Here is a 57,359-nt window from a genome sequence, read left to right on the forward strand (position 1 = left end):
CGACGGCCGCGGCCGCGCCCAGCGGCTGGACCCCGTCCCGGGCCATGTCCTTGATGCCGTAGACCAGGGGAAGCATCGCCAGCAGGGACAGGGCGACGCTCAGCGGGTCCGCGCCGCGGACCTGCGGGGAGCGGTACTCGGGCAGGAACACCGGGCCGACGGCCAGCAGCAGCACCATCACCGGGATGGCCAGCAGGAAGACCGAGCCCCACCAGAAGTGGCTGAGCAGCGCGCCGCCGATGACCGGCCCGGCGGCCGCGCCGCCCATGAAGCAGCTCATCCACACCGCGAAGGCCATGCCGCGCTGCCGCGGGTCCTGGAACATGTTGCTGATCAGCGCGAGCGTGGAGGGCATCAGGGTGGCCCCGGCGACGCCCATCGCGGCGCGCGCCGCGATCAGCATGCCCGGGCTGGTCGACCAGGCGGCCACCGCCGAGGCGATCCCGAAGGCCACCGCGCCGTACAGCAGCAGCTTGCGGCGGCCGACGCGGTCACCCAGCGTGCCCATGGTGACCAGGAAGCCGGCCGTCAGGAAGCCGTACACGTCGGTGATCCACAGCTGCTCGGTGGCGCCGGCCCCGAGGTCGTCGGTCAGGCTGGGCAGCGCCAGGTAGGTCACGCTGAGATCCAGCGCGAGCAGGAGTGTGGGCAGGGCGAGAACCGCCAGGCCCGTCCACTCGCGGCGCCCCGCTCGCGGCGGGGAGGCCGCGGTCGTCGGCGAGGTCATGGGTACGTCCTCCAGAGTCGGGTTGTACGGGACGGGACCGCCCCCGGAGGGCGTCCGTCACCCCGGGGTCGGAGCCGCGGCCTGCGATCCGACATCCGCTTCGCTATCGTCGTCCACGAAGTTCCGGAACAGGCCGCGGAGGACGTGCGTGAAGTACATGCTGCTGATCTACAGCGACCCGGTGGTGTGGGAGGCGCTCACGGAGGCGGAGCGGGCCTCGCTCGGCCCCGAGCACGCGGCGCTGATCGGCGAACTGGAGGCGTCCGGGGAGTGGGTCGGCGGCTCGGTGCTGGCTCCCCCGGAGCGGAGCCGGGCGGTGCGGGTCCGCAACGGCGCGGTGCAGGTCGTGGACGGTCCGTTCGCCGAGGTCAAGGAGCACCTGGCGGGCTACGACATCGTCGACTGCGACGGCATGGAGCGGGCGGCGGAGATCGCCGCCCGCATTCCCGACGCCCGGCTGGCCCGGGTGGAGATCAGGCCCATGGTGGGGCCGGAGGCGTGACCGGAGGGGCCCGGCGGCCCTTCCCTCAGGCGGACACCGGGAGCCGACGCCGCGGCTTCCGGTCCAGCCAGAGCTGCACGAGGACGAGGTTGACCATCCAGCCGAGCCAGCGCGCGACCTCGAACAGGTAGTCGAGCGGGACGGGTGCTCCCGTGTGGACCATGACGTCGACCATGGCGCGGCCCCACAGCACGCCGGCGGCGAGCGCGAAGCTCCGCAGCATCCACCGGCGGTGCTCGGCCCAGCGGTGCCGGCGGGCCGCCACCGTCCCGGCCACCGTGGTCGCGATCCACAGCAGCGCCTGGAGCGCGATCCCGATGTCGCCGCGCCACTCGGGCATCAGCGGCATGATCACCAGCGCGGTGACGGCACAGGGCAGGGCGCCGGCGTACACGTAGAGCCGGCCGCTGAGCCGGTGCACCCGCGGGCGGGTCCGCCGCAGCCCGGGCCACAGCTGGAGCACGACGGTGACCAGCGCGATCGACCCGAAGGCGATGTGCGCCACCAGGACCGCGTAGTGCCACGGGACCTGGGGGTCCAGGTTGATGCGCGCCTTCGCCGGATCGAAGCGCAGGTAGGGCGGGAGCTCGTCGACGAGGAAGAGCCCGACGAGCAGGGCGAGCAGCGCGGCCCACCGGCGGGCGGAGGCCCGCCCCGCGCCCCGCCCGCCGTCCGCGCCCCCTCCGCCGGACTCGTCCCGCCCGCCGGAGTCGCGGCGCCGGCCGGACTCGGGGAGCGCGGCGGTGGCGGTGCTGTCGGTCTGCTGAGCCATGGGTGTCCTTCCCCGCCCGGGTGACGAATGGCCGCCAGCTTCACAAACCGAGCGGCCGGACGGCACCTCCCGGCTTGCTGTCCCTCCTGCGCAATCCACGAGAAGACAGGGGCCGCTGCGACGGACGACGATGCGTCTGGAGCCGATCGGGGCGACGGGCGAGGAGGGACGGCTGTGCTGGACGGTGTCGGGGACCGGTCGGGTCCGCAGCGTCCGGGGTCCGATCAGGTCGATCTCATGGTTCGTCAACTCACCTGTACGCTGACGGAGTTCGTCGAACGAACCCCCGGGCCTCGACGTGCCGCCGCGTGGCCGCCCCGGTCACCGCGCCGGTCCGCGCCCACGTGCGGAGGCTTCGCCGAGAGCCGCCGGGGAGACAACTCCGCCCACTGTTTCCGGAGGTAGTACGTGAGTGATGTGACGGATCCCGGAGGTCTCGCCCCGGCCCGGGCCGACGGGACGGTCGTCCGCCCCGAGGACACCCGGTACAGCAGCCTGACCATCGGCCACAACCAACGGTTCGTCGGCCGCCCCGACTCGGTGCGCGTGGTGCACGGCACCAAGCAGGTCGTCGCCGTCGTCGAGGAGGCGGTGCGGGCCGGGAAGCGGATCGGGGTGCGCAGCGGCGGCCACTGCTTCGAGGGCTTCACCTTCGCTCCGGAGGTCGAGACGCTGATCGACCTGTCGCTGCTGGACGAGGTCCGCCACGACCCGGAGCGCCGGGCCTTCGCGATCGGTCCGGGCGCCACGCTCGGGCACGTCTACCGCACCCTCTTCAAGGAGTGGGGCGTCACCCTGCCGGCCGGGGCCTGTATGGACGTCGCGATCGGCGGGCACCTGACGGGCGGCGGCTACGGCCACCTCTCCCGCCGGGACGGCCTGGTGGCGGACCACCTGTACGCGGTGGAGGTGGTGGTCGTCGACGAGAAGGGCAGGGCCCGCACCGTCGTCGCCACCCGCGAGGAGGGCGACCCGAACCGGGACCTGTGGTGGGCGCACGCCGGCGGCGGGGGCGGCAGCTTCGGCGTCGTCACCCGGTTCTGGCTGCGCAGCCGGGGCGTGCGCTCCGACCGGCCGGCGGACCTGCTGCCGAAGGCCCCCGGCAACGCGCGCCGGCGGACGGTGATGTACTCCTGGGACGGCATGGACGAGGCGTCGTTCGGCACACTGATCCGCAACTACGGCACCTGGTACGAGCGGAACAGCGAGCCCGGCACGCCGGCCTGCGACATCTGGGGGGTCCTCCAGCTCTTCCACCGCTCGGGGGGCATGCTCGGCCTGATCTCCGTCATCGACGACGCGCTCCCGGGCGCGTCGGAGCGACTGAACACCCATGTCGACTTCCTCACCGCCGGGGTCGGCGCCACGCCCGTGATCGACACCGACCAGGTCATCCCCTGGATGTCCCCGCAGAACTGGCCCTACGAGCCGTCCGGGAACTACAAGCACAAGGCCGGGGACCTCCGCAAGGGGTACACGGACGAGCAGATAGCGGTCATCTGGAGGTACCTGAGCAGCACCGACTACCACAACCCGGCCGCGAACCTCGGCCTCTCCGGGTTCGGCGGCCAGGTCAACGCGCTGCCCGCCGACGCCACCGCCACGGCCCAGCGGGACGCGATCGTGAAGGCCGTCTACTCCACCGGGAACTGGGAGGGGGGCTCGGGCGCCGAGCACCTCGACTGGGTCCGCTCCTTCTACCGCGACGTCTACGCCGCCACCGGCGGCGTCCCGCTCCCGGACGAGCGGAACTCCGGGAGCTACATCAACTACCCCGACGTCGACCTGCTGGACCCGAAGCTGAACGACTCCGGGGTCTCCTGGACGACGCTGTACTACCGGGACAACTACGCCCGGCTGCAGGCGGTCAAGAAGCGGTACGACCCCGGGAACGTCTTCCGCCACGCGATGTCGGTGGAACTCCCGTCCTAGCGCGTTCCGGCCGGGCGGTTCGCGCCGCCCGGCCGGGGCCGGCCCCCCGGGGTGACCTCCGCGCCGATTCCCGTGACAGCCGATTCCCCTGAAAGGACGTGGAGTTGAGCACCATCGGTACGGTTCGTGGAGGCATCGGAACCCGGCTTCCGGCCCTCACCCGGCGCCCCGTCGCGGCACCGGGCCGGGACGGTCCGGGCGCCTCGGCCGACGAGATAGCGCACTGGCTGTCCGCCCGGGTGCGGGCCGACCGCTTCCGGGTCGAGCGCATCCCGTTCGACCGGCTCCGCGGGTGGTCCTTCGCCCCGGACACCGGCGACCTGGTGCACGACAGCGGGCGCTTCTTCTCGATCCAGGGCGTCGAGGTGGAGACGGCCGACGGCCCGGTGCCGACCTGGCGCCAGCCCATCATCGACCAGCCCGAGGTCGGCATCCTGGGGATCATCGCCAAGGACTTCGGCGGGGTGCGCCACTACCTGATGCAGGCGAAGATGGAGCCGGGCAACCCCAACATCGTCCAGCTCTCCCCCACCGTGCAGGCGACCCACAGCAACTACACCGGCGTGCACAAGGGCGCGCCGGTCGCCTACCTGGAGTACTTCCTCGATCCGTCCCGGGGGCGTCCCGTCGCGGACGTGCTGCAGTCCGAGCACGGCGACTGGTTCAACCGGAAGTTCAACCGGAACACGATCGTGCTGGTCGACGAGGAGGTGCCGGTCGCCGAGAACTTCCGCTGGCTGACCCTCGACCGGATCGCCGCGCTGCTGCACCGCGACAACCTCGTCAACATGGACGCCCGCACGGTGCTCTCCTGCCTCCCCCTCCCCGCCTCGGGAGCGAGCGGGCTGATCTCCGTGGAGCACATCGAGGGCTGGCTGGCCGCGGAGCGGGCCCGCCGCTCGCTGCGGGTGCGGCGCGTCCCGCTGCGCGACACCGGGGGCTGGGTGCGGACCGCGCACGCGATCCGCCGGGTGCCGGACCGCCACTTCCGCGTGGTCGCGGTGGCCGTCGAGGCGGGCAGCCGCGAGGTGGCCCAGTGGACGCAGCCGCTGGTCGAACCCGTACGGCTGGGGCTGAGCGCCTTCGTGCTGCGGTACTTCTCGGGCGTGCCGCACCTGCTGGCCCGGGCCGGCGTGGAGGTCGGCTTCCAGGAGATCGCGGAACTCGCGCCGACGGTGCAGTGCACCCCGGAGCACCATCGCGGCCGCCCCCGCGGGCCCCGCCACCACTTCCTGGACGTCGTCGAGACCGCCGCGCCCTCCCGCGTCCGCTACTCGGCCCTCCACTCCGAGGAGGGCGGCCGCTTCCTGAACGCGGTGAGCCGCTACGCCATCGTGGAGGCGGACGGAGCGCAGGCGCCGTCCCAACCACCGCCCGGGTACTGCTGGGTGACGCCTGGTCAGCTCTCCGCGCTGGTGACCCGCGGCGGGCGGGTGAACGTCCAGGCCCGCACCCTGCTCTCGGCGCTGACCACGCGCGCCGTCCGACTCTGATCCCACCGGCTCCGATCCCCCCGCGACGCCGTCCACGGGGTGCGGGACCGCCACCGCGCGACCGGCGGACCCGCCCCCGCCATGCCCCGAATTCCGCTGCCCCGTCCTTCACCAGGGAGAGCACGTCATGACGGACACCACCGCAACGACCGCCGTCCCCGACCGCGCCGAGATCCTCCGCCGGGCGCGCGAGGTGGCGCCGGTCCTGAGGAACAACGCGCCCTGGGGCGACGAGAACCGGCGCCTGTCGAAGGAGACCGTCTCGGTCCTGGCGGACGCCGGCCTGCTCCGCACCCGGATCCCCAGGCGCCTCGGCGGTTTCGAGGTCGACATGCGCACCCAGGCCGAGCTCCTGGTGGAGCTGGCCCGCGCCGACGGCGCCGCGTCCTGGACGGCCGGCGTCTGGTCGATCAGCGCCTGGGTCGCCGCTCTCTTCCCGGACGAGGTGCAGGACCGGGTCCTCGCCTCCCCGGACGCCCTGGTCAGCGGCATCATCAGCCCGACGGCCACCGCCGTCCCGGTCGACGGCGGCATCCTCGTCAACGGCTCCTGGAAGTTCAACAGCGGCGTCCAGCACAGCACCTGGGACACCAACGCGGCGGTCCTGCTCACCCCCGACGCGGCCCCCCGGCCCATCATGACGCTGATCCCGGTCTCCGACCTGGAGGTGGTCGACGACTGGCACACCGTGGGGCTGCGCGGCTCCGGCAGCGTCACCACGGTCGCGCGGGACGTCTTCGTCCCCGCGGAGCGCTACATCCCGATGGAGCCGGTCATGATCGGCGGCGGCGGGGCGGGCAGCAACGCCGGCTCGGAGATCTACCGGGCCCCGATCATGCCGACGGCCTGCGCGACGGTGAGCGCGACCGCCCTCGGCCTCGCGATCGCCGCGAAGGACGCCTTCTTCGAGCGCCTCCCCGACCGGCGGATCACCTACACCGACTACACCGACCAGCGCGAGGCGCCGCTGACCCACCTCCAGGTCGCGGAGGCCGCGGTGAAGATCGACGAGGCGGAGTTCCACTGCTACCGCCTCGCGGACCTCGTCGACGCGAAGAACGCCGCCGCCGAGCCCTGGACGCTGGAGGAGCGCGCCCTGGCCCGCCTGGAGACCGGCGCGGTCTGCGCGCGCGTCAAGGAGGCGGTGGACATCCTGGCCACCGCGAGCGGGGCGTCCTCGGTCTACCTGGACGTGCCGATCCAGCGGATCGAGCGGGACGTCCGGACCCTCCACCTGCACGCCGTCATGCACCCGAACACCAACCTGGAACTCTACGGCCGGCTGCTGTGCGGCCAGGCGCCGAACACCCAGTACCTCTGAACCGCCGGTGCGAGCGCGATGACCGGCCGGAACGAAACGGGAGGCGAACTGTGCTGACGGAGGCCGCGAACGAGGCCGCGCGCCCGGACCTGTCCGCGCCGGTCAGCGAGGCGGGCCGCAGGCTGCTCGGCCTCGTCTCCGAGCAGGTGCCGGCGATCCGCGCCGACGCCGACGTACGGGACCGGACCGGCACCTTCCCGGTCGAGGTCTTCGAACGCTTCGCACGCGCCGGCGTGCTCGGCGGCACCGTCCCGGCGGAGCTCGGCGGGCTCGGCGTGGACCGCCTCCACGACGTCGCCCTGGCGCTCCAGGAGGTGGCCCGGGCCGACGCCTCGACGGCGCTCGCCCTGCACGTCCAGTTCAGCCGGGGCCTGACGCTGGCGTACGAGTGGCGCAACGGCAAGCCGGAGGCGGCGGCGCTCGCCGAGCGGGTGCTGCGCGCCATGGCGACCGGCGAGGCGCGGGTGTGCGGCGCCGTCAAGGACCCCCCGGGCACCGTGACGCGGCTGGAGTCGGACGGCTCCGGCGGCTGGCTGCTCTCCGGCCGCAAGACGCTGGTGAGCATGGCCCCGGTGGCCACCCACTTCTTCGCCTACGCCCTGGTCGAGGCGGACGGCCGCACCTGCCTCGCGGCGCCCCTCGTCGCCCTCGGCACCCCCGGCCTGACCGTCCTGGACACCTGGGACGGCCTCGGGATGCGCGCCTCCGGCACCTGGGACATCGCCTTCGACCGGTGCCCCGTACCGGACGCCGACGTGCTGGTGCGGGGCCCGGTCGGGGAACGCGGCGACGCCGCGCTGGCCGGGCAGACCGTCAGCTCGATCACCATGCTCGGCATCTACCTGGGCGTCGCCCGGGCCGCGCGGGACGCCGCCGTGGAGTGGCAGCGGGAGCGCCCCGGCGCGCCCGCCGCCGTCCGCACGCTCGTCGCCGAGGTCGAGGCCCGCCTGTACGCGGCGCGCGCCACCACCGCCGCGGCCCTGGCCGAGGCCGACGCGCTGACCGCCGGCGTGCCCGATCCGGCCGTGCGCGGCCCCCGGATGATGACGGCGTTCCAGTGCGCGAAGCTGACGCTCAACCGGCTCGCGCCCGACATCGTCAACGACTGCCTCACCATCGTCGGCGGCGCCTCGTACGCCGGGAGTTCGAGCCTGGCCCGGCTCTACCGGGACGTCCGGGCCGGGTGGTTCATGCAGCCCTACACCTACCCCGACGCCGTCGACCACCTCAGTGCGCGGGCGCTGCGCATCGACCGGGACGACGACTACATGAGCACCCGCGCCGCCCGCCCCGCCGGGCGGCGCTGACCCACCGAGGAGGGCGCAGATGACAACGCGGGTATGGGACTACCTTCCGGAGTACCGGAACGAACGCGAGGACCTGCTCGACGCCGTCGAGACGGTGTTCGGCTCCGGGCAGCTGGTGCTCGGCGCGAGCGTGCGCGGCTTCGAGGCGGAGTTCGCCGCCTGGCACGGGCTGGACCACTGCGTCGGGGTCGACAACGGCACCAACGCCATCGTCCTCGGGCTCGAAGCGCTCGGCGTCGGGCCGGGCGACGAGGTCGTCACGGTGTCCAACACGGCCGCCCCGACCGTGGTCGCGATCGACGCCGTGGGGGCGGTGCCCGTCTTCGTCGACGTGCGCGAGGACGACTGCCTGATGGACACCGACCTGCTCGAGGCGGCCGTCACCGACCGCACCAGGGCGATCGTCCCCGTCCACCTCTACGGCCAGTGCGTCGACATGGACGCGGTGCTCCGGGTGGCGCGCGAACACGGCCTGGCGGTCCTGGAGGACTGCGCCCAGGCGCACGGGGCACGCCACCGCGGCCGGACGGCCGGCACCATGGGCGACGCCGGCGCCTTCTCGTTCTACCCGACCAAGGTGCTGGGCGCGTACGGCGACGGCGGGGCCGTGGTCACCCGCGACCCGGACACCGACCGCGCGCTGCGGCGGCTGCGCTACTACGGGATGGAGGAGACCTACTACGTCGTCGACACCCCCGGCCACAACAGCCGGCTGGACGAGGTGCAGGCCGAGATCCTCCGGCGCAAACTGACCCGCCTGGACGCGTACATCGAGGGCCGCCGGAGCGTGGCGCGCCGGTACGAGGAGGCGCTCTCCGACCTCGCCGCCCCCGACGGCCTGGTGCTGCCCCGGACCACGCCCGGCAACGAGCACGTCCACTACCTCTACGTGGTGCGCCACCCGCGGCGCGACCTCGTCCTGAAGGAGCTGCTCCGGCACGACATCGCCCTGAACATCAGCTACCCGTGGCCCGTCCACACCATGAAGGGGTTCCGCCACCTCGGCGTGGGCGAGGGCGAGCTGCCCGTGACCGAGCGGCTCGCCGGCGAGATCTTCTCGCTGCCGATGTACCCCTCGCTGCCCCCGGACCTCCAGGACCGGGTGATCGAGGCCCTGCGCGAGGTCCTGGCCGGGCTCTGACCTCCCGCTCCCCCGAGCCCGCAGCCGCAGCCGTGCCGACGACGATGACGATGGAGGCCCGACGATGACCGACCGGATCGACACCGCGCCGCCCGCCCCGCCCACCCCACCGCACCCGTGCCGGATCTGCGGCGCGGCGACCGAGGAGTTCCTCGACCTCGGCCGCCAACCGCTCTCCGACGCCTTCCCGGCGCGGACGCCCGTCGCCGACGAGTTCTTCTACCGGCTCCGGGTCGCCCGCTGCACCGCCTGCACCATGGTGCAGCTGGTCGACGAGGTGCCCAGGGAGCGGATGTTCCACGAGGACTACCCGTACTACTCGTCCGGGTCGGCCGTGATGCGCGAGCACTTCGCCCGCACCGCCGGCGAGTTCCTGGCCTCGGAACTGGCCCGCGACGGCGCCTTCGCCGTCGAGATCGGCTGCAACGACGGGGTGATGCTCCGGACCGTCGGCGAGGCCGGCGTCCGCCACCTCGGCTTCGAACCCTCCCGCAAGGTCGCCGAGGTCGCGCGCGCAGCCGGCGTGCGGGTGCGCGGCGACTTCTTCGAGGAGGCGACCGCCGCCGACGTCCGGCGCGCGGAGGGCCCCGCCGACGTGATCTACGCGGCCAACACCATCTGTCACATCCCCTACCTGGAGTCCGTCTTCCGCGGCGTCGACGCGCTGCTCGCGCCCGACGGCGTCTTCGTCTTCGAGGACCCGTACTTCGGCGACGTCGTCGAGAAGACCTCCTTCGACCAGATCTACGACGAGCACTTCTACCTCTTCACCGCGCGCTCCGTCCACGCGATGGCCGAACGCTTCGGCTTCGAGCTCGTCGACGTCCGCCGACTGCCGGTGCACGGCGGGGAGATCAGGTACACCCTCGCCCGGCCCGGCACCCGGCGCCCCTCGCCGGCCGTGGGCGAGCTGCTCGCCCACGAGGAGGAGCGGCGGCTCGCGGCCCCGGACACCCTGCGCGGCTTCGCCGACGCCGTGGCGGCGGTCCGGGACGACCTGCTCGCGCTGCTCACCCGGCTCCGCGACGAGGGCCGCACCGTGGTGGCCTACGGCGCGACCGCCAAGAGCGCGACGGTCGCCAACTACTGCGGCATCGGCCCCGACCTGGTCTCCTTCGTCTGCGACACCACCCCGGCCAAGCAGGGCCGCCTGACCCCCGGAACGCACATCCCGGTGCGCCCCGCCGAGGCGTTCGCCGACCCGTACCCGGACTGTGCGCTGCTCTTCGCCTGGAACCACGCGGACGAGATCATGGCCAAGGAGACCGCGTTCCGCGAGGCCGGCGGCCGGTGGATCCGCTACGTCCCCGAGGTACGCGTCGACTGACCGCGGCCCACCCGGCCGGGGAACGCCCTTCCCCGGCCGGACCGCGAGGAGAGGAGTGCCATGGACGTACGGGAGTTGGCGGTCGAGGGCGCGCTGGAGTTCACCCCGCGCGTCTTCCCCGACGACCGGGGGGAGTTCCTGTCCGGCTACCAGGAAGCGGACTTCCGCGCGGCCACCGGGAGGACGCTGTTCGCCGTCCGACAGGCCAGCCACAGCCGGTCGCGGAGCGGGGTGCTCCGCGGGGTGCACTACACGGCCACCCCGCCCGGCTGCGAGAAGTACGTGACGTGCCCGCGCGGGCGGGCCCTGGACGTCGTCGTCGACCTGCGGGTCGGGTCCCCGACCTTCGGGCGGTGGGACTCCGTCGAGCTCGGCCCGGACCGGTACCGCGCCGTGTACCTGCCCGTGGGCGTGGGGCACCTGTTCCTCGCGCTGGAGGACGACACCGTCGTGTCCTACCTGCTGTCACGGGAGTACGTCCCGCGCAACGAGCTGGCGCTGTCGCCGTTCGACCCCGCGCTGGCCCTGCCCGTCCCCGAGGCGTCCCGGACGCTCCTCTCGGCGCGCGACCGGGACGCGCCGTCGCTCGCCGAGGCCCGCTCCGCCGGGCTGCTGCCCGACTACCGGGAGTGCCGGCGGGCCGGGTCCGGAGGGCGGTGATCGGCTAGCCTGGACCGCAACGCTGGGGAGGTCCGGGTGGCGGTCGTCGTCGAGGAACTGCTGCGCCGGTCGGCGCCGCGCGCGCTCGGCCTGCTCACCCGCCGCCACCCCACGCAGTTCGACCACTGCGAGGACGCCATGCAGGAGGCGCAGCTCGCCGCGGTCGTGCAGTGGCCGAGGGACGGGGTGCCGGACGACCCGGTCGCCTGGCTCCTCACCGTCGCCACCCGCCGCCTCCAGGACGTGATCCGCAGCGAGAGCGCCCGGCACCGGCGCGAGGCCGTGGTGGTGGCCCGGTCGGCCGCCGGCGAGCCGGCCGTCCCCGCGGCCGACGAGGCCGGCCCGGGCGACACCGACGACACCCTGCGCCTGCTGTTCCTCTGCTGCCACCCCGAGCTCTCGCCGCAGGCCCAGGCCGCGCTGACGCTCCGTGCGGTCGGCGGGCTGACCACCGCGGAGATCGCCCGTGCCTTCCTGGTGCCGGAGGCCACCATGAGCCAGCGGATCCGGCGGGCGAAGCAGCGGGTGAAGGAGGTCGGGGGCGGGTTCCGGATGCCCGTCGGCGAGGAGGGCGCCGCGCGGGTGCAGGTGGTCCTCCAGGTGCTGTACCTGATCTTCAACGAGGGGCACACCGCGTCCAGCGGGTCGAACGTGGTGCGCCCGGACCTGACGGCGTGGGCGCTGCGCCTGGTCCGCGACCTGCACCGCGCCCTGCCGCAGGAGGGCGAGGTGGCGGGGCTGCTCGCGCTGATGCTGCTGACCGAGGCCCGGCGGGACGCCCGCTCCGCACCGGACGGCGCGCTCGTCCCACTCGCCGACCAGGACCGCACCCGGTGGGACCGGGACGCGATCGCGGAGGGGGTCGCCCTGGTGGCCCGGACCCTCGAACGCTTCGGGCCCGGCCCGTACCGGTTGCAGGCCGCGATCGCCGCCCTGCACGCGGAGGCGCCCGGCGTCGCGGAGACGGACTGGCCGCAGATCCTGATGCTGTACCGCATCCTGGAGCGCATCGCGCCGAGCCCGGTGGTCACGCTCAGCCGTTCGGTGGCGACGGCCATGGTCCACGGCCCGCTCGCCGGGCTGGAGGTGCTCGCCGAGGTCGCGGACGACCCCGCGCTGGCGCAGAACCACCGGGTCGACACCGTCCGGGCCCATCTGCTGGAACTCGCGGACCGCCCCGCCGAGGCCGGGGCCGCCTACGAGGCCGCGGCGCGGCGCACCGAGAGCGACCCCGAGCGGCGCTACCTGCTGGCGCAGGCGGAGCGGGTCCGTCAGCCGGGCGGGTCCCGGGGCGGCCCGGCCCGGCGGTGAGCCGGCGGCCCCGGGGCGGGGTGGGTGGCCCGGCGGGCCGGTGCGGGGGTCAGGCCGGGTAGCGGTGCTTGGCGGTGAGCCCCTCCAGGACCGGGACGAGGTCGTGCGGGCTCGGCAGGGCGGCGGACTGCTCGGACACCCGCGCGGCGCCCTCCCGGAAGGCCGGGTCCTCCAGGACCCGCCGCAGCTCGGAGCGGAGCAGCTCGCCGGTCAGCCCGTCGGCGTCGGCGACGTAGCGGCCGGCGCCCTGCTCCTCCAGCCCGGAGGCCATCGCCACCGGCCCCCACCACTTCTCGCTCCAGTACACGTTGGGCACGATCAGCTGCGGGACGGCGTGTTCGACGGCGGCCGCGAAGGCCCCCGCCCCGCCGCTGTGGATGACGGCCGCGCAGGTGGGCAGGAGGTCGTTGAGCGGGACGAAGTCGACCACCCGCACGTTGTCGGGAACGCGGAGCCCCGGCGGGAGTTGACCGGGGGCGAGGGTCGCGACCACCTCGACGTCGAGGTCCGCGATGGCGTCGAAGACCTCGCGCGGCGAGGCGGACACCCCGTGGCCGCGGCCCTCCCGGTGCGCCAGTCCGAGGGTGAAGCAGACCCGCCGCCGCTCAGGGCGCCGGTACACCCAGGACGGCGTGGCGCTCGGGCCGTTGAACGGGACGTGCCGCATCGGGACGTACGGGATCCCGGCCGGGCGCCAGACCCAGGTGGGCATCGGGAAGACCGTCCACTGCCCGAGGACCGCCTCCTCGTCGAACTCCACGCCGAACCGGCCGAACACCGGCTCCAGCCACTCCCGCAGCGGATCGACGCCGTCCCAGTCGGAGCCCTGCGCCCGCCACTGCGCGCGGCAGGCCGTGCGCAGCTGGCCGAGCCCGTCCGCGCCGAACAGCATGCGGGCGTGCGCCGCCCCGACCCGGCGGGCGGCGGGCGCGCCCGAGAAGACGAAAGTGTCGGAGACGACGAGGTCGGGGCGCCACAGCTCGGCGAACGCGACCAGGTCGTCGAAGGACGAGTCGGGGTTGAACAGCGTCCGCCAGCCGGCCGCGTTGGAGGCCAGCTCGGCGGTCGGGTCGCCGAGGGGGTAGTCGCTCTGGTGCGACTTCCGGCCCCCGGCCGGCGCCGCCGGGGCGCGCTCCGGCTCCGACCGCGCCATCAGGTCCCCGAGGTCGACCTCCTCGCCGATCGGCACGGGCGTGAGCCCGGTGCGGACGACGTCCTCGGTCAGGCGGGGCGAGCAGGCGACCCGGACCTCATGGCCGGCCGTGCGCAGCGCCCAGGCGAGCGGCGTCTGCACGTAGAGGTGCGAGCGGAACGGTGCGGTGACGAACAGTACGCGCAACGGGCCCTCCGAGCTCGGACGAATCCCGGTGATTCTGGCACCGCGGCGGACGGCCGCACTTCTCGCGGAGTGCTGTGTTCGGGGCGGCGGGGGCCGCGGGCGGCCGGGCCGGCCGGGAACAGCACGATCGAGGAAGCCCCCGTCGGCCGGGCCTCCTAGCATCGGCAGCCATGGATGACAGGTACGCCCCCAGCGCACTGTGGGAATACAACAACTCCGTCAAGGTGACCGAGCAGGGCGTGGCCGAGCTCGGATCCTTCAAGTCCGAGCCGGTGAACTTCAAGCTCGCCCTCTGGGATCCGCAGGTCAACGGCGTCCGCTACCTCAAGGCGCTCATCTTCGAACTCGCCACGCGGCTCACGCCGGAGAACCGGTCCCGCCTGCGCCGGATCCGCGGCCGCGAACTCGGCTCGCCCATCACCGTGACCCACGACGGCGACCGGGTCTGCATGGACTACCTGCTCGCCGTCCACGAACTGGACTTCATCTCCCGCCACCTCCCGCTGGACGGCGCCCGCGTCCTGGAGATCGGCGCCGGCTACGGCCGGACCTGCCACGCGATCTTCGCCAACCACCGCGTCGAGGAGTACTGCATCGTCGACCTGGCCCGCGTGCTCTCGCTGTCGCGGGCGTACCTCGGCAGGGTGCTCGCCCCCGAGGACTTCGCGCGCGTCAGGTTCGTCCCGGTCGACGACACGGACGACCTGGACCGGGCCCTCGGCGGGAGCCGCTTCGAACTCTGCCTCAACATCGACTCGTTCGCGGAGATGCCGCCCGGGACGGTGCTCAACTACCTCGACCTGGTCGACCGCCGGTGCGCGGCGCTCTACGTGAACAACCCGGTCGGCAAGTACCTGGAGAAGGAGCTGGACAACCACGCCCAGGGCGAGGAGGTCGTCCGGATGGCCCTGGCGACCGGGCTGCTGCGGGACGTCCTCGACATCCACGACAGCCGCGCCGTCGAGGCGCTGGCGCCGAAGTTCCTCTCGTCCTACCGCCCCGGGCCGCGCTGGGAGACCGTCGCCGACGGCGGGGCCGTCCCGTGGAGCTACTACTGGCAGGCGCTGTACCGGCGGTCCACGGCGCCCGGCGCGGGCCCCGACGCGGGCGCCGGCGCGGCGTGAGCGGCCCCGCCGCGGCGGCGCGCCGCCCCCGCGTCACCGTGCTGGGCGCCTCGGGCTTCGTCGGCTCCGTCGTCCTCGGGGCGCTCGCCCAACGCCCGCTCCGGCTGCGCGCGGTGGCCCGGGGGGCGGTCGCCGTGCCGCCCGCCGGGCGGGCCGAGGTCGAGGTGGTCGCCGCCGACGTGACGGACCCCGAGGCCCTCCGGGCCGCCGTCGCCGGATCCGACGCGGTCGTCCACCTGGTCTCGCACCGCGCGGGGTGGCGCGGCGCCGGCCAGCCCGAGGAGGCCCTGGGGCGGACCAACGCCGGCGTGATGAGCTCGCTCCTGCCGGCCCTCCGGCAGGAGCGCGCACGGCGCGGCGGCGCCCCCGTGGTCGTCCTGTTCGCCGGTTCGACCTCGCAGGCCGGGCCGGACGCGCCGATCCCGGTCGACGAGTCCGCGCCGGACGCCCCGGCCAGCCCGTACGACCGCCAGAAGACGGCGGCGGAAGGGGAGTTGCTGGCCGCCACGGCCGAGGGCGCGGTGCGCGGCGCCTGTCTGCGGCTGCCGACGGTCTACGGCCGCGGCGCACCGGCGGGGCGGGGCGACCGGGGGGTGCTGGCGACGATGGTGCGCCGCGCCCTGGCCGGGGAGCCGCTGACGATGTGGCACGACGGCTCCGTGCGGCGCGACCTGCTCCACGTCGACGACACCGGGCGGGCCTTCCTGGCCGCCCTGGACCGGCCCGACGCGGTCGCCGGCCGGCACTGGGTGCTCGGCACCGGGCACGGGGAGCCGCTCGGGCGGGTCTTCCGGGCGATCGCCGACGGCGTCGCGGTGCGGACCGGCCGTCCCGCCGTGCCGGTGGTCTCCGTCCCCCCGCCGGAGCACGCGCTGCCGACCGACCTGCGGAGCACCGTCGCGGACTCCTCGCGGTTCCGCGCCGCGACCGGATGGCGCCCGCTGATCCCGCTGGACGCCGGACTCGCCGACCTGATCGCCAACCTCGCGGACCTCGCGGACCTGTGACCACCCGGGCCGGCGTCCGCACGCCCCACCGCCCCGGCGCCGCCCACCGCGCCGCTCGCGGGGGCGTCTTTTGCCCGGAACCCCTTGACAGGTATAGACCACTCCGCTTGAGTCTGGGGCAGCCCCGCACCGGCCCGCACCCCGGTCGGCCCGTCCCCCACGACGTGCCCCCACCCCGCGGGGCCCGGCTCCCCTGCCCCGACGTCCCTACCTCCACGACCGTGCGGCCCCACACCGCACAAGGGGTGATCAAGTGTCCACGAAACGCCTGCTCGCACTGCTCTCCGCCGTCGCCACGGCGCTGACGGCGCTCCTGCTGCTGCCCGCGACCAACGCCAGCGCCGCCGTCTGCGCCACGCCCTGGAGCTCCTCGGCCGTCTACACCGGCGGCGCCGCCGTCTCCTACAACGGCCACAACTGGCTCGCCAAGTGGTGGACCCAGAACGAGCCGCCCAGCACCGGCGGCTCCGGCGTCTGGTCCGACCAGGGCGGCTGCGGCACCGGCCCGAGCCCGACCGCCACGCCGACGTCCACCGGCACCCCGAACCCGGGCGGATTCCCGGTCAGCCAGGCCCAGTTCAACCAGATGTTCCCGAACCGGAACGCCTTCTACACCTACCAGGGCCTGATCGACGCCCTCTCCGCCTACCCCGCCTTCGCGGCCACCGGCAGCGACACCGTCCGCCGGCAGGAGGCCGCGGCCTTCCTGGCCAATGTCAACCACGAGACCGGCGCCCTGGTCTACGTGGTCGAGCAGAACACCGCCAACTACCCCCACTACTGCGACACTTCGCAGCCGTACGGCTGCCCGGCCGGGCAGGCCGCGTACTACGGGCGCGGCCCGATCCAGCTGAGCTGGAACTTCAACTACAAGGCGGCCGGCGACGCCCTCGGCATCGACCTGCTGCGCAACCCCAACCTGGTGCAGACCGACCCGGCCGTCGCCTGGAAGACCGCGCTCTGGTACTGGAACACCCAGAACGGGCCGGGCACCATGACCCCGCACAACGCGATCGTCAACGGCTACGGCTTCGGCGAGACGATCCGCAGCATCAACGGCTCGCTGGAGTGCAACGGCGGCAACCCCGCGCAGGTGCAGAGCCGGATCGACGCCTACCAGCGCTTCACCCAGCTGCTCGGCACCGTGCCGGGCGACCACCTGGGCTGCTGAACCCGCACGGGCCCTCCGCGGTACGTCACCGCGGAGGGCCTCGGCGCCGCTGCCGTCGCGTGCCCCGGTCCCGGTGGAACCCGCCCGGGGCCTCAGCCGGTGGCGCCCCCGTCCTCCTCCCGGACCGGGTCGGGCATGGTCCAGCGGTCGGCGCGGCGGGGGTGGAGGTAGGCGTAGTAGTAGGCGTAGCCGACGGCCGTCATCCCGACCGCGATGGCGATCGGGCGCCAGTCGGCCCGTACCGACTCGTAGCCGACGTAGAGCATGATCGCGACGACGCCCAGCGGGACGTACGGCCAGCCGCGCATCCGGTAGGGGGCCGTGGCGGTGGTCCCCCTGATCCGGCCGGACAGCGCCGACAGCGCGACCAGGACATAGACCACGACCAGGGTCGAGCCGGTGGCCAGGATCAGCGTGTCGAGCGAGACGAGCCAGCCGACCAGCAGCGTGGCCACGCCCATGGTCAGGGTCGCCGCGAGGGGCGTGCGCAGCCGGGGGTGGACGGAGGCGAGCGGGGCGCCGACCCGGTCCGGCCAGGCCCGGTCGCGGGCCGAGGAGAAGAGCAGCCGTCCGCTCTGCAGCATGATCGCGATGACCGCGTTGACGACGGCGACGGCGATGCCCAGGCTGACCACCGTGTTGACGGTGGAACCGGCCCGCTCCAGCAGGAAGTAGCTCATCGGTGAGGCCGCCGACATCAGTCCGCTCATGCTCGGCGTGCCCAGCAGCACCCCGACCAGCGGCAGGCACTCGGCGGCGACGGTGATCCCCAGCGACCAGAGCACCACCCGGCCGATCGAGGACGCCCGCCTGGTCTCCTCCGCGAAGTACACGGCGGTGCCGTAGCCGTTGTAGGCGAAGATCGCGGTGGTCGTGAACGAGGCGACCAGCCCCCAGGACGCCCCGACCAGCACGTCGCCGCCGGCGCCGCCGAGCGCCTGCGGGGTCCACAGCACCGAGACCGGCTGGTCGACGTGGACGAAGCCGAGCACGGCCAGCACCGCGACCGCCGCCAGCTCCAGGAGCAGGAAGACCCCGGTGACCCAGGCGTTGGTGCGGATGTCGAGCACCGCGACCAGCGAGGCCAGCGCGATCACCGCCAGCCCGGTCCCCTTCCCGTCCAGGGCGCTCCAGAGCACGCCCAGGTAGCTGCCGGTGCCGAGGGCGATGACGGCGGTGACCAGCACCCCGCCGAGCAGGCTGAGCGCGAACAGCGCGAACCCGGTGGACCGGCCGAGGGTGCGCGCCGCGAAGGCGTACTCGCCCCCGGTGACCGGGAAGGCGCTGGACAGCTCCGCGTAGCAGAGCGCCATCAGCACGCCGACCGCCGCCGCGAGGGCGAAGGCCACGGCCGCCGCGCCGCCGAGGCCCCGGATCACCGCCGGCATCACGATGAACACGCTGGAGGCCGGGGTCACCGAGGAGAGGGTGATCAGCATGTTCTCGCGCAGGCTGAGCGCGCGGGAGAGGTCCTGGGCGTAGCCGGCCGACGGCGCGGAGCCCGGGGCGGTGGGGCCGGTGGCGGCAGTGGCGGGGTCGGTGGCGGCGGGGTCCGTGGCGCGGGGATCGGCCATCGTGCTCCTTCCGAGTCCATGAAACTTCGTCGGAGTTCTTTGGCATAGAAGTCAAAGTTCTGCGATAGTTCCACGTCAAGAGGTACGACGTGATCCGACATCAGTGACAAGGAATGCGATGGCCCGAGCAAAGAACCAGGCCGCCCGCCGCGAACAGCTGGTCCTCGCGGCCACCGAGGCCGTCGGACGGCACGGCCTGGCGCAGCTGCGCGTCGCCGACATCGCGGACGCCGCCGGCGTCGCCCGGGGCTCGGTCAGCTACTACTTCAGCGACATCGGCGAGCTGCTCCAGCAGGTCTACCAGCGCGCCGCCGACCGCTTCTTCACCAGCCGCAGCGCCGTCGCGGCCGCGCTGCCGGACGCCCGCGACAAGCTCGTGGCCTGCGCCCGGCTCGGCCTCCCGGACGGCCCGGACGACGAACTCGCCCTGGTGCTGTACGAGTTCAGCTCGGCCACGCACGACAACCCGGTCTACTCCGCACTCGCGCAGAGCCTGTTCGACCGTCAGGTCGCCCTCTACGCGAGCATCCTGGAGATCGGCCGGGCCCAGGGCCACTTCGAGCCCACCGCGCCGGCCCTCGACCTCGCCGCCAACCTGGTCGTCCTGGAGGACGGCTACGGCCTGCACATCGTCTCCCGCAACGCCTCGCTCACCCCCGAGCGCTCGCTGGAGCTGCTGCTCGGCTACGCCCGGACGGCGACCGGCTGCCCGGACCTGCGCCCCGACCGGGCGGTGGACGGCCCGGCCGCGCGCCCCCGCGATTGACCTCCCGCGCCCCAGCCCCTGCCCCTGCCCCTGCCCCTGCCCCTGCCCCGCGAGGAAGGATCCACATGACCACGCTCTCCACCCCGTCCGGACGCCCCCGGGCCCGCGCCCTCGGCCTGCTCCTGGACGGCACCCCCGGCCCCGCCAACGCCCTGACCGACGTCCCCGGCGTGCGGATCGGCTACACCACGCTCGTCGAGGGCGAGCACGTCCGCACCGGCGTCACCGCGGTGCTCCCGCGCGGACGCGAGGGCGTGGGCACGCCGTGCGCGGCCGGCTGGTACGCGCTGAACGGCAACGGCGAGATGACCGGGACGACCTGGATCGAGGAGACCGGCGCGCTCAACGGCCCGGTCATGGTGACCAACACCCACGCCGTCGGCACCGTGCACCGGGGCGTCGTCGACTGGACCGCCGCCCACCGGCCCGACCTGGCCCGGCAGTGGCTGCTGCCGGTGGTCGCCGAGACCTGGGACGGCTACCTCAACGACATCAACGGACCGCACGTCCGCGCCGAGCACGCGATCGCCGCGATCGAGTCGGCGGCGGCCGGGCCGGTCGAGGAGGGCTGCGTCGGCGGCGGCACCGGGATGAACTGCTACGGCTTCAAGGGCGGTTCCGGCACCGCCAGCCGGGTCGTCCGCTACGGCTCCGCCGACTACACCGTGGGCGCCTTCGTCCAGGCCAACTTCGGCGACCGGCGCGAACTCGTGGTCTGCGGCGTCCCGGTCGGGCGGGCGCTGTCGGCGGACAACCCGATGGAGGACGACGACTGGTTCGCCCCCGGCGGGGCCGGCTCGGTGATCGTCGTGATCGGCACGGACGCGCCGCTGCTGCCCGGCCAGTGCAAGGCACTGGCCCGCCGGGTGCCGCTGGGCCTGGCCCGGACCGGCACCAGCGGGGGCCACTTCTCCGGCGACGTCTTCCTCGCCTTCTCCACCGCCAACCCCGGCGCGCTGGGCAGCTCCTTCCCCCAGGGTGAGCCCGACGACACCGACTACGACACCCTGCGGTTCATCCCCTGGGGCCGGATCGACCCGTTCTACGAGGCCGTCGTCCAGGCCGTGGAGGAGGCGGTGCTGAACGCCCTGGTCACCGCCGAGGAGACGACCGGCCGCGACGGCCACCGCTCCCCCGCACTCCCCCACCAGCGGCTCCGCGAACTCCTCGCGGCGCGCGGCGCGTTGGCGGCGGCCGAGGACGGGACTCCGCCCGTCCCGGGCGCGGGGCCGCTGTCCGCGTAGCCGTGGCCGTGATCGCGGAAGTCGTCGCGGCGGCCCCGCACCGGCCTCCCGCACCCGGCCGTGCCGGTCCGCCGCCGGAAGGCCCCGGCACCGTAAGGTCCTCTCCGGAAGACGAGGCCGACCGGTCACCCGGACCGGGGCGTCGGAAGGCGTCGGGCCGCGGGAAGATCGGGACGAAGGGCTGGCACGTCACATGCAACAGCGCAGTCTGCGGGACCTCCAGGTGTCGGCCATCGGCCTCGGCTGCATGGGGATGTCCGCCTTCTACGGCACCGCCGACCAGGACGAGGCCGTCGCGACCATCCGGCACGCCCTGGACCTCGGCATCACCTTCCTCGACACGGCGCAGGTCTACGGGCCGCTCACCAACGAGTCCCTGGTCGGCGAGGCCGTCCGGGGACACCGTGACGAGTACGTGATCGCCACGAAGTTCAACTACCGCATGGACGGCGCCGTTCCGGGCGACATGTCGACCGTGGGCCGCCAGGACGGCTCGGCCGAGCACGTCCGCGGTTCCGTCCACGGTTCGCTCGCGCGGCTCGGCACCGACCGCATCGACCTGTACTACCAGCACCGGGTCGACCCGAGCGTGCCCATCGAGGAGACCGTCGGCGCGCTCGGCGAACTGGTCGCCGAGGGAAAGGTGCGGTACATCGGACTGAGCGAGGCGAGCGCCGAGACCATCCGCCGCGCCGACGCCGTCCACCCGGTCACCGCCGTCCAGAGCGAGTACTCGCTCTGGAGCCGGGACGTGGAGGCCGAGGTCCTCCCCACCTGCCGGGAGCTCGGGATCGGTTTCGTGCCGTACTCCCCGCTCGGCCGCGGCTTCCTGGCGGGCCGCTTCAGCTCCCCGGACGAGCTCGACAAGGACGACTTCCGCCGCACCAACCCGCGCTTCACCGAGGCCAACCTGGCGGCCAACCTCCGGCTCGCCGGGAAGGTGAAGGAGATCGCCGCGGAGAAGCAGGTCACCCCGGCCCAGCTGGCGATCGCCTGGGTCCTGGCCCGCGGCGAGCACCTGGTGCCGATCCCGGGCACCAAGCGCCGCAGCTACCTGGAGCAGAACGCGGGCGCGGTCGACGTCGAGCTGACCGCCGAGGACCTGGCCCGCATCGAGGCCGAGCTGCCCGAGGTCGCGGGCGAGCGCTACGACGAGGACGGGATGCGGGCGGTCAACCGCTGAACGACCGCCGCTCCCGTCGCCGGACCCGGAGCCCGGCGACGACCAGGGGCGCGCCCGCCGCTGCCCCCGGGCCCGGAGGCCCGGGGGCCCGGGGGCAGCGGCGGGCGTTCGTCAGAAGTACCCCTCCCGCTTGCGGTCCTCCATCGCCGCCTCGGAGAGCCGGTCGTCCGCACGGGTGGCGCCGCGCTCCGTCGAGCGGCAGGCCGCGAGTTCCGCGATGACCTGGGCCGGGGTCGTCGCGTCCGATTCGACGGCTCCGGTGCAGGACATGTCGCCGACCGTGCGGTAGCGGACCAGCCGGTTCTCCAGCCGCTCGCCCTCCCCCGGGCCGCCCCAGGCACCGGGGGTGAGCCACATGCCCGCGCGGGCGAACACCCTCCGCCGGTGGGCGTAGTAGAGCGCGGGGAGGCCGATGTCCTCGCGCTCGATGTACTGCCAGACGTCGAGCTCGGTCCAGTCGGACAGCGGGAAGACCCGGAGGTGTTCGCCGGGGCCGCACCGGGCGTTGTAGAGCCGCCAGAGCTCGGGGCGCTGGCGCCCCGGGTCCCAGCCGCCGGACCCGTCGCGGATCGAGAACACCCGCTCCTTGGCCCGGGCCCGGTCCTCGTCCCGGCGGGCCCCGCCGAACACCGCGTCGAACCCGTGCCGTTCGATCGCGGCCGTCAGCGGGACGCTCTGCAGCACGTTGCGGCTGCCGTCGGGCCGCTCCCGCAGCCGCCCGTCGTCGATGAACTCCTGGACGGAGACGACGTGCAGGCGCAGCCCGTGGGCGGCGACCACGCTGTCCCGGTGGGCGAGGACCTCCGGGAAGTTGTGCCCGGTGTCGACGTGGAGCAGCGGGAAGGGCAGCGGCGCGGGGCCGAACGCCTTGCGCGCCAGGTGCAGCAGGACGATGGAGTCCTTGCCGCCGGAGAAGAGCAGCACGGGCCGCCCGCACTCGCCCACCGCCTCCCGGATGATCTGCACGGCGTCCGACTCCAGCAGGTCGAGCTGGGAGAGGCCGGGCGGGCCCGTGCCCGGTCCGTCGGGCGGAGCGCCGCCGGCCGTCACGGCGCGCACAGTCCCCGGTCGGTCAGGAGCGCGCGCAGCGCCCTGACCGACTCGGCCTCGCTCTGCCGGTCCGTGTCCAGCCTCAGGTCCGGCCGCTCCGGTTCCTCGTACGGGTCGTCCACCCCGGTCAGGCCGGTGAGCAGCCCCTCGCGCTGCCGCGCGTAGAGGCCCTTGACGTCGCGCCGGGCGCAGACCTCGACCGGCGCCGCGACATGGACCTCCAGGTACGCCGTCCCCGACTTCTCGTGCCGCCTGCGCACCGCCTCGCGGGCCTGCTCGTACGGGGCGATGACCGGCACCAGCGTGAGGACGCCGTTGCGGGCGAGCAACTCGGCCACCAGGCCCACCCGTTGGACGTTGGTGTCCCGGTCGGCGCGGGAGAAGCCGAGGCCGGCCGAGAGCAGTCCGCGCATCTCGTCCCCGTCCAGCACCTCGATCCGGCGGGCCTCGGCCCGCAGTTGCGCGGCGAGGGCCCACGCGATCGTCGACTTGCCGGCGCTGGGCAGGCCGGTCAGCCAGACCGTGGCCCCGGGGAGGCCCTCGCGGGAGGCGACGGGGCGGGACGGATCGTTCACACCCGCTAGAACGAGGCCGGCACCGTGACGACACGATGCCGGGCGGCTCCGTACCCCCGCCGGGCTCCGCGTCGTTGGGTTCCCATGTGAGCGCATCCTCCTTCCAGCCGGTCCCCTCCGAGCGCTTCCAGCCTGTCCCCTCCGAGCGCTTCCAGCCGGTCCCGTCCGAGCGCGGCGGCGGCCTCCCGCGCCCGCCGAAGGTCTTCGGCCTCGGTCTGACGCGCACGGGCACGCGCTCCCTGACCGCGGCCCTGGGCGTCCTGGGGTTCGACGTCGTCCACTACCCGGTCGACGGGGCCACCTACCGGACGCTGCTGGCCGGCAGCGCGCGGTTCCCGCTGCTCGAATCGCACGACGGCCTCACCGACATCACCGTCGTGCCGTACTACCAGGACCTCGACCTCGCCTGGCCGGGCAGCAGGTTCGTGCTGACCGTCCGCGAGGAGGAGAGCTGGCTGCGGTCCTGCCGGACGCACTGGGAACGACCGCTGCCGGACCGGGGCGACGGCCGGGACGTCCGTCTCGAAGGCGACCTCCAGCGCTTCCTGCGGGCCGCGGTGTACGGCTGCCACGCGTTCCACGCGGAGCGGTTCCGCGGGGTGTACCGGCGGCATGTCGCCGAGGTGGCCCGGTACTTCGCGGACCGGGCCGACGACCTGCTCGTCCTCGACGTCGTCGGGGGCGAGGGGTACGAACGGCTCGCCCCCTTCCTCGGCGTGCCGGTCCCGGACGAGCCGTTTCCCCACCTCAACTAGCCAGGGATCCGGCCGGTACTCCGGTGAGAGTTCTCCCTCGGGCCCCGCTCACCAGGTCACGGGCAGTGACCGCATCCCGTAGATGAACGACTCGGTACGGAACTCGCGCTCGCCGGCCGGCCGCAGCCCCGGCAGCCGGCGGAACAGCGTCTCCAGGGCGATCTGGAGTTCGGCGCGGGCCAGCGGCTGGCCCAGGCACTGGTGCACGCCGAAGCCGAACGCCAGGTGCCGCCGGGCGTCCCGGTACACGTCCAGCTCGTCCGTCGCCCGGTGGCCGGCGCCGCCGAACGCCGCCTCGTCCCGGTTGGCGGTGGAGAGCATCGCCATCACGCCCTCCCCGGCCCGGACGGTGACGCCGCCCAGCTCCACGTCCTCCAGCGCCACCCGGGGCAGGCCGGTGTGCACGATGGTCAGCAGCCGCAACAGCTCCTCCACCGCGCCCGGCAGGGTGGCCGGGTCGGCCAGGCCGGGGATCTGCTCGGGGTGCTCCAGCAGCAGCGCGGTCGACAGCGCGATCATGTTCGCGGTCGTCTCGTGCCCGGCGACCAGCAGCAGCACGCCCATGGCGGCCACGTCGACCGGGGTCAGGTCGTCCCGCGCCGCGAGTCGGCTGAGGACGTCGTCCTCCGGCTGTGCGCGCTTGCGGGCCGTCAGGTCGCGCAGGTAGTCATGGACCTCCTCCTGGGCCTCCCGGAGCTGCTCCACGGTGCTCTCCCGGTTGAGCATCGTGCGGCTCAGGCGCTGGAAGCGGTCGTGGTCCTCGTACGGCACGCCGAGCAGCAGGCAGATCACCAGCGAGGGCACCGGCAGCGCGAAGTCGGTGACCAGGTCGGCCGTGGTCCGGCCCTCGGTCATCCGGTCCAGTGCCCCGTCCACGATCCGCTGGATCTCCGGGCGCAGCGTCTCCACCCGCTTGACCAGGAACTCCCCGGTGAGCATGCGGCGCTGGCGGGCGTGCTCGGGGTCGTCGAGCCGCAGGAAGTCCGGATTGTCGGTGATCAGCTCGCGAGCGCCGGCGATCAGCAGCGGGAAGGTCGGGTGGCGTATGTCGGCACTGAACCGGCGGTCGGACAGCACGGTGCGGACCTCGGCGATGCCGGTGACCAGCCAGCAGAGGTCGCCGTCGGGCAGCACGGCCCTGGTCACCGGCCCGGTGGCGGCGGCCTCGGGGTACGCGGGCGGCGGGCCGAACGGGCAGCCGCCGGAGTGCCGGGCCGGCAGTGGGAGGGCGGGGGTGGTGGGTGCGGTGGTCACGGCGGGGGTCTCCTCACGTCGCGGGTGTTCTCGTGGGGTTCGGGGCCCGGGAAGGTTCCCGGCGGCCTGCGGCGGGGGTCCGTCAGGCCCCGGTCCGCGCGGGCTCGTCCCCGGTGACGGTGATCGCCCGGCCCGGGCAGAGCTCGGAGGCGAGTCTGACGTCGTCGAACTGCTCGGGCAGCAGGACGGTCTGACGGAGCCTCACAAGACTGTCCCGTTCGTCCTGGTCGAAGACCGCGGGGGCGTTCGTCACGCACATGCCGGAGCTGCAGCAACGGTCCCGGTCGACGCTCACCTGCATGTCGGGCACCTTTCGCCAGGGCGGCGCCGGCTGCCCGGCGGCCGCCTCTCGTTGTCACGGTCAAACTAGCCGTCGCCGGTCCGCTTACGGACGGGTACGGTGGCCGGACCGAGAACGGCTGAATCGGCCCCTGTGCGTGAACCCCCGTGGCCGCACAATGCGTTCAACCCGTGGTACTTCATCGGAAGAGTCGGCGGACCCGGCCGCGCGGACGGCCTCACAAGCCTTCGGCGGTGGCCAACTCCCGCACGGAGGCCACCGTATAGGCCTCGGCAGCGCTCCTGTCCGTCCGGTAGCGCACCGCCCGGGCGAACCGCCGGGCCGGCCCGGCGGGGTGGCGGGGGCCGCGCCGGAGGCCGTCGAAGGCGACCTCGACGACCGGTTCCGGCCGGACCGGCACCACCCGGGCGTCCCGCCCCGCCATGGACAGGATCCGGGTTCCGCGTCTCATGCCCGGCCTCGGCACGGTCGCTGTCGCCGCACCGGCCGTCTGGCTCCGCTCATGATCGCGCGGACGGAGTCCGGCCGGGGCGGAGGCCTCGATGCCGCCGCGTCGCGGTCAACGCCTCGGTGCGGACGGTCTGTTCGAAGCGGCCGTCCGGGCTGATGCCGGCCAGCGCCGTCCGCAGGTCCCGTTCGAAGGCGTCCTTCCGGCCGCCGAGCCGGGCGGGGGTGAAGGAGGAGTGCGAGAACTGGAGGCCGATGACCTCGTCGAGGGTGCGGTCGATGCGGTACGTCCAGTGCGCGGCCGTGACGCGGGGGAAGGGGGAGCGCCGGAGGATCTCGCGGTTCGACTCCTCCTGCTCCGGGCGGGAGCCGTCGTCTCCGCCGCCGGGGAGCGTGCGGTACGCCTCCCGCACCTCGTCCACGGCGCGCGACCACGCCGTCCCGGTCGGTTCCGTGGCCACGATGACCACGCCGCCCTCAGGGTTGACGAGGCCGTCGAGGTCGGCGAGGACCTGCTCGCGGGACATCCAGTGGAACGATCTGCCCATGACGCAGAGGTCCAGCGGGGGAAGGCCCAGCGCGCGCAGGTCCGAGGAGTCTCCCCGCCTCCACCGGATGGTGCCGACGTTCTGCCGTCCGGCGATCGACCGGCCTTCTTCGAGCATGCCCGGTTCCGGGTCCACGGCGATGACGCGGGCGACCAGCCGGGACAGCGGGAGGGCGAGGATGCCTGGTCCGCATCCGAGGTCGAGGGCCGTCTGGGTCCCGTCCAGCCCGAAGGCCTCGGCGAGGAAGTCGAAGAGCTCCCGCGGGTACCGCGGCTGGTAGCGGGCGTAGTGCGACGCGCCGGAGGCGAAGAGCTCACCCGGGGAGGACATCCGGACCTCCGACGACCGGCCGGGGCGTGCCGGGCGGGTTCACCGCGGCCCCGTCCGGGCGGGTGAGGGGCGGCAGGGCTTCCGGCGGGCGGTCGGCGGCGGCCTCCCAATGGGCTCGCGTCCGGCCGGTGCGCGGCGGGGGCCGACGGTCCTCGGGAGGCACCGGGAATCCGGTCGTCACGGGCGGGTGCACGGGCGTTCCTCCGGCAGGCGGCGGGCGGGGCGGGCAGGGAAGGCGAGGGTGCTGGGTTGCGGTGCGTATCACCACGTGCACCATAAGTCACAGGTAGGTGGTTCGTCCGACGACTGATCGCCGTCGCTCCAAGCCGAGGAGGCGGGACATGGCGCCCCACCCTCACCCCGACCCCGCGAAGCCGCGCTCCGCACCTCGTCCGGGCCTCGCGGACACGACCTGTGTGATCACCGGAAGCGCGTCGGGCATCGGTCGCGCCGTCGCCCACGCCTTCGCCGGCGCGGGAGCCCACGCCGTCCTGGTGGACCGGGACTCCGACGGGCTGCGCCGGGTCGCCGGAGAACTCGGCCCGGCGGCCTCCGTGGTGGTGGGTGACATCTCGCGGCACGCGGACTGCCTGGAGGCCGCGCGGGCGGCCGAGGGGACGGCGCTGCCGGTCCGGTCGCTGGTCAACTGCGCGGCGAGCTTCCTGGCCCTCGGCGAGGGCGCCGGCCCCGCGGACTGGGACCGGAGCCTGGGCGTGAACGTCAAGGGCAGCGCGATGATGACGTCGGCGCTGGCCCCCCTGCTGCGCAGGGCGCGAGGGGCCTCAGTGGTCAACGTCGCGTCCGTCTCGGGGCACATCGCCCAGCCCCGCCAGTGGACGTACAGCGCCGGCAAGGGGGCGCTGCTCGCGCTGACCCGCTGCCAGGCGCTCGACCTGGCGGACGACGGCATCCGGGTCAACAGCGTCTCGCCGGGCCTGATCTGGACCCCGGAGACCGACCGGATGACCGGCGGCGACCGGGCGCGCTGGGGGCCCGTGCTCGGCGACCACCACATCCTGCGGCGGGTGGGGCAGCCGGAGGAGGTCGCGGCCGTCGTGTTGTTCCTCTGCGGGCCCGGCGCGTCGTTCATCACCGGCGCCGACCTGCCGGTCGACGGCGGCTACCTGGCGATGGGCCACAGCAGGTCGGAACCCGAGGTGCTGCCGGGGCGCAGGGACGACCGGGCCCACGCCCGGCACGTGGACGGGACGCCCGCATGATGCACGCCGTACTGGCGACCGGCAATCCCCGCAAGGCCGCCGAGATCGTCGAACTGCTCCACGGGGTCCTGGAGTTGCTGCCCCGGCCCGGGTGGCTTCCCGAGACCGTCGAGGACGGGACGACGGTCGAGGAGAACGCCTACCTCAAGGCCTCCGCGGCGGCCCTCGCGACCCGCCTGCCCGCGGTGGCCGACGACACCGTGATGGAGGTGGACGCCCTCGGGCGCGCTCCCGGGCTGTTCTCGGCCCGCTACGCCGGTGAGGGCGCGGGCGACGCCGCGAACGTGGCCAAGGTGCTCGCCGAGATGGCGGGTGTCGCCGCCCCGGGCCGGGGAGCCCGGGTGCGCACCGTGGCGCTGCTCTGCTACCCGGACGGACGGCGGGTGGTCAGCGAAGGGGTCGCCCGGGGCCGGATCACCGAACGCCCGCTCGGCGACCGCAGGTTCGGCTACGACGCCGTGTTCGTGCCCGACGACGGCGACGGACGCACGCTCGGCCAGATGACCGCGGACGAGAAGGCCCGGCTGTACTGCCGGGGGCGGGCGTTCCGCGGCCTGGCCGCCTCCCTGAAGAGCGCGGCATGCCGGTCGCGCTAGAGCTCGGCGGACACGCGACGGTCCTGATCCGGGCGGACGCCTTCACCCTGCTCTGCGACCCCCACCTGCACGACAGCTACCGCGGCGGCCTCCTCGGCTTCGCCCCCGCTCGACGCGTCCTGCCGCACGCGCTGCCCCGGCCCGACGCGGTGTGGATCTCCCACTCCCACCGCGACCACTTCGACCTCGCCTCCCTGGCCCGGCTCGACCGGGCGCTGCCGGTCCTGCACCCCGACGACCCGAGGATCGCGCACGCCCTCCGCCGGCTGGGCTTCCGCGACACCGTCGTGGTGCGCGACTGGACGGCGTTCAGCCCCCGCCGGGGCGTCGAACTGACCTGGACGCCCTCGACGATGGCCGTCCCCGAGCACGGGCTCTCGGTCCGCACCCGGGACGCCTTCGTCTGGCACATGGTCGACAGCCTGGTCACGCCCGCGTGGGTGCGGCGGCTGCTCGCCGACGGACCACCGCCGGACGTCCTGCTGGCTCCCTGCCAGCCGATCGAGGAGACCCGCAGTGTGGAGGGCGTCCCACCCGGAGTGGACCCGGACTGGTCCGACCCGCTGACGGCGCTGATGGCACAGGTCCGCCCCGCACACGTGGTCCCGCTGCCGGAGGGGCAGTACGGGCTGGGCGAAGCGGCCTGGCTCAACGGGCACAAGTTCCCCGTACCGCCCCGGCTGGTCGACCGGGCGCTGCGCGCGGACGACCCGGACCGCCGGGTGCTGCGCCCCGGCCCGGGAGACCGGCTCACCGTGACGGGAGGGACCGTGCGGTGGGAGGAGGCCGCCGTGGACTGGGTGCGGGCCACGGACGAGCCGCGCGACCGCAGCTACCGTCCGGGAAGCTGGATCGGCCGGCTGGCCGCGGGCCCCGGTCCCGCCGCCGGGGACGGCCGGAGCGCGCCGGACGGCCCCGACGGAGCGGCGGCACTGGACCGGCTGTTCCCCTGGCCACCGGGGCTTCCCGGGGCTGACGCCCCCTCCGGCCGGGTGACGGTGCCCGGCCTGCCCGAGCTCGCGGCGGCCGCCCGGGGCCGGCTCCGCGCCACCGCGTACCGCTTCGTCACGGTGGGCGCCGGCGCGGAGCCGCTCGCGGAGCGGACCGTACGGCTGGGCGTCGAGGGCACGCTGTCCGCCCTGCCGTCGGAGAGCGTGCCGGACGTCGAACTGGCGGTCTCCGTCAGCGACCTGGGCGACCTGCTCGACGGGCGCCTGGGCTACTCCGCGGCGCAGTACGGCGGGCGGCTGCGCGAGGTGCGGCCCGGGCCGGCGGCCGATCCCGACGCCGGCCCCGCCGTCGTCACCAGCCGTCATGACCCGGTCCCCGCCACCGGGGCGGTGATGCTGTCGGGCACCGGGCTGTTCGCGATCCTGCTGCGCGCCCGGCTCGGTTCGGCGCTGGTGGAGCTGGACCACGAGCTCGACGCCCGGCTCCCGGACCGTCCGGTGCCTTCGGTGCTTCCGGTGCTTCCGCCCTCCGCGCCGCCGGCCCATGCCCTTCCCCCGGTCGTCCGGCCGCAGTCGCGGGCCGGGGAGCAGCCGCCCCGGTTCTGGCCGCGCGTCGCCCGCTGCCTGGCGCGGGGCGAGGACCCGTCCGCCGCGTCCGGGACCTTCACCGACGCCGGTCGTACCCACTACCTCGGTGTGCTCGGGCGCGACGAGTGGCCCGCGCCCGGGCCCGGGCCGGAGGACGGCGTGGGGCTGCTCGTGCTGACGAGCCTGCTGGACGCCCAACCCCACCTCGGTGGCGGGGTGCGGTTCCCGGATTCCTCCTACCGGCGGTTGCTGGCGAACATCGAGCGCTCTCCCGTCCGCCGGTGGCGGGTAGCCGCAGCGCTTCCCCCCGAGGCACGGGTGCCCCGGTGGCGTGCGGCCTCGCTGTTCCCCGTCTCGGCCGAGCGGCTCCGAGCCGACCTGGCCCGCCGGGGCTGGGACGGCGAACTGCTCGGCCCGGTCGGTCCCGACCCGGCCGTGACCGACGGAGCCGAGCGCTGCTGGTGGCTCGGCGTGCCCCCGCTGGAGGGGCCGTCCGACGGCCGGCGGGCCCTGGTCCTCCAGGAGTCGCCCGGGTGCCGGCTCCACGGCCTGGTCGAGGCCGCCCCCGGGCCGGAGGACCCGGCAGTGGAACAGCCCGACTTCCGCGTGCGGGCGGCGCTGTCCCGCCCGTCGGCGCCACCGGACGCCGTCCTGCACGCACTGCTCGGCGGTGACGTGCGGTTCTCCTGGCTGCTGCCGCCCCGGGAGACCGTGCGGAAGGCCGGGCGGGCCGTGGACCCGGTCGCCTTCGCGGAGCGGGTCGCCCTGCTCGCCCTCGCGGAACTGGCCCGCCGGGCGTACCCGAGGACCGGGCCGCCACCGGCCGGCACCGGCTGACCCCGACCGCCCCCGGCCGCTTCCGACCGACCTCAAGGACCGTGATGCTCACCGAACTACCGCCCCGGCACCGCCCGGACCACCTCCGTGCCGCGTGCGTCATCCTCGACGGGCAGGACCGGGTCCTACTCACCGAAGCGCGGTCGGCCGACGAGCGGCCCGGCCTGCCCTGGGCCGTCGTGCCGTCGGGCAGCACCGCTCGGGAGACCGCCGCGGCCGTGGCCCGCCACGCCTGCCGCCAGCGCGTGGCCCCGACCCGGCTGCGCTACCTCACCGAACTCCACCTCCCGCCCGGCCCCCACGGGGAGGCGCCCCACGACCTGCGGGTGTTCGTCCACCGGTACGCGGGCGCCTCCCGGCGTACCGCACCCGGCCCGGACCTGCGCTGGAGCCCGCCGCAGTCCGGTACCGGGGAGGGCCTTGGACTCGACGCGGCATCCGCGTACTGCGTCGGCGAGTTGCTGCGGTGCCGCCCCGACGACGCCGCGGACAACGGGATCCGTGCCGTGGCCGAGATCGAGGACGAGGCGCGGCGGCTGATCGATCCGGTCCCCGCGCTGTGGCGCAGGGACGGAGCGGCCCGCGTGGTGGTCATCGGCCCGCCCGCCGTCGGCAAGAGCACCCTGCTGAAGCGGCACACCGCCCGCGCCCCGGACACCGAGCACGTGCGGGACATCGTCCCGGTGCGCCGGGACCGGGGCCCGGGCCCGGACAACTACCTGACCCGCTACCTGCGCGGGGACGACGCCTCGGGGTTCTTCTGCCAGATGGAGACCCTGCTGCTGCGGGTCCTGCAGAACCTCCGCACCGGCGAGAGCGGCGTCATGGACCAGGACGTGCACAGCTCGCTGGCCTACGCCAAGGCGCTCCGGCTGAGCGGCGCCCTGAGCGCCCAGCAGTACGAGACGTACTACCGCTACCACCACCTGATCACCTCCGCGCTGCCGCCGCCCGAGGCGGTGGTCCACCTGACCGCCCGTACCGACGTGCTGATGCGCCGGCTGCGCCGCCGCGACCGCGTCCTGGAGCGCTCGTTCACCAGCTCCTACGTGTCCCTGGTGGCCCAGTGCTTCGAGGACGTGGCCGAGGAGCTCGCCCCGCGGATCCCCGTCCACCACCTCGACACCTCCGAGCTGAACCCCGACCAGGTGCTGGCGCGCTTCGAGGAGCTGCTCCCCGCGCGCACCGGCTCCGCCGACCGAAGGACCGACCGACATGACCAAGCCCAAGGCTGACTGGCGCAATCCGGGACCCGCCCCGACCGGCGGCCCGCTCATCGACACGTTCGGCCGGGTCGGCGGCGACCTCCGGATCTCCGTGATCGACAAGTGCAATCTGCGGTGCACCTACTGCATGCCGGCCGAGGGGCTGCCCTGGCTGGAGAAGGAGGAGCTCCTCACCGTCGACGAGATCGACCGGCTCGCCCGGCTCTTCCACTCCCTCGGGGTGCGCGACTTCAAGATCACCGGCGGGGAGCCGACCGTCCGCCGGGAACTGCCCGAGATCGTGGCCCGGGTGTGCGCGCTGGAGGGGGTGGACGTCTCCATCACCACCAACGGGCTGCTGCTGGACCGCCTGGCCCGCCCCCTGCGGGAGGCGGGGCTGCGCAGGATCACGGTGTCCTGCGACTCCCTGATGAGGCACCGCTACGCCGAGATGACCCGTCGGGACGCCTTCGACAAGGTGACCGCGGGGCTGGAGGCGGCCCGCGAGGCCGGATTCGACCCGATCAAGATCAACTGTGTGGTGATCCGCGGCAGCAACGAGGACGAGGCCGTCGACTTCGCCCGCCTGGCGCGGGAAGGCGGCTACGACGTGCGCTTCATCGAGTACATGCCGCTGGACGCGGAGCGGACCTGGGAGCGGGAGAAGGTCGTCCCGGCCGCCGAGACGCTGGCCGCGGTCTCCGCGGCCTACGACCTGGCCCCCGTCGTCCAGGACGCGCCGCAGCCGGCCACCTCCTTCCGCTTCGCCGACGGGGCCCCGGGGGTCCTGGGCTTCATCCCCTCGGTGACGAAGCCCTTCTGCGACAGCTGCAACCGCATGCGGACCACGGCCGAAGGAGCCTTCCGCGTCTGCCTGTTCGCGCTGGAGGAGACCGACCTGCGCACCGCGCTCCGCGCCGGTGCCGACGACGCCGAACTGGAACGGCTGGTCCGCGAGGCGCTCTGGCACAAGTGGCCCGGACACAAGATCAACCACCCCGACTTCGTCCGGCCCGACCGCAGCATGTCGATGATCGGCGGCTGAAGCCGTGAACGGCCGTGTGGTCTCCTTCACCTGGGGCCGGGGGCTGGGCCACGTCTCCCGCCAGATCGCCGTCCACCGCGAACTGCGCGGGCTGGGCCGGGACTCCCTGCTGCTGACCGAACGGCCCCAACGGCTGATCGAGGACTACGGCTTCGCCCAGACCGTCCTGCCCACCGACGCCGACAGCCTGGTCGGCGAGCCACTGCACGGGACCGGCCCCGCGGTGGACCACGGTCTCGCCCGGGCCATGGTCGCCTGGGTGCTGCGGCCGGACGACGTGGTGCTGCACGACGTGACGGTGCAGCGGGAACTGTACGACCAGGCAGCCCGACTGGGCTGCCCCCAGTTCCTGGTGCACCGCTTCCAGCGCAACCGCCCCGACCCGCCCCACTGGGTCTCCCGCCACACGCCCGCCATCGGCACGATCTACCTGCTGGGCGAGCCCGGACCGGAGGAGACCGTCCACGGGGTGCGGGTGCTGGGGGTGCCCCACGTCGTCCGGCCGCTGCTCGACGACCGGTCGCCCTGGCCCGAGGAAACCCGCGCCCTCCGGGTCGCGGTGGTGGCCGGCGGCGGCGGGCACGACGACGCGCCCGGATTCCTCACGGCCGCGCTGCACGGCATCCGCGCGTTCACGCGCCGACGCCCCGCCTCCGCCGGCGTCGACGTCCTGGTGCTGACCGGCCCGCACTTCGACGGCGCCGTCCTCGTGCCACCAGGCCTGCCCGGGCCGGTGCGGGTCCGCCCGTACCTGGGGCCCGCCTACGACGTGTACCGGCACGCCGACGCCGCGATCACCCACGCCGGGTACAACACCGTGCAGGAACTGGTCCGTTCCGGCCTGCCGGTGGTGGCCGTCCCCGGCGTCCGCGACTTCGACGACCAGCGCGTCCACCTGAAGGCCGCCGACAGCCCCAATGTGGTGGTCGCCGACGCCGAGGAGCACGTCATCGCCCGGGCCCTGGCCGAAGCCCTCAACGGCCCGTCCGGCACCCGGGCCCGGCCGGCCGCCACCCCCGCCCGACAGGCGGACGGCGCCGCCCGGATCGCCCGCGACCTGGTCGCCGCCACCTCCCGCGGCAGCGGCGCGGGGGCGCCGTGATGCCCGGACACCGCCCCCGCTCGACACGGTCGATGTCGAGCTGACCACCGAATCCTGCCCTCAGTGGAGTTGATCTTCCTCGGCTTCGGGAGGATGCCCTGCGGCAGCCGTGCACGTGACCGTGTGGGACGACCGCGACCGGGCCGGCGGAGGCCGCACGCCCAGGGACCCGCCGCCGTCAACGCCGCCCTGCGGGAGTTCTGGGGCCGACCCGGTTCCGCACCGGCTACCGGTCCCGCCCCGCGGCCGCGGGCCTACCAGCCGACTTGCGGACTGCCGGACCAGGGGCGGTGATAGGAGGGGGAAGAACAGCGAACCCGCCCGCGGGCCGTCCGGCCCAGGAGGAACCATGTCGCACCACAAGTCGAACAAGGACGTCGAGGGCGACCCCGACACCGGCCACGGCCGCGGCCTGCCGCGACGCCCCGACGAGGCCGAGCTCGAGGAGCGCACCGAGGAGGACCGCGAGGAGGTCGGCCTGGCGCCCGACGCCGACGAGGCCGACGAGGACGGCAGATAGGAGCAGGGCCTGGTGAGCCGCCCGCCCCGGTGGTGGTCGGCGTCCTGCGCACGCTCCCGGCCGACCGACGCGCTCGGGCGTCGGTCGGCCGGGCGGAACCGCGGGATCAGAAGGTGAGGTTCCAGGCGTCGATCGTGCCGGTGTCGCCGGAGGCGCCGTCCTTCACCCGGAGCTTCCAGGTGCCGTTCGCCGCGTTCGCGGAGGCGTTGACGGTGTAGGTCTTGGCGACGTTGGCGGTGCCGTCGCTGTTCGGGAAGTCCTCCAGGAGGTAGACCGTGCCGCCGGGCGCGACCAGGGAGAGGACGAGGTCGCCGCGGTAGGTGTGCTTGATGTCCACACCGACCTTGAGCGTCGCCGGGGCGTTGCCGGTGACACCGGTGACGGTGATCGGGCTCTCCACCGTGGCGTTGTCGGGGATCGCCACGTCGGCGGTGTTCTCGAAGTACGTGCCGGTGGGCTGGGTGGCACCGCCGACCGCCTTCAGCGCGTCGACCTGGCCCTCGCCGAAGAAGGAGTTGTCGGCGGTGGTGCCGGTGCAGCGGCTGTCGGAGGCGGGGCAGGCCAGGTCGTTGGCCTGGCTCGCCAGTCGGGCCCGGATGTCGGCCGGGGTGAGCGAGGGGTTGCTGCTCGCGATCAGCGCGGCGACCCCGGTGACGTGCGGGGAGGCCATCGAAGTGCCGCTCTTGGTACCGTACTTGCCGCCGGGCAGGGTCGAGTAGACACCGGTGGCACCGTCACCGCCGGGCGCCGCGACGTCGATGACGCCCCGGCCGAAGTTGGAGTAGGAGGCCTTGCCGCTGCCGCTGCCCGTGGCCGCGACGGTCACCACGCCGGGGAGTTCGGTGGGGATGTCGATGCAGGCGTTGGTGATCGTCCGGGTGACCTTGGTGGAGTCGTTCGGGCTCTCGGTGTCGGTGGTCTTGTTGGCCAGGTCGTAGTTGGCGTTGCCGGCCGCCGCGACCTGCAGCGAGCCCTTGCCCTCGGCGTACTCCTGGGCGCGCTTGACGCCCTCGATGATGGCCGCCTGGTCGAGGTCGTTCGGGCAGTTGAACTGCCAGGGGTCGGTGTAGTAGCTGTTGTTGGTGACCTTGAAGCCGTGGTCGCCGGCCCAGACGAAGCCGCAGACGGTGTTCTCGGCGTAGAACAGGGTGCTGGTCGGCTCGGCGATCCGGACCGAGGCGATCTTCACGCCCGGTGCGACACCGATGACGCCCTTGCCGTTCTTCGCGGCCGCGATGGTGCCGGCGACGTGGGTGCCGTGGGTGTCCACGTCCCGCCAGGCGCCGGTGCGGGCGTCGGGCTTGCCGTAGGCACAGGAGACCGAGTCGGCGGCGTCGAAGTTCGGCGCGAGGTCCTGGTGCTGGTCGTCCACGCCGGTGTCGAGCACGCCGACCTTGACGGACGGCGAGCCGGTGCTGACGCTCCAGGCCTGGTCGGCCTTGATCTGCGTCATGTCCCAGCGGTTGGACTCGGTGAGCGTGGTGGCCGCCTGCGCCGGGTTGGCGGGCAGCGCCGGGCTGTAGGCGTCGGCCGGCACGTCGGAGGTGCGGGTCGCGCCGACCTGCTGGATGCCGGTGACGGTGCGCAGCGCGGCGGCGAAGCCGGCGCTGGTGGAGTGGGCGACGATGACGCCGATCTGGTCGTAACTCGAGAAGACCGTACCGCCCTTGGCGGCGACGGCGGCCTTGGCTGCGGCGATGTCGGCGGGGGCGCTGATCACCAGGTAGGCACGGGTGCCGGCGGCCCAGCCCGCCGCGCCGCCCGCGGCGGCGGGAACGGCGGGGGCTTGTGCTGCGGGAACCTGGGCGGCCGGCGCGGAGACGGCGCCGGGGACGGTGGGGGTGGTGGTCGTGGTGGCGGCGGTCGCGAACGCGGTGGGGGTGGCGAGCGCCATGGCCGAGAGCACGGCGAGGGCTGCGGCCGGGCGGCCGAGCCGCCGGGATATCAGGGGTGACACGTATCCTCCGATTCAGACCGTGCGTGAGGGGGATCGCACGGGAATTGAGGGAAACATGCCAGATTTAGCAGGAGTTGGGGAAGACTTTACGCCCGGCGACTTTCCACGGAAGCGTTACGTTTTGATGTCACGGGATCCACAGCCCCCGGACGGGGCGTGGCAGCATCCTCGGCCTCACGCCTCCGGCCACTCGATCGTCCGAGGCCTCAGGGATCCGTCGGGGGCGGCCTTCGACCTGAGGTGGAGTCCTCCGGGCGGGAAGATGGGTCCCGGGACGGAGATGCTCCGGACCTGAGGTGGACGCCTCGTAACGCTGCTGACTGACACCCTGTCAATTGTCTTTGTTGTGACGGGTGTTGATCGCATCCGGTCGGTCGACTTCGGGAGGACGGCATGGCGGACGGGACGGCGGATCCGAGGCGCGGGAGACTCGGCTCGAAGGGTCGGCGGTGGCGGCGCCCGGTCGGGCGGTCGGCGGTCGTCGCGCTCGCCGGTGCGGGCCTGCTGGCGGCCCTGGCCCCGGCCGCCGGCGCGACGGGCGACCCGGCGGCGCCCCACCGGGTGGCGGCGGGCGGTGAGCGGACGGCGGACGGGGCGGCCCTGGACGCGGTGGTCCGGGCCATGGTGCGGGAGGGCGGTGCGGCGGCGACGCTGGCCCGCGTCCGGGAGAACGGCTCCACGGTCTGGAAGGGTGCGGCCGGCGTGGCCGACCTGGCCACCGGTGCGCCCGCCGATCCGGACGGCCGGTTCCGGATCGGCAGCGTCACCAAGACCTTCGTCGCGACGGTGGTCCTCCAACTGGTCGCGGAACACCGGATCGGCCTCGACGACTCCGTCGAGAGCCGCCTGCCGGGCGTGGTCCCGAACGGCGCCGGCATCACCGTGCGCCAACTGCTCAACCACACCAGCGGCATCCACGACTTCACCGAGGACCCGGCGTTCGACGCGAGCAACGAGGAGACGCTGCGGCAGTGGCTGGCGGGTGGGCGATGGACGTCCTACCGGCCGCAGCAGCTCGTGGACATCGCCGACACGTACCCGCCGTACTTCGCCCCCGGTCAGGGCTGGCACTACTCCAACACCGACTACGTGCTCATCAGCATGATCATCGAGCGCCTCACCGGGCGCAGTTGGGCGCAGGAGGTGGACCGCCGCATCATCCGGCCGCTGGGCCTGACGGGCACGTCGATGCCCGTCTACTCGCCCTTCATCCCCGGCTCCCACGCGCACGGCTACTACAAGCTCCCCACCGGCCCCGCCGACGTGACGCTGCTCAACCCGTCGATGGCGTCCGCCGCCGGGGCGGGCATCTCCACCACCGCGGACCTCACCCGCTTCATCGCCGCCCTGCTCGGCGGGCAGCTACTCGGCCCGGCCGAACTCGCCGAGATGAAGGACACCAGCGGCCCGAACGCGGCCGCCGGCTACGGCCTCGGGCTCCAGCGGTTGACCACACCCTGCGGCGAGTTCTGGGGACACGACGGCGGCATCCCCGGCTACAACACCCTGCTGGTCGGCGAGGTCACCGGCAAGCGGCAGTTCGCCACCTCGATTAACCGGTACGACCTGTCGGACCATGCCGCGATGCTGAGGACCTCCAACGCCCTGTACTCCGCGGGCACTTGCGGCGGCCGCCCGTCGGCCTCCTCGCCGTCGGCGGTCCCGTCCGACGCCGCCGCGACACCGTACTTCGCCGGACCGCTCGCCTGAGCGTTTCGACGCACTGAAGGCCGCTCCCGGTCACGCGAAATTCACAGCCCGGGGTCTACTCGCATAGACAACGATGGGGCATCCTGGTCCGATGCCGGCGCTCGAAGCCCGTCGCCCCCCGTTTCCCGGGAGCGGCAGGCGGTGGCGCCGGAGGGATCGGTCGGCCCTCGTGCCGGAGCACTGTCGCGTCACAGCACTGCGTACGACCCCTATGTCCGGGCCGCTTGCGTCGGCCCGGCGCCGGACCTCCCGCCCTCCCAGCGAGGCGCGGCAGGAGGGCGGGGGTCGAGTCGGATGCACACCATCCTCACCGGGAGATGCAGATGAAGCCACGCACCGCAGCCACCGTCGTCGCCCTGGCCCTGGCCGGCCTCGCCCTCTCGGCGCCCACGGCCGGCGCCAGCGGCACCAAGCTGTCGCAGTCCGCGGCCGCCGGCCAGTTCAGCGGCGCCGGCATCACGTGGAGTTCCAGCGGGGGCTGCACCACCAGGTCCAACTCCACCTGTACCTCGTTCGACCAGATCAACTCGGGCACCGTCAGCGCCGTCATCACCCTCAAGCAGGCCAGCGGCTGCGCCATCAACATCACGGGCGGCACCGAGGTCGGCCACGCCTCCGGCACCTACAGCCACTACAACGGCTACAAGGTCGACATCGCCCGCAGCTCCTGCATCGACGGCTACGTCCAGAACAGCTTCACCTACATCGGCCTCCGGGGCGACGGCTACCCGCAGTGGCAGGCCGCGTCGGGCAACCTGTACTGCAACGAGGGCAGCCACTGGGACGTCCTCATCTACTGACGCCGCCCCGGGCCTTCCCCGGGATCTTTCCGGATCAGGAAGCAGCGCCGTGACGGGGACCGAGGGCCCGTAACGGCGCCGGACCATGCCGACGAACGCGCCCTCGGCCTCACCGTCGCCGGCAGCCTGCCGCAGGTCCAAGGCCTGTCCGTGCCATGGCACTTGACCGCCCCGCCCGTCCGCGCCCCGTGCGGACGGGCGGGGCGGCGCGCGTCACGGGGCAGTCCGCCGGCCGGCAGCTTCGCGGACGCGGGCACGCAGCCAGCGGTGGGCCGGGTCGTCGTCGTGGCGAGGGTGCCACAGCATGCTGACGCGCAGCGGCTTCACGCCCAACGGCACCGGGAAGGTGACCAGTTCGAGCGGGTCGGCCAGACGGCCGGCCAGGGCGGCGGGCACGATCCCGACCAGGTCGCCGGCGGCTACCAGGCGCAGCGCCGTGGTGAAGCCGGGCACGGAGGCCGCGACGGTACGCCGCACGCCCTCGGCCTCCAGCAGCCTGTCGACCGCGGTGCGCAGGCGGCCGTGACGGGAGACCACGACGTGCTCCCACGCCGCGAAGCGGGCCGCCGTGACCTCGCCGCTGCTCAGCGGGTGACCGGCGCGGACCACGCCGAGCAGCGGCTCGCGGACCAGCCCTTCCGAGCGGAGGTCGGCCTCCTTGGAGGCGTTGACCGCGATCGCGACATCCGCGGTGCCCTCGCGCACCGCCGCGCCTTCGTCGGCCGCCCGCCCTTCGCCGAGGAAGCGCAGCTGGACGCCGGGGGCTTCGGCGCGCACGAGGGCCAGCAGGTCCGTGCCGAAGCACCCGATCAGGTCCTCGGGCGCCAGAACGGTGAAGCTGCGGCACCAGGCGGCCGGCGCGTCCTCCTCCGCGGGCCCCAGCAGGTTCCGGGCGTCCTCGACCAGGGCTCGTACCCGCGGACGCAGCGCCAGCGCGTGCGCGGTCGGCTTCAGTCCGCGGCTGGAGCGCACCAGCAGGGGATCGCCGAAGGCGGTCCGCAGCCGGCCCAGGGCCCTGCTGACGGCCGGTGCCGACAGGTCCAGCCGGCGGGCCGCCCCGGTGACGCTGCCCTCCTCCAGTACGGCGTCGAGGATGACGAGGAGGTTGAGGTCGAGGGACGTGACTTTCACCAAGTGAAAATAGCACTTGCATTCTTTTCACTGGTCGCAATCCGTGACCGCTCCTAGGGTCGTGAGCACCGCCGCAGGATGCGGTCCCGGACGCCCTGGACGCATGGCCCGAAACCCCCGGCACACGAGGGAAGACGGCGGCCACAGCAGCCCGAGAACGGGCCCGGACACGACATCAAGGAGCACCACCCATGACGGACGACCCAATCGACCCGATCGAGCTGGTCGCACTGGGCAGCCGGGCGCTGGCCGCGGCCGGGCACGGTGACATGGTGTGGGGACACCTCGCGGTCCGCGACCCGGACGGCCGCGGCGTGTGGATGAAGTCGGCCGGCTGGGGCCTGGAGGAGATCACCCCCGAGCGCGTCCTGCTCGTCTCGTGGACCGGCGAGCGGCTGGCGGGAACCGGACGCGTCCACCTCGAACACCACCTCCACACCGAACTCATGCGGGCCCGTCCCGACGTGCGCGCCAGCGTCCACACCCACTCCCCGACGGTCAACGCCTTCAGCGCGCTCGGTGAACCGCTCCGTCCGCTCAGCCACGACGCCGTCGTCTTCGCCGAACACGGCCTGCCCCGGTACACCGCCACCGACAACCTCGTCCGCACCCCCGGGCTGGGCCGCGCGCTCGCGGCCGACCTCGGCGGCGCCCGCGCCTGCCTGATGCCCGGACACGGCCTGGCGGCGGTCGGCCGGGACACCGCCCACGCGGTCATGTACGCGATCCTGCTCGAACGGGCCTGCCGGACCCAGCTCACCGCCCGCGCCGCGGGCGAGCTCCGGCACTGGACCGGCCATCAGGAATGCCTGGAGAAGGACGCGGTGGCCTGGCCCGACAGCCAGATCGACGCCGGCTGGCGGTACTGGCTGCGCCGTGCCGCACTCCTCCAGGCCCACTGACCCTTCCCGTTCCCGAAAGACGCCCACGCGGAAGGAACCCCGCACGTGGACTCCCACGCCTCCCCGATACCCGTCCCGCCGATACCCGTCCCGCCGACCGCGCCCGCCGCCGGGACCACCGCCACTCCCGGGGCGGACGCCCCGGGCGGCAGACGGCGGATCGGCACCTGGGCGGTCGCCCTCGCCTTCTGGGCCGTCACGGCCGGAACGACGGTGCCCACCCCGCTCTACCCGCTGTACGAGCGCGCCTTCGGTTTCTCACCGCTGGCCGTGACCGTGGCCTTCGCGGTCTACGCGCTGGCCGTGGTCGCGGGACTGCTGGCGCTCGGCGGGCTCTCCGACCGGTACGGCCGCCGTCCGGTCGCCGCCGCGGCGCTCCTCACCGCCCTGGCGGCCGCCGTCGTGTTCCTCCTCGCCGAAGACCTGGCCGCCCTCCTGGTCGGACGGGTGCTGTCCGGGCTGGCCGCCGCGCTCATCACCGGGACCGCCACCGCCCACCTGGCCGAACTGGCGCCCGCCGACGGCCGGTTCCGTGGCGGGCGGCTGGCCCTCGCCGCGAACATGGGCGGCCTGGCCTGCGGCCCGCTGCTCGCGGCTCTGCTCGCCGACACCACCGACTGGCCGCTGCGAGCCGCCTGGGTCGCCGCCGCGGCCCTGCTGACGGCAGCCCTGGCCGCACTCGCCGTGGCCCCCGAGACCGTGACGCCGAGCAAGCGGGGAACCGGTTCGGTCGCCCGCGCGCCCCGCGTGCCCACCGCCCTCCGCAGGGAGTTCCGGCACGCCGCGCTCGCCGCGGGCGCGGGGTTCGCCGTCCTCGGCGTGCTCACCGCGGTGACCGGGCTGTTCCTGGCCGAAGTCGCGCACCTCCACGACCTCCTGGCCACCGCGGCAACCGTCTCCCTCGCTTTCGCCTGCACCGGCACGGGCCAGCTCCTGGCCGCACGACTGGGGCGCGCCGCCCTGCCCGCGGCGTGCGCCGGGCTGATCGTCGCGGCCGGGCTGATCGCCGCCGCCGTGGCGGCCTCCTCCCTCCTGCCGCTGCTCGGCGCGGCGCTGACGGTCGGCCTGGCCACCGGCGTCGCCGTCGGCCACGGGATCGCGCTCATCGGCGCGCGCACAGCGCCCGGGACCCGCAGCCGTACCGTCTCGGCCTTCTTCGCCGCCCTGTACACCATGCTGGCCCTGCCGGCCGTAGGCGTCGGCGCGCTGATCGGCGCCGTCGGACTGCGCACCGCCACCACCGTCTTCGCCGCCGCGGTCGCCGCCCTGGCCGCCGCCGTCCTCCTGACCCAGCGGGCACCCGCCCGCCGGTGACTCCCCGGAGACCGGGCCGGCCGGCCACCGGAACACGCCGGCAGGCGATGAGACGGTCCCGCAGCCGCCAGGAGCTCGCTCACCGGCGAGACGGCGACAGCCCGCGTGAACCGTTCGTGGGCAGCCGGCCGTATCCACCGATGAGGTGGGCCACCGAATGGTGTCCCCTCGTCAGTTCCGGCTCCTTTCAGCCGTGTTGGCTGAGTGCGGCGACAGCACGGCACGGGGCCGCGCTCCCCCGCGCTCCACCACTTTTCGCCGCCCACAGATTTCGGAGAAACCCTCTTGCGCACCAGCAGGTTCACCTCGGTCACCCTGGCCGGCGCCATGACACTGGCGGCTCTCGCCGTCGGCGTCGGCCCGGCGGTCGCCGCTCCGTCCGACCCGGTCGACCCGGCCTCCGTCACCGTCTCCCCGGGGGACCAGGACGTGGAGGTCTTCGCCGAGGACGGTGCCATCAGCCGGACCAAGGTCCCTGCCGCCTCCCCGTTCGTCGGCGCGCCGGTCATGAACGCGGCCGGCGCCGCGGCGGACGGCACCGTGACGAAGATCGTCAACAACGGGAGCACGGACAGCAAGCTGGACGTGGTCATGATCGGCGACGGCTACACGGCCTCGGAGCAGGACAAGTTCCGCAAGGACGCCGCGGCGAAGTGGAAGGACATCAGCGCCGTCGAGCCCTACGCCACCTACCGCAAGCTGTTCAACGTGTGGGCCGTGGGCGCCGTCTCCGCCCAGTCGGGCGTCTCCGGCGACCCGAAGCAGGACACCGTCCGCAAGACCGCCCTCGGCTCGCGCTTCTGGTGCAACTCCATCGAGCGGCTGCTGTGCGTGGACATCAAGGCCGTCGACACCTACGCCGCCAAGGCCCCGCAGGCCGACCTCGTGATCGTCGTCGCCAACACCGCCAAGTACGGCGGGGCCGGCTACGGCAGCACCCAGTCACCGCTCGGGTACGAGGGCATCGCCACCGTCGCGGGCGGCAACAGCGCGTCCGGCCAGATAGCGGTGCACGAGACCGGCCACTCGCTGGGCAAGCTCGCGGACGAGTACTGGGCCGACGGGGCGGGGCCCTACCAGGGCGCGGAGCCCCCGCAGCCCAACATCACCACCCTGAGCGCCGACCGGATGCGCCAGGACAAGGCCAAGTGGTACCGCTGGCTCGGGAAGACCTCGCCCGACGGCGGCACCGTCGGCGCGTACCAGGGCGGCAGCAACTACCCGACCGGCCTCAACCGGCCGACCGACAACTCCGTGATGCGCTCCCTCGGGCGGGAGTTCAACCTCCCCGGCCGCGAGGCGATGATCGCCGGCTTCTACCGGCACGCCTCCACCCTCTCCAGCAGCACGCCGGTCACCACCCGCCTGACCGCGACCGACCACCTCACCGTCGACCTCCCGGTCTCCGGCACCAAGCTGCGCTGGTACCTCGACGGCAAGGAGGTGACGGCCCTGCGCGACCACAAGTCGATCGCCGTCTCCGACCTCGGCCCCACCGGCTCCAAGCCCGCGGCCCACGAGCTCAAGGCCGTGGCGAACGACCCCACCTCGGCCGTCATCGACCCGGCCCTGACCCCGGCGCTGACCCGCAGCCTGGTCTGGAGCGTCACCCGCTGACCACGGGCGTGGACCCTCACGGCCGCGCCGGCGAGGGTCCACGCCGACCTGGCCCGACGCGACGTCACCCTTACTCCGGACGCCGGGTCGCCGTGTGCTTCCGTCACTGGTGCCCGGCCGTGTTGTTCGAAAGGATGCTCAGGTGGCGAACTTGACCCGGATCTTCACGATGACCCGTACCAACTTCCGCTCGGCCGACCCGGTCGAGCGGTGGACCGCGCGTGCGACCTGGGCGGCGCTGACCGCGACGGGCTGGCTCGCGGTGATGTTCACGACCGTCTGGGGGGCCATGGTCGCCGGGGTTCCCATCGGTACCGTCAGATGGCTGGCGGTCTTCCTCTCGCTGGCGGTCCCCGCCGTCTCGCTGATCGCCGTCACCTCCGAGGCCGGCGGGCGTACCGGCGCCCCGGCGCTGACGGTCGTTCTCCTGCTGGCGGCCGTCCTGCTCGTCATCGCCTTCGTCTGAGTCGGGGGGCGGCCCGCCCCCGGGCATCGCCTACGGGTGCCTCCCGCCCGGAGTGCACGCACCGGGGACCGCCCGGAACCCGGTTGACGCGTCGCGGCGTTCGAGAGGCCGGTCGGCGAGCCCCCTCCCCCGAGCCCCCTCCCCCGAGCCGGAACGCGGGGACGGGCAGGCCGCCCGCAACGCTCGGGCGGCCTGCCCGTCAGTCCCCGGTTTCCCCGGTTCGCGGCTATCCGAGGCCGCGGGCGTCCTGCTTCAGCGCGGTGTCCACGGTCAGCGCGGTCGCCACGACCAGGCTGAGCAGCGGGTCGGGGAGCGGACGGTGGATCTGGAGAACGTAGTTGTCGGCCGTGGTGAACATCGTCTTCGCCAGACCCTCCCAGGTCTTGGTGATCCGGGCGATCTCGGTGTCCGTCCCGTCGACGATGGAGAAGTTCCAGGCCCGCCAGTTCTCGGCCTTGATCGCGCCGACCTTCTGACCGCCGACCTCCAGCGAGAAGTTGATCTTCCCGATGGCGTTCTGCTGAACGATCTGGCCGACCTCCTGGCCGTCCGGACGCTGCACGATCACCCGCGACTTGATGAACTTCGCCGGACGGGTCAGCAGCAGCACCGGGGTGCCCTGCGCGTCGCGGATCTCCAGCTTGTGGGTCAGGTACTGGTCGATGGAGAAGAGCAGCCGTACCACCTTGCGCAGGCCGCTCTGGCCGACCTGGACCACCGAGCCCAGCGTGGCGCCCTGCTGGTCGAAGACCGAGTACTCGTTGGTCAGCTCGATCAGCTTGGCCTTCTGGTTCACCACCAGGACGGGCTCGGAGAAGAGGGTGCCGCCGCCGCCGTAGACCGGTCCGACGCCCGCCTGCTGCCGTACCTGGCGCTGCACCTTGGCGGAGTCGCCGACCGCAGCGGTCGGCCCCCCGGGGAAACCGGGGATGTTCGTGTTCTGGGACATGCCCGGCAGGCTAGGGCCAATCCACCGTCAGCAGCGAGATCGTTTCGGACGCCCACCCGGCGCGCCGGGGACTCCGAGTCGCGAATTCGACCTGCGGATCGGCGTGTTGCGAACGAGGGCCGACCGACGGCCGGAACGCGTGTGACCGATGTCACATCCGCCGATCGATCACGGACGGCGGAAAAACCGTGCGACATCGAACGGAGCCGCACCCGTAGGCACGTACCCGTCGGCCGGTGCAGGCACCCGGCTCCCCGGCCTACGCCCCCCCGGGCGCCTCAGGCCGGGGCCGCGGCGACGCCGAGCCGCCACGCCTCGATGTCGCGGTAGTGGATCGGCCCGGGGCCGCGACCGATGTTGCTGCCGACGAGGTGGAGGCGTTCGGTCCGCCACGGCCGGCCCACGAACCCCGTGAGCCCGGCCGCCGCCAGCGGCACGCTGACGGAGTCGTCGCGGCGGGAGCGGGCCAGGGTGAGATGGGGGTTCAGCGGCCGCTCCCTGAAGTCGATCCCGCAGGACCTGACGAGATCCCGGACGTCGGCGGCGAGCCGGTGCAGTCCCTCCAGGTCACCGTCGACGCCGGTCCACAGCAGCCGCTGGTCGAAGTAGCCGCCACCGCGCAGGCCCAGCCGCAGGGCGGGGCGCGACGGGGCCGCGGCGGCCAGCGCCGACCGCAGCAGCGGCACCGCCGCGGACGACTGTTCGCCGAGGAAGGCCAGGGTGATGTGCCAGTCCTCGATCCGGTTCCACCGCAGCCGCGGGTAGCCGGCATAGGCGGGTCGCAGGGCCCTGGCCAGTTCGTCCTTGGCGTCGTCGGGCGGGGCGAGCGCAACGAAGACGCGCAGGGTCCGGGGTTCGGGGTGATCGTCCACGAGGGGGGAGGGTAGTCGACGGCCGGCGCCGCCCTCGACTCTCCCGTACGGGCCGGCCGGGCCCCGGTGCGGCGGCCCCGTCCGACCGCCGCACCGGGACGCCGTCAGGTCAGAGCACGACCTCCTTGAGGAGGCCGGTCGCGACGTCGAGGACGAAGCCGCGCACGGCGTCCGTGTGCGGGACGAAGGGACTGGTGCGGATCCGGGCGGCCGACTGGCGCACGTCCGTCTCCAGGTCGGCGAAGGCCTCGGCGGCCCACGGGGGCTTGACGCCGGTCTCCTCCCGGATCGACTCGCGGAAGGCGTCGTCGCCGAAGGTGAGCATGCCGCAGTCGGTGTGGTGGATGAGGATGATCTCCCGGGTCCCGAGCAGCCGCTGGCTGATCGCCAGCGAGCGGATGGCGTCGTCGGTGGCCACCCCGCCGGCGTTGCGGATCACGTGCGAGTCGCCTTCGGCGAGGCCGAGCGCGCCGTACACGTTGAGCCGGGCGTCCATGCAGGCCAGGACGGCCGTGCGACGGGCCGGCGGGAGCGGGAGCGGCCCGTCGAAGGCCGCGGCGTAGTCGGCGTTGTTGCGCAGGTAGTGGTCGGTGGCGGTGTCGGTCATGGTGGACGGCTGTCCTCTCGGTGCGGTCGGATCGTGGTCGGCCGGGACGCGCGGGAGCGCCCCGTCCCGCCCGCGGGTCCGTGCTGCGGGCAGCACGGAGCGGGCGGCACGAAGCAGCGGGTGAACGCGTCCCGCCGGATGCGTCCGGAGCGCCGCTCGGAGGGTCCGTCGACCGGGGCGACGGCCGACCCTCGCGGCGGCAGCGAACGACGGCCGCCACGGCGGTGCCGTTCGGAACGGAGCGCAACGGAAGAGCGCAACGGAACGGCACGGCCGGGCGGCTGGAACGGGCGATCAGACGATGACCGGACAGCCTGTGGAGTGGATGCGGCCGAAGTCGATGTGACGACGGCGGACGAGCACGGTCATGCGGGCACCGTACTGCCCGCCGGAGCGCCCCCGCCCGGGATTCGCCCATTCTCCACTCCGCCGGGTGACCGCCTCCGTGGACAGCCGAGCTGCGGCGATCCCACACGTTCCCTCACGCCACATGCCTCCCTCTCGGACCGCGCCGGTCGACGCCGGGTTCTCGGCGAGCCGCCACCCGCCGCCGCGGTCCTCCTTCGAGAAGCGCGCGGCGAGATCGGGAACGTGGAGGAAGCAGGCCAGTGCGGTGGCGGCCTGGAAGGCGTCGATCGCACGCCGGCGAACCGCTTCCCTCACGGCAAACGGTGGCGAACTCGAGGATCAACACAGCACCCTCGGATGACCACGTGATCACGGAAACACAGGTGCGTGATGACGGATTCCCGCCCGCCCAGCAGGACGACACTCCGCCGAAATACCCACCGACATGCGCTAGTTGATGCGCCACCGCGCCCGGCCGTCGCCCTTTCTCCGGAACAGCGGCCGGCGCACCGATCGACTCGACCCCGGAAACCTTCAGCAACCTCGCGAGCTTCGGCGAACACCACGGTGGTGTTCGCTGCTCCCCGGTGGATCGGATGCTCGCGCCCCCGGAGCGGCACTCTTCCTGTGTTCTTCCTGTGCCCTTCCTGTATTTTTCCTGGTTTGGCAAATCCCTATCCTGTCATCACTTTCAGTGACTGGCCGCCATACTGAGGGTCAGTCACTCTGACATTCGGGGCGCAGGGGGGATGTACGTGAACCGGACGAGGGTGATGAACCGGTCCTTTGCCGCCGTTTGGGTGAATCCATTGCAGGCCTATGCGATCGGTGGCCGAAACCGACGGGGATTCAGCCAGTTGGCATGCGATCCAGACAAAATCATTCCGCCCCGTCGATCCGCCTTCTCCGGCATTAGGATTCCTGCGGCATCAGGACAACTGTCCTGGTGAACACTGGCCCTGACGGGCCAGGAGATTGGGGAAGAAGAGGGGGAAATGGCGAACTCGCCAATGAGGGCAGGGTCGGCACGGCGCTCACGCGCCAGGATCCTGTCCGCCACGGCCATGATGCTGGCCGCGACCGTCATGGGGACGACGGTCGCCCAAGCACTTCCGTCCGACACGGCCCCGGAGCCGCTGCCGGCCAACTACCGCGCGCAGGTGGTCGAAGCCTGGCAGGGCGGCGGCACCGCGGTGAAGGACGCGGCCGCACGGGCACTGGTCGGCTCGGACGCCGACATCACCACGTTCTTGACCAGCACGCTGAGCCGTGCTCAGGCGTCGGACGAGCGCTTCGCCGTCATCAAGATGCTGAGCAGCACCGGCAAGGGCGTGCGCGACGCCGCGACGAAGGCGCTGAGCGGGTCGGACGCCGACCTCCACGCGTTCGTCACCAGCGGCTGGCAGAACCCGATGATGGACGACCGCCGGGCGGCGATCGTCACCATCGTCGACGGCGCCGACGTCGCCGTCCGCACGGCCGGGACCAAGGCGCTCGGCGACGGCACCGCCGAGGCCATGGACGCCTTCCTGACCACCGGCCGGTTCAAGGCGCAGGAGGAGGACGACCGGGTCGCCGTCCTACGGCTGATGGACGTCTACACCGGCCCGGAGTTCACCAAGCAGGCCGGCCGGGCGCTCAGCGGCACACCCGCCGACATCCGCGGGTTCCTGGAGAACGGCCAGCTCCTCGCCCAGGCGAGGGACCAGGAGACGCTCGACGTCAAGCAGCTCGCCCAGACCGCGAAGGACGCCACCAAGCGCGCCCTGGAGGAGACGGCCGCCGCCCAGGAGGCGGGCGCCCGGGCCGAGAAGGCCGCCGAGACGGCCAAGCAGGCCGCGCTGACGGCCGCGGACGAGGCTGCCAAGACCAAGGACGACGCCGAGAAGACGGGCGCCGCGGCCAACCGGGCCGCCGAGGCCGCCCAGGGTGCGGCGGAGGCCGCGAAGACCGCGATCGACGCCTCCAACACGGCGGTGGCGGCAGCCAAGACGGCTGCCACGGCGGCGCGTTCGGCCGCTTCGGCCGCGGCCGCCGCCGGCCAGGCCGCCAGCCGCGCGTACAACGCCGCTGCCGCCGCCGCGGGCGACCGGTCCCAGGCCAAGGCGGCGAGCGACGCCGCTGTGCTGGCGCGCAACGCCGCCGCCGGTGCGCGGGACGCGGCGTCGGCCGCCTCGTCCGCCGCCGACGCGAGCGCCCGGGCGGGCCAGGCCGGCTCCGCCGCGGCCCGCGCCGCCAACAACGCCGCCGCCGCCGCCGAGGCCAGCGCCCAGGCGGCCGGTTCCGCGGGCCAGGCCACCGAGCAGGCGGCCCGCGCCCGCAACGCGGCCACCACCGCCCGCAACGCGGCCAATACGGCCAGCGCGGCCGCGACCCGTGCCCAGAACCTCGCCACCGCGGCCGCCGCCGCGGCGGGCGAGGCCAAGGATCTGGCCAACCGGACCGCCGACCACGCGGAGAAGGCCGCCGCGGCAGCCGACGCCGCGGCAGCCGCCGCGGGCCAGGCCCAGGACTGGGCGAAGATCGCGGGGCAGCACGCGGACGCCGCCGCTGTCGCCGCCGAGACCGCGGCCTCGGCGGTGGCGAAGGCCCAGACGCTCGAGAAGCTGGCCCGTGACGCCGAGGCCGTGCAGCTGGAGTCGGACAAGCAGCTCGGTGTCACCCAGGCCGACCTGCTGCTGAAGGACGATCAGGCGACCCAGGCGGACTTCAACCAGCAGCAGACCGAGGCCGCCTCGCAGGACGCCGCGACGAAGGACCTGGTCAAGCAGGCCGCGGCGACCGGAACCGCCACGGCGACGGCCGCCCAGGCCGGCCGCAAGGCCGCGGTCAACCTGCTGAAGTCCACCGGCTCCTGGACCCGGGCGTCGGCGCAGGCCGCGCTCTCCGGCACCGACGAGGCCGTGGTCTCCTGGGCCAAGTCGGACTACCAGCGCAGCCTGCAGCTCGACGACCGGGAGAAGATCCTGGCCGTCACGAGCATCGCCAACGCCAAGCTGGCGACCGAGGCGCAGAAGACGCTGGCGAGCACCGACCCGACCGCGGTCGAGAAGTTCCTCAGCGGTGGGGCGCTCCAGGCCCAGGCCGAGGACCTGCGGGTGCGGACCGTCTCCCTGGTCTCGGACGGCGGCAAGGCCGTCCAGCGGGACGGCGGCGCGGCACTGGCCGACGGCCGGGTGTCGGTCCTGGCCGCCTTCCTGTCCAACGGCTACGCCAAGGCCCTGGCCGAGGACGACCGGGTGGCCGTGGTGGTCGCCACGGACGGCGGCGGGCCCAACGTGAAGGCCGCGGGCGCGGTCGCCCTGGCCGGACCGGCCTGGATGCAGCACGAGTTCGTCCGCAAGACCCAGTTCACGGCGGCGCAGAAGGACGCGGACACCGACGCGCACGTGTCGTCCGTGCTGAGCATGATCGCCAACGCCGCGAAGGACGCGGCCACCGCGAGCGAGAGCGCCCAGCGGGCGTACCAGATCGCCGCGGACGCGCGCCACGCGTCGGATGAGGCCGCGCACTGGGCGAGCCTGGCAGGGCAGTCGGCCCAGCAGGCGAAGGGGTACGCGGACGACGCCAAGGCCAAGTCCGCCGCCGCCGACGCCTCCGCGGCAGCCGCCGCCGCTTCGGCGCAGAAGGCCAAGAGTGCGGCGGCGACCGCGCAGACGGCCAACCGGCAGGCCAACTACTCGGCCACCCAGGCGACCACCTCCGCGAACCAGGCCGTGAACTCGGCGGCGAGCGCGAGGGCCTCGGCGGCGCAGGCCGCGGCCAGCGCGAGCGCGGCGGGCAAGGACGCCGCCACGGCGTCGCAGGCCGCGAGCGACGCCCACGCCATCGCCGCGCAGAAGCGGGCGCAGGAGCAGGCCGCCGCTGCCGCCGCCGCGGCGGCCCAGGCGAAGGCCAACGAGGCCAACCACGTCGACCCGGTGAACACGCCGGCCAACGACAAGGTGACCACTCCGGCTCCGGCTCCCGAGAAGCCCGCTCCGGGCTCTCCGCCGAAGGACGACAAGCAGCTGTTCAAGGACTACGGAGACTTCCTGGGCAGTGTCAGCACCTGGAGCGGGTTCGTCGCGGCCGGCCTGATGCTCATTCCGGGTGGCCAGCCCTTCGCGGCCGCCGTCGGCACGTTCTCGCTGGTGACGGGGGTGGCTTCGGCCCTGTACACCGGGATCGGCTACGGCTTCAGCAGCGACAAGTTCATCGGCTCGGTGGCATCCGTCGGCCTCTCCCTGATCGGTGGCCGAGTGGTCGGCGCGATCGAGAAGGGCGCGGCGGAAGCGGCCAAGTTCGGCGTGAAGGTGACCGAGAAGGTCGGCGAGAGGCTGGTGAAGGCCGGACACAGTGCCGTCTCGTCCGTCGTCAGCTGGTTCTCGAGCGACGACTGATCAGGTGATCGCTAGGCAGTGAGTGATCGGCCGTGTTCGAATGGCCGTGACAGAACAGTGGCTGTGGAGCCCGCGTCCGACGCGGGCTCCACAGCCGGAACGAGGGGGGTGTGCGGTGTATCCGTTGGGGCTTGGTGTCGTTTCGTGGTGGTGGCTCGCGATTCTGGCGACCGCGGTGTTCTGGGCGGTCCTGGTACCGGGAATGCCCACGCGCACGCACCGGATCAGCATGGCGCTGGCGCCGGCCGCGATGGTGGTCTTCGGCCTCGGCAGCTACTACGCGAAGCACATGGACGCGGCCGCGGTGCTCGCCATGTACTCGTTCGCGGTGGTGGCCTTCCCGGTGGGAATGGTCGGCCACCGCAGGAAGTTCGCGCAGCGCCTGATGGAGGCGAAGGAGAGGGGCGAGTCGGAGGACAACACGTGGCCTCCCGCCATGATGGCGCAGGTCTTCGTGTCCCTTGTCGTCTTCGGGACCGCGGCGATCTGGACCACCCGGTAGCGGCTCGGTCCACGGCTCACCCGCCCGCGACAACCTTTTCCCCGGGCATATAGGCCGTACACGAACATGGCGGAATTCCAGATGCTTCCGAAGCGGGAAACGATCTTCCGGAAGTCGACCCGCTCGTGATAGCAATGGTGCCGGTCGGGGCCGGGGGTGGCCGGGGGTGGCCGGAAACGCCATTCGACCAGGTCGCCGGTACGTGCACCGACTCGGCAGGTCCGCTGCGAACCAGCAGCAATTGACGGCTAATCAGGGGGTTTTATTCATGCGTTCCATCACCAAGATGGTCATCGTCGGCGCGGTCGCCGGCACGGTCGCGGTGTCCGGCGTCGTGGGCGCCGTCGCGGCTGACCGCAGCGCCGCCGCGCCCGGCGGCACCGCCGCCGCTCCGAAGGCGCTGACCGCCGACGACACTCCGCCGCCGGCCGTGGAGGACTTCGCCTACCCCGGCGCGGACCAGATCTTCGCGGACCGTGGCATCCGGCTGAAGAGCGGTGACGGCCACATCGTCCTCGTGCCCTGCGCCCCGGGCCTGCTGGAGGTCGACGCCCGGAACATGGCGGAGACCGACAAGGTCGGCGGCGGCCGCTTCTGCTTCACCACCACCGGCACGTCCGGTCGGCTCAGCCTGGAGCTGCCGTCGACCTACGCCGTCTCCACCTCCGACTACTCCGTCCACGTGGTCATGGTGAACGGCACCGAGACCAAGATCCACGACCTGAAGCCGAACACCTGGAACAAGGTCGGCGAGCTCACCGACCCGCAGCAGCGCCCGTTCACCCTGCTGGAGCTCACCACCTCCAAGTGAGGCTCCGATCAGGCGGTTTGACGCACGCCTGATCCCCCGGCCCCGGCCCCGCCGCGCGAGTGGCGGGACCGGGACCAGCGGGACCCGAACCATCCGAGCGGCCCGCATCGCCGCGGCCCGCGAGCGGTGCGAACGCCCTCCGCGTCCACCCCGCAGACGGCGGCCGACGCCACGAAGCCCGACGGGGCCGCACAGCGGGACTCCGACCGCCAGGATGCCGAACGGCCGGGCCTGCGCTGCGAGTTCCTCGGCAGCCGGCTGCCGTCGCTCGGCGATGGGCCACCGGCCGCACAGGCCGGCGAGCCGGCTGCAGGCCTGCCGCTCGTACCGCTCCAGGCCGCTGAGCGGGTGCAGGGCGACGGCCTGGCGGCCCGTCAGAGGCCGCGCGATCGCGGACTCCGTCGGACGCGGGCGGCTCACTCGTCCCCGGCCTCGGCGACCACGGGCCCGAACTGCCGGGCCAGCCTCACCGCTGACCTGCCCCGCAGGCCCTCCGTGCTCCAGGACAGCGCTTCGCGATCGTCGGCGAAGACGCCGGCGGGAAACCCGCCGGACCACGTCGGACCGATCGCTACCCGAATTCACCTCTTATCGTTGGGAACCCTGTTCATGCCTCGCAACTCCTCGCTCCGCTCCCGACGAGCGGGCGTGCTGGTAGCGGCCGCGGCCGCGGCCGCCGGCACGATGACCTCCTTCACCCCGGCCGGCGCGGTGACCGGCGACGCCGCCGCCGACGGCTCGTACGCCTACACCGCCCGGATCGTCGTCGGCGACGCCCTGCGCGGCTGCACCGGCACGCTGGTGGACCACTACTGGGTGCTGACCGCCGCGTCCTGCTTCTCCGACGACCCCGCACAGCCGCAGACGCTGGCGGCCGGCGCGCCGAAGTGGAAGACGACCGTCACGGTGGGCGCCAAGTCCGCCGACGTGGCCGAGCTGGTGCCGCGGCAGGAGCGCGACCTGGTGATGGCCCGCCTGGCCACCGCCGTGGACGGCATCACCCCGCCGGCGTTCGCCACGACCGCCCCCACCTCGGGAGAGAACCTGCGGGTGGCCGGGTACGGCCGCACCAAGGACGAGTGGGCCCCGCTGAAGCCCCACACCGGCTCCTTCACCCTCGGCACCGTGAGCGCGACCGGCATCAGCGTCACCGGCACCGGCGGCGCGGCGGTCTGCAAGGGCGACACCGGCGCCCCCACGATCCGCGAGACGGGCGGCAAGTCCGAACTCGTCGCCGTCGCCTCCCGCTCCTGGCAGGGCGGCTGCCTCGACACCCCGGCCACCGAGACCCGCACCGGCGCGACCGCCACCCGCGTCGACGACCTCGGCGGATGGGTCTCCTCGACCGTGGCCGCCGGCGGCGTGTCGGTCAAGTCGGACACCAAGCTGACCTCCGGACAGTCGATCGTCGGCGCGGACCTGAAGCTGACCATGCGGCCGGACGGCGACCTGGTCGTCACCCACAAGCAGGTCGACAACGGGATCCTGTGGTCGAGCGGGACCTCGGGCAACAACGGCGCCTGGGCGTACATCCAGCCGGACGGCAACCTCGTCGTCTACAAGAGCGACGGCAACCCGGCCGCCGGCACCGGCGCCCTGTGGGCCTCCGGCACCTGGGGCCAGAACGGCGCGTTCCTCAAGCTCCGGAACGACGGCAACGTGGCCATGGTCAAGGCCGACGGCAGCTCCGTCCTGTGGTCCGCCGGCACCATCCGCCTGGACCAGAAGCTGAACAGCGACACCAAGATCAAGCCCGGTCAGTGGTTCCAGTCGCAGACCGCCGTGGTCGAGATGCAGGCGGACGGCAACCTGGTCCGCTACCGCCGCGCCGACGCCGAGCCCACCTGGAACACCAACACCTCCGGGAACAAGGGGGCGTGGGCGTACGTGCAGACGGACGGCAACTTCGTCCTGTACAAGAACGACGGCAACCCGGCCGCCGGCACCGGCGCCCTGTGGGGCTCCAACACCTGGGGCCAGAACGGCGCGTTCCTCAAGCTCCAGGACGACGGCACCTTCGCGCTCTACAAGAAGAACGCCGCCGAGACGGTCGCCAACACCGTCTGGAGCGCCACCACCTTCCGCTCCGGCACCCAGCTCGTGGCCGGCCAGCAGGTGTACGCGAAGACCACCCGCCTGGCCATGCAGTGGGACGGTGACCTCGTCCTCTACCGCCTCAGCGACAACGCGGTCCTGTGGCACAGCAACACCGCCGGCAACGGCAATGCCTTCCTCCGGATCCAGCCCGACGGCAACGCCGTCGTCTACACCTCGGACGGCAGCCGCGGCCTCTGGGCCTCCGGCACCTTCTGGTCGACGGGCGCCTTCCTGAAGCTCCAGGACGACGGCAACCTCGTCGTCTACAAGGCCGACGGCGGCGAAGGCATCGGCAACGCCATCTGGTCCACCAACACCTTCGCCTGATCCCGGGCCCGCCTCACCGTCCGGGGCCCGCGCCGCGCACTGCGCGATGCGGGCCCCGGACGCCGGGCTGTGGTGCGGCGTCGGTGCTACGCACTCTCCCGCCCAGGGCCTTCGAGCGGACCGTGACCGATCCGGTCGCGGTCCGCTCGAACCCTCACGACGCGCTGGTAGTCCGCCGACCCCGGCCCGTGCGCTGTCGCCCCCCTCACCAGGCGACCGGCAGGACGAGCGGGCGGGTGAACAGGTTGTCCTCGTCCCAGGGGAGTTCGTCCGCGTCGATCGCGAGGATGAGCCTCGGGAACCGGGTGAAGAGTGCTTCGAAAGCGATCCTCAGGTGTGCTCGGGCCAGTGAGGCGCCCAGGCAGAAGTGCGGGCCGGCGCCGAAGGTCCTCGATCCGTCCGTACGGCGGTGGATGTTGAACCGGTGGGGGTGCTTGTAGTGATCCGGGTCCCAGGTCGCCGCGATCATCGGCGTGACGACCGACTCCCCCGCGCGGATCGGCACGCCGCGGATCTCGGTGTCCTCCAACGCGACTCGCGGGTTGGACAGGTAGCCGTTGTGGTGGAACCGCAGGACCTCCTCCACGACGGCGGGCCACAGCCGCGGGTCTTCGAGGACGCTCTGCAGCTCCTCGGGGTGCCTGAGCAGGGTGACGATGCCCGTGGACGCCGAGGAGACGAGCGGTTCGATCCCGGTGACGAGCAGGTAGCTGACGGTACCGTGCAGCTCGTCGGAGGTGATCTCCTCGGCCTGGCGGGCCGCGATCAGGGCGCCGATCGGTTCGGTCGGGTCGGGGGCGGACCACTTGTCCGCGACGATCTCGGCGGCCAGCGCGCCGATCTGCTCGGTGGCGGCCGAGACGTCCGTCCGGTCCGCGTTCTGGCTGGTCTGCTCACGGAAGCAGCCGTGCAGCGCCTGGCGCCGGTCCGCCGGGATGCGGAGCAGTCCGCAGCTGACCCGCAGGGCGAGGGGCGCCGTGTAGGCGCTGACCAGATCCGCGGGGTTGCTTCCCGCGGCCATCGCCGTCAGCAGGTCCTCGGCGTGCGCCGCGATGGCGGTGGAGTACCGTTCGGCGGCTCGCCGGTTGAACAGCGGGTTGAGGATCTGCCGCACCCGGGTGTGCCGGGGCGGGTCCAGGTTGAAGATGCCCCCGGGCACGGAGTTGAAGTCCTCGCCGATCAGTCGCGGCGCGCCCGGGTAGACCAGGTCCCTGGAGAAGCGCGGGTCGGTCAGGACCCCGGTGATGTCGTCGTGGCGGGTCAGCAGCCAGGTGGTCTGCCCACTGGGCATGCGCAGCGGGCAGACCGGGCGCTCCCGCCGCAGCGTGGCGTACAGCGGCGGC

49 protein-coding genes (2 of these 49 only partly in view) are annotated in these 57,359 nt (G+C 73.6%); 33 read left to right on the forward strand and 16 right to left on the reverse strand.

The genetic code is table 11. The features are described 5' to 3' along the window. Positions 1–727, reverse strand: partial view of an MFS transporter gene (locus ACFVXH_RS26375; protein WP_387827696.1) — the beginning only. The gene continues 860 nt to the left of window position 1, outside the view; the window shows 727 of its 1,587 coding nt (coding positions 1–727); it begins with the start codon at positions 725–727; its stop codon lies off the left edge, out of view. Positions 728–884: 157 nt separating this feature from the next. Here ACFVXH_RS26375 and ACFVXH_RS26380 point away from each other — a divergent pair, with 157 nt between their 5' ends. After that, positions 885–1,229, forward strand: coding sequence for a YciI family protein (locus ACFVXH_RS26380; protein ID WP_234348258.1), 345 nt, complete (start codon positions 885–887; stop codon positions 1,227–1,229). Positions 1,230–1,254: 25 nt separating this feature from the next. Here the strand turns inward: ACFVXH_RS26380 and ACFVXH_RS26385 are convergent, their stop codons facing one another. Further along, positions 1,255–2,001, reverse strand: a complete 747-nt coding sequence (locus ACFVXH_RS26385) for a DUF2306 domain-containing protein (protein ID WP_074002840.1) — start codon at positions 1,999–2,001, stop codon at positions 1,255–1,257. Positions 2,002–2,409: 408 nt separating this feature from the next. Here ACFVXH_RS26385 and ACFVXH_RS26390 point away from each other — a divergent pair, with 408 nt between their 5' ends. The 8 genes from ACFVXH_RS26390 (at position 2,410) to ACFVXH_RS26425 (ending at position 12,493) form a co-directional block, all read left to right on the forward strand. Next, positions 2,410–3,933, forward strand: a complete 1,524-nt coding sequence (locus tag ACFVXH_RS26390; protein WP_241852904.1) for an FAD-dependent oxidoreductase — start codon at positions 2,410–2,412, stop codon at positions 3,931–3,933. Between the two features lie 134 nt (positions 3,934–4,067). After that, positions 4,068–5,426, forward strand: coding sequence for an NDP-hexose 2,3-dehydratase family protein (locus ACFVXH_RS26395; RefSeq protein ID WP_074002960.1), 1,359 nt, complete (start codon positions 4,068–4,070; stop codon positions 5,424–5,426). A 127-nt stretch (positions 5,427–5,553) separates the two neighbouring features. Next, positions 5,554–6,747 carry an acyl-CoA dehydrogenase family protein gene (locus tag ACFVXH_RS26400; RefSeq protein ID WP_049650264.1) on the forward strand — a complete coding sequence of 398 codons (1,194 nt, stop codon included), beginning with the start codon at positions 5,554–5,556 and terminating at the stop codon, positions 6,745–6,747. 50 nt (positions 6,748–6,797) lie between these two features. Beyond that, a complete protein-coding gene (locus ACFVXH_RS26405) occupies positions 6,798–8,054 on the forward strand; it encodes an acyl-CoA dehydrogenase family protein (RefSeq protein ID WP_074002842.1) in 1,257 nt (418 codons plus the stop codon). Between the two features lie 19 nt (positions 8,055–8,073). Further along, positions 8,074–9,195 carry a DegT/DnrJ/EryC1/StrS aminotransferase family protein gene (locus tag ACFVXH_RS26410; protein ID WP_074002843.1) on the forward strand — a complete coding sequence of 374 codons (1,122 nt, stop codon included), beginning with the start codon at positions 8,074–8,076 and terminating at the stop codon, positions 9,193–9,195. 64 nt (positions 9,196–9,259) lie between these two features. Continuing rightward, positions 9,260–10,522, forward strand: coding sequence for a class I SAM-dependent methyltransferase (locus ACFVXH_RS26415; protein ID WP_074002844.1), 1,263 nt, complete (start codon positions 9,260–9,262; stop codon positions 10,520–10,522). Between the two features lie 60 nt (positions 10,523–10,582). Next, positions 10,583–11,182 carry a dTDP-4-dehydrorhamnose 3,5-epimerase family protein gene (locus ACFVXH_RS26420; protein WP_387827702.1) on the forward strand — a complete coding sequence of 200 codons (600 nt, stop codon included), beginning with the start codon at positions 10,583–10,585 and terminating at the stop codon, positions 11,180–11,182. 36 nt (positions 11,183–11,218) lie between these two features. Beyond that, positions 11,219–12,493 carry an RNA polymerase sigma factor gene (locus tag ACFVXH_RS26425; protein ID WP_387827705.1) on the forward strand — a complete coding sequence of 425 codons (1,275 nt, stop codon included), beginning with the start codon at positions 11,219–11,221 and terminating at the stop codon, positions 12,491–12,493. Between the two features lie 49 nt (positions 12,494–12,542). Here ACFVXH_RS26425 and ACFVXH_RS26430 read toward each other — a convergent pair whose 3' ends face one another. After that, entirely contained in the window at positions 12,543–13,832 is a 1,290-nt protein-coding gene (locus ACFVXH_RS26430) for an activator-dependent family glycosyltransferase (protein WP_387827708.1), read from the reverse strand. 170 nt (positions 13,833–14,002) lie between these two features. On the opposite strand from ACFVXH_RS26430, the gene ACFVXH_RS26435 reads away from it, so the two are divergent. The 3 genes from ACFVXH_RS26435 to ACFVXH_RS26445 all read left to right on the forward strand — a co-directional run bounded on the left by ACFVXH_RS26435 (position 14,003) and on the right by ACFVXH_RS26445 (position 17,134). After that, entirely contained in the window at positions 14,003–14,956 is a 954-nt protein-coding gene (locus ACFVXH_RS26435; protein ID WP_387827711.1) for a putative sugar O-methyltransferase, read from the forward strand. Beyond that, positions 14,953–15,963: an NAD-dependent epimerase/dehydratase family protein gene (locus ACFVXH_RS26440; RefSeq protein WP_387827714.1), complete on the forward strand. Its 1,011-nt coding sequence runs from the start codon at positions 14,953–14,955 to the stop codon at positions 15,961–15,963. Before ACFVXH_RS26435 ends, ACFVXH_RS26440 begins: the two co-directional genes overlap by 4 nt. A 253-nt stretch (positions 15,964–16,216) precedes the next feature. After that, positions 16,217–17,134: a glycoside hydrolase family 19 protein gene (locus ACFVXH_RS26445; RefSeq protein ID WP_387827717.1), complete on the forward strand. Its 918-nt coding sequence runs from the start codon at positions 16,217–16,219 to the stop codon at positions 17,132–17,134. 92 nt (positions 17,135–17,226) lie between these two features. Here the strand turns inward: ACFVXH_RS26445 and ACFVXH_RS26450 are convergent, their stop codons facing one another. Continuing rightward, entirely contained in the window at positions 17,227–18,708 is a 1,482-nt protein-coding gene (locus ACFVXH_RS26450; RefSeq protein WP_387827720.1) for an APC family permease, read from the reverse strand. 118 nt (positions 18,709–18,826) lie between these two features. On the opposite strand from ACFVXH_RS26450, the gene ACFVXH_RS26455 reads away from it, so the two are divergent. From ACFVXH_RS26455 to ACFVXH_RS26465, 3 genes are all read left to right on the forward strand, one after another. Continuing rightward, on the forward strand, positions 18,827–19,474 hold the full coding sequence (locus tag ACFVXH_RS26455; protein ID WP_387827723.1) for a TetR/AcrR family transcriptional regulator: 648 nt from the start codon (positions 18,827–18,829) through the stop codon (positions 19,472–19,474). 65 nt (positions 19,475–19,539) lie between these two features. Further along, a complete protein-coding gene (locus tag ACFVXH_RS26460) occupies positions 19,540–20,718 on the forward strand; it encodes a P1 family peptidase (RefSeq protein ID WP_387827726.1) in 1,179 nt (392 codons plus the stop codon). 193 nt (positions 20,719–20,911) lie between these two features. Next, positions 20,912–21,901: an aldo/keto reductase gene (locus ACFVXH_RS26465; protein ID WP_387827729.1), complete on the forward strand. Its 990-nt coding sequence runs from the start codon at positions 20,912–20,914 to the stop codon at positions 21,899–21,901. A 111-nt stretch (positions 21,902–22,012) separates the two neighbouring features. On the opposite strand, the gene cysD is transcribed toward ACFVXH_RS26465, so the two are convergent. Further along, positions 22,013–22,951 (reverse strand): sulfate adenylyltransferase subunit CysD, encoded by a 939-nt coding sequence (gene cysD, locus ACFVXH_RS26470; protein ID WP_387827732.1) that lies wholly within the window; start codon positions 22,949–22,951, stop codon positions 22,013–22,015. Further along, complete coding sequence (gene cysC / locus ACFVXH_RS26475; protein WP_049653039.1) at positions 22,948–23,526, reverse strand: adenylyl-sulfate kinase; 579 nt, start codon at positions 23,524–23,526, stop codon at positions 22,948–22,950. The genes cysD and cysC overlap by 4 nt, the downstream gene beginning before the upstream one ends. An 86-nt stretch (positions 23,527–23,612) precedes the next feature. Here cysC and ACFVXH_RS26480 point away from each other — a divergent pair, with 86 nt between their 5' ends. Continuing rightward, positions 23,613–24,281, forward strand: a complete 669-nt coding sequence (locus ACFVXH_RS26480) for a sulfotransferase family protein (protein ID WP_387827735.1) — start codon at positions 23,613–23,615, stop codon at positions 24,279–24,281. A gap of 48 nt (positions 24,282–24,329) precedes the next feature. Here ACFVXH_RS26480 and ACFVXH_RS26485 read toward each other — a convergent pair whose 3' ends face one another. The 4 genes from ACFVXH_RS26485 to ACFVXH_RS26500 form a co-directional block, all read right to left on the reverse strand. Next, the gene (locus ACFVXH_RS26485; RefSeq protein ID WP_387827737.1) at positions 24,330–25,535 is read right to left on the reverse strand and encodes a cytochrome P450; all 1,206 of its coding nucleotides are present in this window, start codon (positions 25,533–25,535) and stop codon (positions 24,330–24,332) included. 82 nt (positions 25,536–25,617) lie between these two features. Next, positions 25,618–25,836 carry a ferredoxin gene (locus ACFVXH_RS26490; protein WP_049653036.1) on the reverse strand — a complete coding sequence of 73 codons (219 nt, stop codon included), beginning with the start codon at positions 25,834–25,836 and terminating at the stop codon, positions 25,618–25,620. 217 nt (positions 25,837–26,053) lie between these two features. Continuing rightward, positions 26,054–26,287 (reverse strand): hypothetical protein, encoded by a 234-nt coding sequence (locus ACFVXH_RS26495; protein ID WP_387827740.1) that lies wholly within the window; start codon positions 26,285–26,287, stop codon positions 26,054–26,056. Positions 26,288–26,336: 49 nt separating this feature from the next. Further along, the gene (locus ACFVXH_RS26500) at positions 26,337–27,161 is read right to left on the reverse strand and encodes a class I SAM-dependent methyltransferase (RefSeq protein WP_387827743.1); all 825 of its coding nucleotides are present in this window, start codon (positions 27,159–27,161) and stop codon (positions 26,337–26,339) included. 341 nt (positions 27,162–27,502) lie between these two features. Between ACFVXH_RS26500 and ACFVXH_RS26505 the strand changes: the two genes are divergently transcribed. The 7 genes from ACFVXH_RS26505 to ACFVXH_RS26535 all read left to right on the forward strand — a co-directional run bounded on the left by ACFVXH_RS26505 (position 27,503) and on the right by ACFVXH_RS26535 (position 35,224). Further along, positions 27,503–28,381, forward strand: a complete 879-nt coding sequence (locus tag ACFVXH_RS26505) for an SDR family oxidoreductase (RefSeq protein WP_387827745.1) — start codon at positions 27,503–27,505, stop codon at positions 28,379–28,381. After that, positions 28,378–28,977: a non-canonical purine NTP pyrophosphatase gene (locus tag ACFVXH_RS26510; RefSeq protein ID WP_387827748.1), complete on the forward strand. Its 600-nt coding sequence runs from the start codon at positions 28,378–28,380 to the stop codon at positions 28,975–28,977. The genes ACFVXH_RS26505 and ACFVXH_RS26510 overlap by 4 nt, the downstream gene beginning before the upstream one ends. Continuing rightward, entirely contained in the window at positions 28,962–31,352 is a 2,391-nt protein-coding gene (locus tag ACFVXH_RS26515) for an MBL fold metallo-hydrolase (protein ID WP_387827751.1), read from the forward strand. Before ACFVXH_RS26510 ends, ACFVXH_RS26515 begins: the two co-directional genes overlap by 16 nt. A gap of 44 nt (positions 31,353–31,396) precedes the next feature. Further along, the gene (locus ACFVXH_RS26520; RefSeq protein ID WP_387827754.1) at positions 31,397–32,587 is read left to right on the forward strand and encodes a deoxynucleoside kinase; all 1,191 of its coding nucleotides are present in this window, start codon (positions 31,397–31,399) and stop codon (positions 32,585–32,587) included. Beyond that, positions 32,568–33,602, forward strand: coding sequence for a GTP 3',8-cyclase MoaA (gene moaA / locus ACFVXH_RS26525; RefSeq protein ID WP_380777790.1), 1,035 nt, complete (start codon positions 32,568–32,570; stop codon positions 33,600–33,602). Before ACFVXH_RS26520 ends, moaA begins: the two co-directional genes overlap by 20 nt. Before the next feature lie 4 nt (positions 33,603–33,606). Further along, positions 33,607–34,704, forward strand: a complete 1,098-nt coding sequence (locus ACFVXH_RS26530) for a glycosyltransferase (RefSeq protein WP_387827757.1) — start codon at positions 33,607–33,609, stop codon at positions 34,702–34,704. Between the two features lie 349 nt (positions 34,705–35,053). Further along, positions 35,054–35,224, forward strand: a complete 171-nt coding sequence (locus tag ACFVXH_RS26535) for a hypothetical protein (RefSeq protein WP_181970411.1) — start codon at positions 35,054–35,056, stop codon at positions 35,222–35,224. Positions 35,225–35,330: 106 nt separating this feature from the next. Here ACFVXH_RS26535 and ACFVXH_RS26540 read toward each other — a convergent pair whose 3' ends face one another. Further along, positions 35,331–37,130, reverse strand: coding sequence for a S8 family serine peptidase (locus tag ACFVXH_RS26540; protein WP_387828023.1), 1,800 nt, complete (start codon positions 37,128–37,130; stop codon positions 35,331–35,333). A gap of 444 nt (positions 37,131–37,574) precedes the next feature. Between ACFVXH_RS26540 and ACFVXH_RS26545 the strand changes: the two genes are divergently transcribed. After that, positions 37,575–38,891, forward strand: a complete 1,317-nt coding sequence (locus tag ACFVXH_RS26545; protein ID WP_387827759.1) for a serine hydrolase domain-containing protein — start codon at positions 37,575–37,577, stop codon at positions 38,889–38,891. Positions 38,892–39,214: 323 nt separating this feature from the next. Next, on the forward strand, positions 39,215–39,691 hold the full coding sequence (locus ACFVXH_RS26550; protein WP_387827761.1) for a hypothetical protein: 477 nt from the start codon (positions 39,215–39,217) through the stop codon (positions 39,689–39,691). Positions 39,692–39,904: 213 nt separating this feature from the next. Here the strand turns inward: ACFVXH_RS26550 and ACFVXH_RS26555 are convergent, their stop codons facing one another. Next, positions 39,905–40,822, reverse strand: coding sequence for a LysR family transcriptional regulator (locus ACFVXH_RS26555; protein ID WP_387827763.1), 918 nt, complete (start codon positions 40,820–40,822; stop codon positions 39,905–39,907). Positions 40,823–41,013: 191 nt separating this feature from the next. On the opposite strand from ACFVXH_RS26555, the gene ACFVXH_RS26560 reads away from it, so the two are divergent. From ACFVXH_RS26560 to ACFVXH_RS26575, 4 genes are all read left to right on the forward strand, one after another. Continuing rightward, complete coding sequence (locus ACFVXH_RS26560) at positions 41,014–41,724, forward strand: class II aldolase/adducin family protein (protein WP_387827765.1); 711 nt, start codon at positions 41,014–41,016, stop codon at positions 41,722–41,724. 45 nt (positions 41,725–41,769) lie between these two features. Beyond that, positions 41,770–43,038: an MFS transporter gene (locus ACFVXH_RS26565; protein ID WP_387827767.1), complete on the forward strand. Its 1,269-nt coding sequence runs from the start codon at positions 41,770–41,772 to the stop codon at positions 43,036–43,038. A 285-nt stretch (positions 43,039–43,323) separates the two neighbouring features. Beyond that, the gene (locus ACFVXH_RS26570) at positions 43,324–44,655 is read left to right on the forward strand and encodes a M64 family metallopeptidase (RefSeq protein WP_375872959.1); all 1,332 of its coding nucleotides are present in this window, start codon (positions 43,324–43,326) and stop codon (positions 44,653–44,655) included. Between the two features lie 142 nt (positions 44,656–44,797). Continuing rightward, positions 44,798–45,121, forward strand: a complete 324-nt coding sequence (locus ACFVXH_RS26575) for a hypothetical protein (protein WP_074002867.1) — start codon at positions 44,798–44,800, stop codon at positions 45,119–45,121. Positions 45,122–45,347: 226 nt separating this feature from the next. Here the strand turns inward: ACFVXH_RS26575 and ACFVXH_RS26580 are convergent, their stop codons facing one another. The 3 genes from ACFVXH_RS26580 to ACFVXH_RS26590 form a co-directional block, all read right to left on the reverse strand. Beyond that, the gene (locus tag ACFVXH_RS26580; RefSeq protein WP_079272189.1) at positions 45,348–46,070 is read right to left on the reverse strand and encodes an LURP-one-related/scramblase family protein; all 723 of its coding nucleotides are present in this window, start codon (positions 46,068–46,070) and stop codon (positions 45,348–45,350) included. Between the two features lie 278 nt (positions 46,071–46,348). Further along, positions 46,349–46,942, reverse strand: a complete 594-nt coding sequence (gene thpR / locus ACFVXH_RS26585) for an RNA 2',3'-cyclic phosphodiesterase (protein WP_380744965.1) — start codon at positions 46,940–46,942, stop codon at positions 46,349–46,351. A 109-nt stretch (positions 46,943–47,051) separates the two neighbouring features. After that, a complete protein-coding gene (locus tag ACFVXH_RS26590; protein WP_074002869.1) occupies positions 47,052–47,549 on the reverse strand; it encodes a carbonic anhydrase in 498 nt (165 codons plus the stop codon). Between the two features lie 1,412 nt (positions 47,550–48,961). Between ACFVXH_RS26590 and ACFVXH_RS26595 the strand changes: the two genes are divergently transcribed. From ACFVXH_RS26595 to ACFVXH_RS26610, 4 genes are all read left to right on the forward strand, one after another. Then, positions 48,962–52,279 (forward strand): ALF repeat-containing protein, encoded by a 3,318-nt coding sequence (locus ACFVXH_RS26595; RefSeq protein ID WP_387827772.1) that lies wholly within the window; start codon positions 48,962–48,964, stop codon positions 52,277–52,279. 202 nt (positions 52,280–52,481) lie between these two features. Continuing rightward, a complete protein-coding gene (locus ACFVXH_RS26600; protein WP_143204551.1) occupies positions 52,482–52,781 on the forward strand; it encodes a hypothetical protein in 300 nt (99 codons plus the stop codon). A 268-nt stretch (positions 52,782–53,049) separates the two neighbouring features. Continuing rightward, positions 53,050–53,592 (forward strand): hypothetical protein, encoded by a 543-nt coding sequence (locus tag ACFVXH_RS26605; RefSeq protein WP_053112263.1) that lies wholly within the window; start codon positions 53,050–53,052, stop codon positions 53,590–53,592. A 609-nt stretch (positions 53,593–54,201) separates the two neighbouring features. Then, positions 54,202–56,016: a trypsin-like serine protease gene (locus tag ACFVXH_RS26610; protein ID WP_387827776.1), complete on the forward strand. Its 1,815-nt coding sequence runs from the start codon at positions 54,202–54,204 to the stop codon at positions 56,014–56,016. A 205-nt stretch (positions 56,017–56,221) separates the two neighbouring features. Here the strand turns inward: ACFVXH_RS26610 and ACFVXH_RS26615 are convergent, their stop codons facing one another. After that, on the reverse strand, positions 56,222–57,359 hold the 3' portion of the coding sequence (locus tag ACFVXH_RS26615) for a cytochrome P450 (RefSeq protein ID WP_387827779.1). It continues 62 nt past the right edge of the window; only the last 1,138 of its 1,200 coding nucleotides appear in the window; its start codon lies off the right edge, out of view; its stop codon occupies positions 56,222–56,224.

This window comes from Kitasatospora sp. NPDC058184 (assembly GCF_042883725.1).
GTDB lineage: Bacteria > Actinomycetota > Actinomycetes > Streptomycetales > Streptomycetaceae > Kitasatospora.

Bases quoted from the DNA above. Each gene is read 5' to 3' on its own strand.
- ACFVXH_RS26380 (WP_234348258.1), top strand. From the start codon at position 885: ATGCTGCTGATCTACAGCGACCCGGTGGTGTGGGAGGCGCTCACGGAG.
- ACFVXH_RS26385 (WP_074002840.1), bottom strand. From the start codon at position 2,001: ATGGCTCAGCAGACCGACAGCACCGCCACCGCCGCGCTCCCCGAGTCC.
- ACFVXH_RS26400 (WP_049650264.1), top strand. From the start codon at position 5,554: ATGACGGACACCACCGCAACGACCGCCGTCCCCGACCGCGCCGAGATC.
- ACFVXH_RS26410 (WP_074002843.1), top strand. From the start codon at position 8,074: ATGACAACGCGGGTATGGGACTACCTTCCGGAGTACCGGAACGAACGC.
- ACFVXH_RS26415 (WP_074002844.1), top strand. From the start codon at position 9,260: ATGACCGACCGGATCGACACCGCGCCGCCCGCCCCGCCCACCCCACCG.
- ACFVXH_RS26420 (WP_387827702.1), top strand. From the start codon at position 10,583: ATGGACGTACGGGAGTTGGCGGTCGAGGGCGCGCTGGAGTTCACCCCG.
- ACFVXH_RS26435 (WP_387827711.1), top strand. From the start codon at position 14,003: ATGGATGACAGGTACGCCCCCAGCGCACTGTGGGAATACAACAACTCC.
- ACFVXH_RS26450 (WP_387827720.1), bottom strand. From the start codon at position 18,708: ATGGCCGATCCCCGCGCCACGGACCCCGCCGCCACCGACCCCGCCACT.
- ACFVXH_RS26455 (WP_387827723.1), top strand. From the start codon at position 18,827: ATGGCCCGAGCAAAGAACCAGGCCGCCCGCCGCGAACAGCTGGTCCTC.
- ACFVXH_RS26460 (WP_387827726.1), top strand. From the start codon at position 19,540: ATGACCACGCTCTCCACCCCGTCCGGACGCCCCCGGGCCCGCGCCCTC.
- ACFVXH_RS26465 (WP_387827729.1), top strand. From the start codon at position 20,912: ATGCAACAGCGCAGTCTGCGGGACCTCCAGGTGTCGGCCATCGGCCTC.
- ACFVXH_RS26490 (WP_049653036.1), bottom strand. From the start codon at position 25,836: ATGCAGGTGAGCGTCGACCGGGACCGTTGCTGCAGCTCCGGCATGTGC.
- ACFVXH_RS26495 (WP_387827740.1), bottom strand. From the start codon at position 26,287: ATGAGACGCGGAACCCGGATCCTGTCCATGGCGGGGCGGGACGCCCGG.
- ACFVXH_RS26500 (WP_387827743.1), bottom strand. From the start codon at position 27,161: ATGTCCTCCCCGGGTGAGCTCTTCGCCTCCGGCGCGTCGCACTACGCC.
- ACFVXH_RS26505 (WP_387827745.1), top strand. From the start codon at position 27,503: ATGGCGCCCCACCCTCACCCCGACCCCGCGAAGCCGCGCTCCGCACCT.
- ACFVXH_RS26510 (WP_387827748.1), top strand. From the start codon at position 28,378: ATGATGCACGCCGTACTGGCGACCGGCAATCCCCGCAAGGCCGCCGAG.
- ACFVXH_RS26515 (WP_387827751.1), top strand. From the start codon at position 28,962: ATGCCGGTCGCGCTAGAGCTCGGCGGACACGCGACGGTCCTGATCCGG.
- ACFVXH_RS26520 (WP_387827754.1), top strand. From the start codon at position 31,397: ATGCTCACCGAACTACCGCCCCGGCACCGCCCGGACCACCTCCGTGCC.
- moaA (WP_380777790.1), top strand. From the start codon at position 32,568: ATGACCAAGCCCAAGGCTGACTGGCGCAATCCGGGACCCGCCCCGACC.
- ACFVXH_RS26535 (WP_181970411.1), top strand. From the start codon at position 35,054: ATGTCGCACCACAAGTCGAACAAGGACGTCGAGGGCGACCCCGACACC.
- ACFVXH_RS26545 (WP_387827759.1), top strand. From the start codon at position 37,575: ATGGCGGACGGGACGGCGGATCCGAGGCGCGGGAGACTCGGCTCGAAG.
- ACFVXH_RS26550 (WP_387827761.1), top strand. From the start codon at position 39,215: ATGAAGCCACGCACCGCAGCCACCGTCGTCGCCCTGGCCCTGGCCGGC.
- ACFVXH_RS26560 (WP_387827765.1), top strand. From the start codon at position 41,014: ATGACGGACGACCCAATCGACCCGATCGAGCTGGTCGCACTGGGCAGC.
- ACFVXH_RS26580 (WP_079272189.1), bottom strand. From the start codon at position 46,070: ATGTCCCAGAACACGAACATCCCCGGTTTCCCCGGGGGGCCGACCGCT.
- ACFVXH_RS26590 (WP_074002869.1), bottom strand. From the start codon at position 47,549: ATGACCGACACCGCCACCGACCACTACCTGCGCAACAACGCCGACTAC.
- ACFVXH_RS26595 (WP_387827772.1), top strand. From the start codon at position 48,962: ATGATGCTGGCCGCGACCGTCATGGGGACGACGGTCGCCCAAGCACTT.
- ACFVXH_RS26600 (WP_143204551.1), top strand. From the start codon at position 52,482: ATGCCCACGCGCACGCACCGGATCAGCATGGCGCTGGCGCCGGCCGCG.
- ACFVXH_RS26605 (WP_053112263.1), top strand. From the start codon at position 53,050: ATGCGTTCCATCACCAAGATGGTCATCGTCGGCGCGGTCGCCGGCACG.
- ACFVXH_RS26610 (WP_387827776.1), top strand. From the start codon at position 54,202: ATGCCTCGCAACTCCTCGCTCCGCTCCCGACGAGCGGGCGTGCTGGTA.